This is a genomic window from Pseudogemmobacter blasticus (assembly GCF_003071405.1).
GTDB lineage: Bacteria > Pseudomonadota > Alphaproteobacteria > Rhodobacterales > Rhodobacteraceae > Pseudogemmobacter > Pseudogemmobacter blasticus.
The window spans coordinates 2,224,432-2,281,346 of the sequence record NZ_CP020470.1 but is presented as its reverse complement, the minus strand read 5'-3'; the positions used below and the strand labels follow the sequence as shown (position 1 = coordinate 2,281,346).

Below are 56,915 nucleotides of genomic sequence, written 5' to 3'. Positions count from 1 at the left end.
ATGCGCCAGCCCAGAACCGTGGTGACGAAGGCATTGGCCAGCACAAGCTGGATCAGCAGCGGGATGGAGCGGAAGACATCCAGCGCGAAGGTGATGGGGGCGGCCCACCACGGGCCGATCTGGTAACGGATCACACCGAAGGCGATGCCCATCACCGTGCCGAAGAAGACGGAGATGGCGGTGACGACCAGCGTCATCCCGGCGCCTTTTGCCAGGAAGATCAGATCGTTGACGTTAAGGGCCGTATCAAGCATCGCAGACCCCCCTCAATACCGGAACAGCCGGGCCGCAAGCAGGCGAGCCGAAAGGGTGATGGTCTTGGTGATCAGGTAGAAGATCACCGCGGCGATGGCGAAAAGCTCGAACGTGCGGAAGGTGCGGGCGTTCAGTTCGCTGGTGACACCGTAAAGGTCGGTGTTCATGGCAACCACGGCGCCAAGCGATGTCATCAGGATGGCCCAGACCATCTGGTTCGTCATGGGCAGGAAGGAGATCCGCAGCATCTGCGGCATGATCACGTTGCGGAAGGCCTGAAAGCCGCTCATCCCAAGCGAGCGGGCGGCGCGGGTCTGGGTTTCGGGAATGGCCTTGAGGGCGCCCCGGAAATTCTCGGCCAGATAGCCCGCGTTGTTGAAGGCGATGCCGATCAGCAGCGAGAGATAGGGCGAAAGATGGACACCAAACCCGCCCAGGCCGAAGTGAACCATGTAGATCTGGAACAGGGCCGGCGTGTTGCGCGCGATTTCGACCCAGGTTGTCGCGACCGCGCCCAGCAGGCGGTTGCCGGATTGGCGGAACAAGGTCAGCGCCATGGCGATGAGGATGCCGATCAGCATCGACAGCACCGCGATCTCGATGGTCACAAGCGCGCCTTCAAGCATCTGCGGAAGCGAGTCGAGGGCCTGGCTCCAGCGAAAACGATAGTTGAACATGGCCACCCCAGATCCGTGAACGCCAAGGCGATGCGGGGGGCTGCCCCGCATCGCATCCTGTCTGAAGATCAGCGATAGACGCCCTGGATGGTCAGGTCAGCCGGTTCGCCTTCGCCCACCCATTTCTTGTAGAGTTCGGCATAGCGGCCCGTGCGGACCTGCTGGTTGATGAACAGGTTCATGTAGTTGATCAGGCCATATTCTTCGCGCAGCGTGATCAGGGCCACATAGTCCGGCACCATCGGGGCCTTGTCGGCGATGGCGATGCCCGGGAAGTTGCCCGATTTCACGTTGGCCTCGGCCACTTCGACGGTCGAGACGGTGGCATCAAGCTGGCCCTGCGACAGTGCCAGGAACACGTCGGCCTGGGTCTGGTAGGGACGGAACTCGCCCTCGCCCCATTCCTTGACCTTGCCTTCAAGCCAGATCGCCTCATAGGTGCCGGCGGTGGCGCCGACGACCTTGCCCTTCATCCCTTCCCAGTTGGTGATGCCGGCCTTGTCGTTGGCGACGACGGCATTTTCAAAGGCATAGTAGGGGATCGAGAAGCCGACGGTCTTGGCCCGTTCCAGCGTGTCGGAGGTGGAGGCGACGGCCACATCGACCGAGCCCGACATGAGCGCGGGAATACGCTCGGGGAAGGTGGTTTCGACGATTTCCGCCTTCACGCCCAGCGCGGCCGCCAGATCGTTGCAGTAATCGACATCGAAGCCGATGGGGGTGTTGCTGGCATCGCGCGACCCCATGGGCGGGAAGTCCAGCACGACGGCGCAGCGCAGCGTGCCCGAAGCAATGATGTCGTCCAGTTTGTCGGCCTTTGCCGGCATGGCCACAGCAGTGGCGGCCAGCAGGCCAGCGGTGAGAAACGCCGTTTTCATGTTCCCTCCCATGGGTGATGTTATGATTCCGGTATCGTCACTATCGGGCGTGCCGGGGCACAAATCAATTACAAAATACACTTAGTATACAAGCTATATTCAACCGTCCGGCGTCTGCCCTGCGGGTGCAGGGCAGCGGGTTCGGTCTGACGCGGGCCTGTATCACAGATCCCTCGGCAAGATCGCCTCGGGCAGGTTCTGGTAGCTGACCGGCCGCAGGAACCGGCGGATCGACAATGTGCCGACAGAGGTGGCGCCAAAGTTGGTGCTGGCCGGATAGGGACCACCATGCACCATCGCATCGCAGACTTCGACCCCTGTCGGAAAACCGTTGGCCAGCACACGGCCGGCCTTGCGTTCCAGCACCGGCAACAGGCGGCGGGCAAGATCGGCGTCTTCGTCGTTCAGGTGCAGGGTCGCGGTCAACTGGCCGGGGAAGCTGCGGGCAATGGCCAGCATCTCCTCGGCGTCGCGAACGGTCACGATCAGGCCAAGCGGACCGAACACCTCTTCCGCAAGGGCGTGATCGGCAAGCCAGTCCTGGCCGCGCACCTGAAACAGTTGCGGCGTTGCCTGACGGGGACCGCAGGCCTGTGACAGCAGGCTTTGCACGCCCGGCGCGGCGGAAATCCGGTCGCGGCCCTGCACATAGGCCCGCGCGATGCCTTCGGTCAGCATGACCTGGGGCGCCACCTGCCGCAGCGCGGCCAGGGTGGCGGCGGCAAACGCGGCCGCCTGATCCTCCATCACCACGGCGATGCAGGGGTTGGTGCAGAACTGGCCGGCGCCCATGGTCAGGCTGGCCGACCAGCCCTGCGCCACGGCATCGCCCCGCGCCGCCATGGCGGCGGGCAGCAGGAACATGGGATTGACCGCCCCCAGTTCACCGAAGAACGGAATCGGTTCAGGCCGGGCGGCGCACAGGTCGAACAGCGCCCGCCCGCCGGCAAGCGAGCCGGTGAAGCCCACCGCCTTGATCAGCGGATGCGTGACCAGCGCCTCGCCAACGCTGCGGTTGCCGCCCTGGATCAGGCTGAACACGCCCGGATGCAGGTTGCAGGCAAGGATGGCGGCATGAATCGCCTCGGCCACGATTTCGCCGGTGCCGGGATGGGCCGAGTGGCCCTTGACCACCACGGGGCAGCCCGCGGCCAGCGCGGCGGCGGTATCGCCACCTGCGGTCGAGAAGGCCAGCGGAAAGTTCGACGCGCCGAACACCGCGACCGGGCCGATGGGGCGCTTGATCATGCGGATGTCGGGGCGGGGCAGCGGCTGGCGGTCGGGCAGGGCCGCGTCATGGCGGCGGTCAAGGTAATCACCCGCCTCGATATGCGCCGCGAACAGGCGCAGTTGGCCGGTGGTGCGGCCCCGCTCTCCGTTCAGCCGCGCTTCGGGAAGGCCGGTTTCCTGGCATCCGATCAGGGTGATCGCCTCGGCCCGGGCCTCGATCTCATCGGCGATGCGGCGCAGGAAGGCGGCGCGCAGGGCGCGGTCGGCCCAGCCGAAAGACCAGAACGCCGCTTCCGCGGCCTGGGCGGCTTGGTCCACAAGCGCCCGGGTGCCCACGGCGAAGGTATGGGCGGGGCCATGGGCCGGGTCGGAGGCGAAGGTGTCAGGCCCGGCGATCCATTCACCGGCGATCAGGTGCTTTCCATGGGGAACAAAGGTCAACGGCTTCTTCCTTGTCGGCGGGTCTGGCGACCCTTCGGTTCACGGGGGTGGGGCAACGGGCCCGAACAGCGCAGGGTGCGCCCCTGCGCTGCACGTCACGGCAGGCCATGGCCTGCGGCGGATGTCAGACCTTGCAGGCCTGCACCGCGCCCGGAAGTTTGCTCCACTCCGCATACCAGGTCTTGAACTGGGTGAACTGCGCTTCGGCCCAGCCGCGCTGGCTGGGCGTCAGCTCGTCCGTGGCGTTGAAGTGCAGGGCGTAATCGGCATCGCCTTCCAGCACCATCATGTACTTGTAGTACAGCACCAGATCGCAGCCCTCGTCCCAGGACGACAGCACTTCCAGCGCCTCGCCCAGTTCGCGGGCGCGCTGGCGGGCGTCCAGATCGCCGGCGGCGGCGGCCTTGGCCAGCGCGACGAAGTGCAGGACTTCCTTGGCCAGCACATTGCCGATGCCGGTGATGGTGCCCGTTGCCCCGCATTTGACATAGCCGTGATAGACGCCGGTATCGACGCCGGCCATCAGGATCACGCTTTCATCGGCGCTGGTGATGTGTTCGGCGGCATAGGTCATGGCCTTGGCGCCGCCAAATTCCTTGAAGCCCACGAGGTTGGGGTGTTCGGCGCGCAGGGCGAAGAACAGGTCGGCCTTGGTTTCGTAGCCGTAGTAGGGGCTGTTGTAGATCACGGCCGGCAGGTCGGGCGCGGCGGCGAGAAGCGCCTTGAAGTGATGGCGCTGCGCAACCGGCGAGGCGCCGCGCGACAGCACCCGGGGGATCAGCATCAGCCCCGCGGCGCCCACCTTCTGCGCATGGGCGGCATGGGCCACCGCGCTGGCAGAGTTGATCGCGCCGGTACCGACGATGACCGGGATGCCGGCCTTGACCAGACGTTCGACGCCTTCCATGCGCTGTTCATCGGTCAGCAGCGGCCAGTCGCCCATGGACCCGCAATAGACCACGGCTGACATGCCGGCGGCCATCAGCTCTTTCGCCTTGCGGACAAGCGCATCGAAGTTGGGACGGCGGTCTGCCGTGCAGGGCGTCATCAGCGCGGGAATCACTCCGGTGAAAATCGCGGTATCCATCTGGGAACTCCTTGTGACCCATGTTCGGCAGGGCTCGGCGACACCCGGTCCGCCGATTCCTGACCGAATAATACCTTTTGCATTTTATTTGTCGACAAGAAATCGACAGGGCTAGAGCGCAATCTCCTGCCGCTCGTCGCGGGCGAAAAGCTGCTGGATCTGGCGGACGATCTGGTCGGCGTGCGCCCGGGCAAGGCGGTCGCACAGGTCGATGTCGCGCGCGGCGATGGCGGCGATCATCGCCTCATGTTCATCGACATACTGCTTCGGAAGGCGGTCATCGAAGGACTGGTAATACAGCCGCAGGATACGGCGGCCTTCATCCAGAAGGCGCAGCGTCAGGGTGGTGAAATACGGGTTGCGCCCGGCTTCCGCGATGGCGGCGTGCAGGTCGCGGTTGACCGCCACCATGGCCAGCGCATCCTGCGCGGCGGCGGCGGCGGCATACATCTGCTGAAGCCCGCGAATCCGGCTGAGATCGGCCGGACGGTGATACTGCGCCGCCAGCCGTGTGGTGACACGATACATCAGCGTGATCGCATCATAGAAGGTGTGCAGGTTCAGGACATCAATGTTCGACACCATGGCCGAACGGTTCGGCAGGGTTTCCACCAGCCCTTCCCCCGCCAGCCTGACCAGCGCCTCGCGGATGGGGGTGCGCGACATGCCGAAACGTTCGGCAAGGTGAACCTCATCAATCGGGCTGCCTGGCGGAAGTTTAAGGTCAAGGATTTCGTCGCGAAGCATTTCGTAGACGACCTTCACACCCGAACCGCGCTTGCGCTCGGGATAGGCGCCCTCACCCGTATCAGTCATGCCGGCCACCCTTCAGGTCTGAAAACTTTGTGTCGACCAGAAAAATACATCGCGGCCCGGTGCAGATCAACGTTCTGAATTTCAGGGCGGCTTGCCAGGCCACGAGAGGCGCGGGCGGCGGCAGCCTGGCGCCCTTGCGGCGGCGCAGAATGTGCATCCGGCGCATCCGGCGCGGCAGGTTTCGCAACCGACGCAGCCGCCGTTCACGTCACACAAACGGGTAAGTCCTTGCAAATCTGGCATTTCGCGACATCCGGGGGCCGCTCACGACTCCAGAATAGATATTTCGCGACCATAACGAAATGAACCTTGGGGAAGATCGCCGGTGCTTTGGGCATGACTGGCTGAATTGTTGTGTTCCCACGTTCAGCTCCCTGCCTGCAGCGCCAAGCATGTTTTACTCAGGAGCGCGAACGTCATGGCCACCTATCCCGGCACCGCAGGCAACGACACCTATGACGGAACCACCTTCGGAGATAGTATCGAAGGCCTTGGCGGCAACGACAGCCTGTTTGGCTGGGCCGGCAATGACACCATTGATGGCGGGGCGGGAAACGACCGCATCTCAGGCGGGGCCGGGAACGATTCGATTGACGGCGGTGCGGGGGATGACAGCATCACCGGTAATGATGGAAACGACACCATCTACACCAACAGCGGTAACGATACCGTCTTTGGTGGCAACGACAATGACCGGATCTTTGGCAACAACCTGGGCCAGCTTCTGTATGGCGACGCGGGCGATGATGTCATCAGCGGCGACTCGGCGATCAACGGGGGAATCGAAACCAACTCTGACTCATCCGAGCCCGATTCACTTTTTGGCGGAGCTGGGAATGACACGCTTTATTCCGGTTTCCTTGGCAGCGTCATCTATACCATCGGTGACCTTCTGGACGGAGGCATCGGGAACGACGTCCTGATCGGCGGCAATGCGCATGACACCCTTCTGGGGCAGGACGGCAACGATTCCATGAATGGCGGCGCCGGGAACGACCTTCTGGAAGGTGGCGCCGGCAATGACACGATCTACACCCAGGACAATCAAGATACCGTCTATGGTGGCGACGACAATGACCGCATCTTCGGCGACAACGTAAAACAGCTTCTCTATGGCGATGCCGGCGATGATGTGATCAGCGGCGACTCGCTGACCAACGGTGGCAACGAGAGCAATACCAACACATCCGAGAGCGATTCGATTTATGGTGGGGACGGAAACGACACCCTGTATTCGGGCTACTTTGGCACCACATCTGCCTTCGGCGACCTTCTGGACGGTGGCATCGGGAACGACATTCTGATCGGCGGCACGGCCGACGACACCCTGCTGGGCCAGGATGGCAACGATTCCCAGGATGGTGGCGTGGGGAATGACCTTCTGGATGGCGGCCTGGGCAATGATACGCTTCGGGGCCGCGACGGCGAGGACAGCCTGTTCGGCGGCGCCGACAATGACATGATCTTTGGCGGCAACGGCAGCGATTATGCCGAAGGTGGCATCGGGAACGACTTCATTACCGGCGACACCGACGGCGACACCGGAAACGATACGTTCTACGGCGGAGACGGAATTGACGTCCTGATTGGCCGGACCGGGGCGGACATGCTTTACGGTGACGCAGGGGATGACCAGATCTTCGGCCAACGGCTGGACGATATTCCCGATGGCAATGACTCGCTCTATGGCGGGGATGGCAATGACTACATTCAGGCCAACATCGGAGAAGACCTGATCTATGGCGGCGAGGGCGATGACGCCCTGATAGGAGACGGAGCCAGTCAGTCCATCGGACAGAACGATACGCTGTATGGTGAAAACGGTAATGACCTCATCTTCTCGGGAGGTGGCGACGACCTGGCCTATGGCGGTGCCGACAATGACACCCTCTGGGGCGAGGACGGCAATGACAGCCTGTACGGCGACGCGGGCAATGACTCGATCATTGGCGGAAACGGCAGTGATTACGCCGAGGGCGGCGACGGCAACGACCAAATCATGGGAGAGACGGGCACCGGCACCGGAAACGACACGTTCGATGGTGGAGAGGGCGATGACACTCTGGTTGGCGGGGGCGGATCCGACCTGCTGTATGGTGGGGCCGGCGACGATTACATTCTTGCCCAGTTGAACGACACCTTTGCCGATGGCGATGACACGGTCTATGGCGGGGATGGCTACGACTATGTCGAGGGCAGCCTTGGCAATGACCTGATCTATGGCGGCACGGGCGACGATTACCTGGTGGGTGATGGCGTCAGCACCAACGGCGACAACGATACGCTGTATGGCGAAGACGGGAACGATCTGCTTGTCGGCGGCGGTGGCGACGACCTGGTGTATGGCGGCGCAAACGACGACGTGATCTACGGCTATGACGGCAACGACACGCTGCATGGCGATGACGGCAACGACGAGATGTACGGCGACGCCGGGAACGACCAGGTCTATGGTGGCGCCGGGAATGACACGCTGAGCGGCAGCGACTATTTCGGCGGCGGCGGCGGGGCGGATACGCTGACGGGCGGCACGGGGGATGATCGCTTCATCATCGCGGGCGGCGCGGGCGACAGCATCCACCTGGCGGACTTCGGTGCGGGGGAAACCAACGGCACGAACGGTTCGCTGGACGGCAGCGATGGTTCGTGGGGTGACAACGACTTTGTCGATCTGACGCAATGGTACAGCGACGACACCCTGCAGCTTTACAAGGATACCTACAACAAGCCGAACATTACCAACCCGCTGCAGGCGTTGCAGGATGATGCGGCCGACGGCACGCTGGACTTCATCGCGTTCCAGGGTGGGCCGACGGTGACCTTCACGCTGGTCGGCAGCGGGGTGATGGACACCGAACACACCGGCGTGCCCTGCTTTACCCGCGGCACCATGATCGAAACCGCGCGCGGCGACGTGGCGATCGAGGATCTGCGCCGCGGCGATCTGGTCAGAACGGCGGACCACGGCCTGCAACCGATCCGCTGGATCGGGTCGCGCCGGCTTGCGGCCGGCGATCTGGCGACCAACCCGAAGCTGCGCCCGATCCGCATCCGCGCCGGCGCCCTGGGCCGGGGCCTGCCGCTGCAGGATGTGGTGGTTTCGCCGCAGCACCGGGTGCTGGTGTCGTCGAAGGTTGCCGAACGCATGTTCGGTGAGCGTGAGGTGCTGGTGCCCGCGCGCCACCTGCTGCTGATCAACGGCATCGACGTGGCCGAGGAGATGGCGGCGGTGGAATACTTCCACATCCTGTTCGACCGGCATCAGATCGTGTTTGCCGCGGGGGCACCGATGGAATCGCTCTTCACCGGCCCCGAGGCGCTGAAGTCGGTCGGCCCCGAGGCGCGGCGCGAGATTTTCGAGATCTTCCCGGAACTTGAAACGCTGGACGCCACCGCCCTGCCCCAGCCGGCCCGCCCGATTCAACCCGGCCGCATCGCCCGGAAACTGGCCGCCCGACACGCCCAGAACGGGATCGCGCTGCTCAGCCACTGACCGGCACAGCGCCAGACCCCAAGGCCGCATCCGCATGGGTGCGGCCATTCTTCTTGATCAAATCCGCGGAGAAAGACATAATGCTGAAATTGGCGATGCCATTACGGGCAGGTTTTGCCGGGCCATAAAGGCCCGGACTTGGCCAGAAGCCCCGCCAGAGTGTGCGATTTGAACGTGTGGGTGGCCCCTGTCGGGCTGCGTCGCTGTGGTTCAGGTAAAGTGAATACCAGCCGTTCCGAGTGTCCACCGTCACACCGTTCGTGACACGGGGGGCGTAGTTCACGACACACGACATGAAAGCCCTGACAAGATTGGCTAAATCTCGCGATAGATCGCGTGCCGCAAATGTTTCGGCCCGCCTGCGCTGGTGCAGTACGAGGTTCGTTGATGTTCACTTTTTCCCGTGAGGGGCTGACAGCCCGCCACAAGGCGGAGTGTCCTTCGCGAACCGATCATCCGTGCCTGAAGACCCCGGTGACGCAACTTTGCCTTCGGAGCCGGAGACAGCTTTCAAGATATTCGAGATGAGAGCCCGACATGAGGCCAGAGAACCGGAAGAATGCCGGTACAGGTATTTCCCCCCCAGTTTCGCATATGACGTTGGCCACGAGTGAAGCATGAAGACGCAGGTAGAGCCAATCATCGCCTTTGCCAGCGGAGAAACAGCCCCGCTTTGCAGCGCCTTTGTCTGGGAACTTGTGGGATCAACCCGGTTCAAGCTGTTTATCGTGACAACCATCGGACTGTTTGCGCTGATCCAGCCCTATCAGCCGGTGAAGCTGCAGCGGTGGGAGGCGATCACCATCATCGCCGTTGTCGGGCTGATGGTCTTTTTCTGCTATGTGTCGGCCTTCATGTTCTTCGCCAAGTGCTGGCGCCGCTTTCGTCTCCGACAATTGCGGACGATCTGGTTGCTGCTGATCAGTTCCCTGATGGCGTCCTTTGCCGGGCAATGGGCCCTGCCCCTGTTCGGGGAAACCCCGAAGACGGTTCTGGAAACCCTGTTGGTCTGGGTGTTCCACTTCATGATGTTCACGGGGCTGGAGATCATCTTCTCGACGTTTGTCCTGCCCGAGGTCATGGCCAACCTTGCACGCCGCCCCGGGCCGCACGACAACGAACCCATCGCCGTTCCCGTCGGGATTGCCACCGCCACAGTGGCCCCCGCGCCGGCCGCAGCCCCGGCCAGGATTGCCGCCCCGCGCCCGGCGGCCCCGATCCCGGCTGCGACTGCAACCGTCATCATTTCCGACAAGCGGTTCGAGATCGACAAGATCAAATGGGTCATGGCGGAAGAGCATTACATCTCGATCTACACCTTCGATGAGCAGACCCATTTCATGCGGGGCCGGCTGCGGGACTTTCTGGCGCAGGTGTCCGAGGATATGGGCTTTGCGATCCACAGATCCTACTGGGTTTCCTGGGGTGCGATCCGGCAGGTCGATGCCGAGAAGGACAGCATGACGGTTGTTCTGGATGACAAGACATCGCTGCCGGTCGCCCGCGCCAGACGATCCCAGTTCGGGGAAGCCCAGAAACGGCACGGCATGGCCTGAAGGGCGGCGCCGTGCCTCAGGCCGCGCGCATCAGCATCCCGTAAAGATCACGCGGATCATCGGGATCGGCGATCATGTCCAGCATCTGGCCAAGGCCGGTTTCCGGCAGCCGCGCCAGCACATAGCGCAGGGCGGCAAAATCCTCGATCGCGAAACCCACGCTGTCGAACAGCGTGACCTGCGTGGGGTGGGTGCGCCCCGGTGCGCGGCCGGCAATGACCTCCCACAGCTCGGTGACGGGGTGGTTCGGGTCAAGCTGCTGGATTTCGCCTTCGATCCGGGTCTGCGGGGTGTATTCGGTAAAGATGTCAGCCCGGTGCAGAATGGGTTGGGCAAGTTCGGTCTTGCCGGGGCAATCGCCGCCAACGCCGTTGATGTGCACCCCGTTGCCGACCATGTTGTCGTTCAGGATCGTGGCGTGGTTCTTGTCGGCGGTGACGGTGGTGATGATGCCCGCGCCCAGGATCGCCTCTTCTGCCGTGCGGCAAGAGATGACCTTCAGGCCAGAGCCGGCAAGGTTTCGGGCGCATTTTTCGGTGGCCGCGGGATCAATGTCGTAAAGCCGCACTTCGCGCAGGCCGCAGATGGCCCGGAAGGCCAAGGCCTGGAATTCCGCCTGCGCCCCGTTGCCGATCAGCGCCATGCAGTCGGCCCCCGCGGGCGCCAGCCATTTGGCCGCCATGGCCGAGGTGGCGGCGGTGCGCAGCGCGGTCAGGATCGTCATTTCGGACAGCAGCACCGGATAGCCGGTGGCCACATCGGCCAGCAGACCGAAGGCCGTCACGGTCTGCAACCCGCGTTTCATGTTGGACGGATGGCCGTTCACATATTTGAAGCCGTAGGTCTGGCCGTCCGAGGTGGGCATCAGTTCGATCACCCCGACATCGGAATGAGAGGCGATGCGCGGAGTCTTGTCGAATTCGGGCCAGCGGCGGAAATCGGCTTCGATCTCGGTCGCAAGGTCGCGCAGCACGGTTTCGATGCCGATGCGGTGGACCAGCCGCATCATCGCATCGACGCTGACAAAGGGGACAAGGTTCAGGGTCATGTCACTTGCTCCGGGTCGGGCGGTCAAACACCTTGCGGCCCATCAGGCTGGCCACCAGATCGACCATCAGCCGCGCGGTCATGCCGCGATCGTCAAGGAAGGGGTTCAGCTCCACCAGGTCCAGGCTGGTGACCAGGCCGGATTCGTGCAGCATCTCCATCACCAGATGCGCCTCGCGGAAGGTGGTGCCACCCGGAACGGTGGTGCCAACGGCGGGGGCGATGGCGGGATCAAGGAAATCGACATCCAGGCTGACATGCAGCATCCCGCCCGCTTCCTTGACGCGGGCCAGGAACCGGCGCAGCGGGGCTACGATGCCCTCTTCATCCAGCGTGCGCATGTCGACGGGGATAAGCTGGTGATCAATCAGCGCGGCATGTTCGGCCGGATCGACCGAGCGGATGCCGTAAAGACAGACCCGGTCCGCCGGGACGGGGGCGGGAAAGGGGGGAAAGGCGTCAAACCCGTCACGCCCGGTGATATAGGCCACGGGCGTGCCGTGCAGATTGCCTGACGTGGTGGTCAGCGGGGTGTGAAAATCGGAATGGGCATCCAGCCACAGCACGAACAGCGGCCGCCCCTTCCGCGCCGCAAAGCCCGCCGCCCCCGCGACCGAGCCGAGGGCCAGCGAATGATCGCCCCCCATGACCATGGGCAAGGTGCCTTCGGAAAGCGCGTCATCGACAGAGTCGATCAGCGCCTCGGTCCAGCCCACCGTTTCGGGCAGGGAATGAACGGCGGCGTTGGGGCAACGGGCCGGCCGCAGGGCGGGCAGCGCCAGATCGCCCCGATCCTCGACAGCATGGCCAAGGTCGGAAATCGCTTGGGACAGACCCGCAACGCGATAGGCGGCGGGCCCCATCAGGCAGCCGGGGCGGCGCTGACCACTGTCGATCGGTGCCCCGATCAGGGTGCATCTTGTCATGGAACTGTCTCCTCCGACCTGTGTTAATCTTTCCATAATGTGACGGTTTCCAGCGACATTATGATCATCTTGCGCAATATGATGCGCGAAGTGGTGACAAGGATAAACGAAATGGACGACACCGACCTGCGTTTGATCGCGGAGTTGCGGCGCGATGGCCGGGCGGCGCTGTCCGATCTGGCGGCGCGGCTGGGGTTGAGCCGGGCCACGGTGCGCGCCCGGATGGAGCGTCTGGCGACCGCGGGCGAGATCGCGGGGTTCACCGTGCTGACGCGCGCCGACGCCAGCCCGGCGCCAGTGAGGGCCTTGATGATGGTGGGGATCGAAGGCCGCGGTGCCGAGCGGATCATGGCGCGGCTGACAGGGTTTCCGCAGGCGGTGGCGGTTCATTCAACCGCGGGGCGCTGGGATCTGGTGGTCGAGCTTGGGGCGCAGACGCTGGCCGAGCTTGACGAGACCATCTTCCGCATCCGCGAGGTCGAGGGCGTCATGACCAGCGAGACGAACCTTCTGATGTCAACGCGGCGGGCGGGGCGCAGACAGGGGCGGCCGGATCAGAGCAGTTCCTGAGTCTCGCGTTCAGCCGCGGGGGGAATGTCGGGGGTGCCGTCCTTGCGGTCGCGGTGCAGGGCAGCGCGGCCCAGCAGCATCAGCGTGACAGGCGTGGTGATCATCACGAAGATGCCGATCACCAGCTCATGCACGATTACACGGTCCTGCCCCCAGGAAAAGGCCAGCAGCCCCGCCAGAAGGATGCCCGCCGTGCCCCAGCTTGTGCCCAGCGTGGGCGCGTGAATCCGGTCATAGAAGCTGCGCAGCCGGACCAGCCCCAGCGTGCCGAGGAAGGTGAGCGAACTGCCGATCACCAGCAGCAGCGCAACCGGGATGGCAACCCACAGCGGCAGGGCTTCGAAGGAGGTCATTCGATCACCTCGCCGCGGATCAGGAACTTGGCCAGCGCCACCGTGGCCACGAAGCCCAGCACGCCGATGACCAGAGACGCCTCGAAGAAGAACGGGGTGCCAAGGCGCATACCCGTGACGACGAACAGCAGCATCGCGTTGATGTAGAGCGAATCCAGAGCCAGCACCCGGTCTTGCGCGCGCGGGCCGCGCAGGGTGCGGACCATGGCAAGGATGGCCGCCAGAGCCAGCATGAACTGGGCATAGGTCAGGGCCCACCAGATCAGCGTTGCGGCGGTCATGCGAAAGCCTCCAGCAGCAGGGCTTCGTAACGGTCGCGGATCAGGCTGCGCCAGGCCTCATCGTCGATCATGTCGAAGACATGCAGCAGCAGCACGCCCGAACCGGGGCGGTATTCCATCCAGGCGGTGCCGGGCGTGGCGGTGACGATCAGCGCCAGCAGGGCCAGCGCGGAAGGGTTGCTGATGCGCAGCGGGATTTCGACAAAGCCCGACCGGCGGGCCCCGTTGCGGCCATTGGTCAGGATCAGCCAGGCCACCGCGATGTTGGAGCGGATGATGTCGATGCTGACGATCCCCATCAGCCGGATCAGCGGCCAGAACGCGCGGATGCGCGGACCCTTGGGTTCCAGCTTCTGGAAAACCCAGCCGGCGAACAGGCCGATGGCGGTCCCCAGCAACAGGTGGCCAAGCGAGAAGCGGTTCAGCAGCAGCCACATCAGTGTCAGCGCCAGCGACAGAAGGGGGTGCGGAACAAGGCGCATCACTCCTCCTCCTCGGGTTCGGCATCGACGGCGCGGGGGGCACCCAGCGCGCCATCGGCATAGATGGCGGGGGCATGAAGCGCCTCGGCCGTGGCGCGCATGTAGCGCAGCACATCGTCGGCCTTGATCGTCAGCACCAGCATCAGCGCGGTCAGCGCCAGCGCCGGCGCGATTTCCAGCGCCAGCACGCGCGGAACGATGCCGTCGCCAGCCCAGAAGGTTTGAATCCCGATGCGGACGAGGCCGATCAGCGTGGCAAGACCGGCCAGCAGCAGAAGCGCGACAAAGGCCCAGCCGACGGCGGGTGAAACGGCATCGGTCGCCAGAACGCCGCGCAGGATGGCGACCTTGCCGATGAAGCCCGCCATGGGTGGCAGGCCCGCCAGCACCAGCAGGCAGGCGCCGAAGGTCAGGCCAAGCACGGTCAGCGTGCCGGGAATGGCAAGGCCCACCTCGGGCTGGCTGTCTTCCTCGCGCTCATCCAGACCATAGGCGTCGGCGGTCAGCGCCAGCATGGCGGCGATGCCGCCTTCTTCGCGGCTCATCGGCTCGATCAGCAGGAACAGGGCGCTGGTCGCGAGGGTGGAGTTCAGCATGTAGAACAGCCCGCCCGCCAGCAGGGCCGCCCCGCCGCCCGCCAGCGCCAGCCCGTTCACCGCCAGCAGCGTGCCCGAGGAGACCAGCACCAGATGCGCCGCCATCCGGCCCAACCCCTGCGAGGCGAGAACGCCGACAAAGCCGAAGACCACCGTTGCCATGCCGCCGGCGATCAGAACCTCGGCGCCGAAGCCCGAGGAAATGCCGGCGGCGGTGCCGAACATCAGCATCGACAGCCGCAAAAGGACATAGATGCCGACCTTGGTCATGATGGCAAACAGCGCCGCCACGGGGGCCGCCCCGGCCTGATAGGCCAGCGGCAGCCAGAACGAGACCGGCCAGATGCCGGCCTTGATCAGGAAGGCCAGCCCCATCAGCGCGGCGCCGGCGTGGAACAGCGGCCGGTTTTCCTGTGCCATCAGCGGCACCAGCTTGGAAAGCTGCGCCATGTTCAGCGTGCCGGTGACGCCATAGATGATGGCAACGCCCAGCAGGAACAGCAGCGAGGCGGTCAGGTTGACCGCGATGTAATGCAGCCCCGCGCGCACCCGAAGCTGCCCGCCGCCATGCAGCAGCATTCCGTAAGAGGCGGCCAGAAGCACCTCGAAGAACACGAACAGGTTGAACAGGTCGCCCGTCAGGAAGGCGCCGTTCAGGCCCATCAGCAGGAACATGAACATCGAATGGAAATGCTGCCCCTGCCGGTTCCACCCGGCGGCCGAATAGACCAGCGCCGGAATTGCCACCAGCGAGGACAGCACCAGCATCATCGCGGAAAGCCGGTCGATCACCAGAACGATACCGAAGGGCGAAGCCCAGTCGCCCAGCAGGTAAAAGCCGATGTCGTTGCCGCCCGACAGTTCGTTCCCCTTGGAACGGTTCAGAAGCTCGATCGCGACAAAGAGCAGCGCCACGGTTGCGGCAAGGCTGATGAAGAACTTGGCGCGGCGGCGGCGGTCTTCGTAAAGCAGCATCAGCGCGCCCGCGAAGAACGGGATCAGGATCGGCGCGATGATCAGGTGATCAGGGCCGCCGTTCATCCTTCGCGCTCCTTGCCGTCAACATGGTCGGTGCCGGTCAGCCCGCGCGAGGCGATGATGACCACCAGAAACAGCGCCGTGGTGGCAAAGCTGATGACGATGGCCGTCAGCACCAGCGCCTGCGGCAGCGGATCGGCGTAAAGCGTGGGGTTGACGAATCCGCCCTGCGGCATGATCGGCGGCACCCCCACCGTCAGCCGGCCCATCGAGAAGATGAACAGGTTCACCGCATAGGACAGCAGGCACAGGCCCACGATCACCTGAAAAGTGCGGGGCCGCAGCAGAAGCCAGATGCCCGAGGCGGCCAGGATGCCGATGGCGGCGGAGAGCACGATTTCCATCACGCGGCCTCTTTCGCCTGGGCTTCGGCCGCTTCGTGTTCGCGCATCCGCGACAGGCGCAGCGACTGGTGCGCGATGGCGATCAGCATCAGCACGGTTGCCCCCACCACCAGCGAGAACACGCCCGTGTCGAAGATCAGCGCGGTGGCGGCCGGAACCTTGCCGATCAGCGGCAGGTCAACATACTGGGCATGGGCCGTCAGGAACGGATAGCCGAAGGCGAAGGCGGCCACGCCGGTGGCCCCGGCGATCAGCAGGCCAAAGCCCATCCAGCGGATCGGCAGCACGGTCAGCCGTGCCTCGACCCAGCGGACATCATGGCCCAGGTATTGCAGCAGGAAACCGATGGCCAGCGTCACCCCGGCCGAGAAGCCGCCGCCCGGCAGATCATGGCCGCGCAGGAACAGATAGGCCGAGATCACGATGATCGGCGGGAACATCCAGCGCATGATGACCGAGGGCACCAGCAGGTAATCGGCCAGCGACCGGGTTTCGGCGTCGGCCTCTTCCTCGGGGCGCAGGTCGCGCAGGCTTTCGGGGGCGGGGCGGAACCGGCGCAGCAGCGCAAAGACCGTCAGCCCCACGATGGCCAGAACGGTGATTTCGCCGAAGGTGTCGAAGGCCCGGAAATCGACAAGGATGACGTTGACGGTATTGGTGCCGCCCGCCTCGTAATAGGCGTTGCGCAGGAACCAGTCACCGATGTTGGGGATCAGCGGCCGGGTCATGATGACAAAGGCCATGGCGGCGATGCCGGCCCCCGCCACCGAGGCGATGATCAGATCGCGCAGGCGGCGGGCGCGGGCGGGCAACAGCGTGTCTTCGTGAATCTCTTCCCGCCGACGCGGCAGCCAGCGCAGGCCCAGCAGCAGCAGCACGGTTGTCACGATTTCGACCAGAAGCTGCGTCACCGCCAGATCGGGGGCGGAGAACCACGCGAAGGTCAGGCAGGTGACCAGCCCCGCGCCACCCAGCAGCGTAAGGGCGGCAAAGCGGTGATATTTCGCCTGCCAGGCGGCGCCCAGCGCGCAGGCGGCGCCCACGATCCACATCAGGGCAAAGGACGGGTTCAGCGCGTTGGTCCGCGGTTCGGCCGCCTGTTGCAAGGTGCCCCAAAGCGCAAGCCCGACACCGGCAATCGCCAGAAGAACGATGGTGCGCAACTGGGTTTGCAGCTTCTCGCTGCCGATGATGGCCATGACCGCGCGCGGCACCCGCCAGGACAGCAGCAACAGACCCTTTTCAAACAGCCGCTGCGCCCGCAGCCGGTGCAAGAGCGGCGGGCCTTCGGGCCCTTCGGCAATGCGCTGGGCAAAGGCGAAATACAGGATCACCCCGCCGGCAAGGGCGCCCAGGCTCATCAGCAGGGGGGTGTTGATGCCGTGCCAGATGGCGATGTCATAATCGGGCAGGGTGGTACCGGTCACGGATTCGACCGCCAGGTTCAGCGTGGGGCCCAGGGTCAGGCCGGGGAACACGCCAACCACAAGGCAGACCAGAACCAGCGCCTCGACCGGCAGGCGCAGCCAGGCCACGGGTTCATGCGGGGTTTGCGGCAGGTCGGTCGGTTCGGGGCCGAAGAACACGGCGGCGATGAAGCGCAGCGAATAGGCGACGGCAAAGATGCTGGCCAGCGTGGCGATCCAGGGCAGCGCATTGTCCAGCCAGGTGCCGTTGTGCCAATCCACCGCCTCGGCGAAGAACATCTCTTTCGACAGAAAGCCATTCATCAGCGGCACCCCCGCCATGGCGGCCGAAGCCACGATGGCCAGCGTTCCGGTGATGGGCATGTAGCGCATCAGCCCGCTGAGGCGCCGCATGTCACGGGTGCCGGTTTCATGGGCGATGATCCCTGCCGCCATGAAGAGCGAGGCCTTGAACACCGCATGGTTCACGATGTGGAAGATCGCCGCCAGAATGGCGGTGCTGCTGCCAAGCCCGGCCAGCGCGGTGATCAGGCCAAGGTGGCTGATGGTGGAATAGGCCAGCAGACCCTTCAGGTCATGCCGGAACAGCGCGATCACCGCGCCCATCAGCAGCGTGGCCATGCCGGTGCCGGTAACGGCGAAGAACCAGAGCTCGGTCCCGCCCAGCGCGGGGGAAAAGCGGATCAGCAGGAACACCCCGGCCTTCACCATGGTGGCCGAATGAAGGAAGGCCGACACCGGCGTCGGCGCGGCCATGGCGCCGGGCAGCCAGAAATGGAACGGGAACTGCGCCGATTTGGTGAAGGCGCCCAGCAGGAACAGCACCAGAACCAGCGGATACAGCGGATGCGCGCGGATCAGGTCACCCGAGGCCAGAACGCGGTCCAGGTCATAGGTGCCCAGGATCTGGCCGATGATCAGCATCGACAGCAACAGGCACAGACCACCGCTTGCGGTGACGATCAGCGCCATCCGTGCGCCATCGCGCGCGGCCTGGCCCTGATACCAGTAGCCGATCAGCAGGAACGAAATGATCGAGGTCAGTTCCCAGAACACCACCATCATCAGGATGTTGCCGGACATCAGCATACAGATCATGGCGCCGGTGAAGGCCATGAGGAAGGAATAGAACCGGGGAACCGGGTCGGTTTCGGCCAGGTAGTAGCGGGCGTAGATCACCACCAGAATACCGATGGACAGCACAAGGGTGATGAACAGCCAGACGAAACTGTCGATGCGGAACGAAAGGTTCAGGCCCAGCGACGGCACCCAGCGCAGAACGGCGCGCACTGGTTCGCCATCGGCAACGGCGCCGTGCAGACCCGCCATGACCCCAAGCCCCGCCAGCAGCAGTGCCCCCGACACCCAGGCCGCCGCCCCGTGGGCATTTTCCGGCAACGTTGCCGTTGCCAGCGCCGCCACGAAGGGCAGGAACGCAAGGACCAGGATCAGGTTCTGCTCAATCATGCAGCGGCGGTCTTTCACTCACTTTGTTGCAACCGGGAAAGGGCGATGACCGCGAACGCACAAGGCCGCCCATCCACCCGCGGGCGGTTGCAGCAACCCCGATACCCCGTGATTGACCCTTACGCTTTATGAAGGCGCAGGGGCTGCGGATTCAACCCGCCAGTTTCGACAATGTGGCCGCAGGGCGTAAATTCGTCTTTCAGTTTCGTCACAAACCGCACGCTTCCGGCAGGCTGCGGACCGGAAAGGCGGCTTCAGTCGCGCCAGCGGCCGAAGCCGAAGCCAAGATAATCGCGGGCATAGGCTTCTTCGGCGGCCTCTTCGAGAGAGGCATCCCAGATTTCCGACAGGGCCGTTTCGGCGGCACTGTCGGCGCGCGGGGCGGATGGGGCAGTCAGGCCCAGCTCTGCCGCCAGATAGGCCAGACCATCGGCGAGACGGTCTTCGCGCAGGATCACATCGGGCGGCTGGAAGCCGGCGAAGCCTTGCAGAACCGCGGTCTGGCTGGCCCAGTGCGGATCAACCCGCGGGCCGGTCTGGCCCGCGACAGAAAGCCGGGCAAAGCGCAGGAAGGCCAGGAAGGCCTGGCGGTGCTGGTCAACATCGGCGAAAGGCAGGCCCGGCGGCGGAAGGTCTGCCTTTTGCAGACGGATCAGGCTGGCGCGCTGATCGGCCAGACGACCGGACACGATCATCTCGCGGAAGGCCACATGGGCGCGCAGCAGCGGGTGGCGCAGCACGGTAAAGCTGCGGTGCGGGCAGTTGGCCCGCTTCCACTGGCGCAGCGATTTCTGGGTGAATTCCTCGATCACCTCGCCGGGGTGCAACTTTTCCAGCCAGTCCCGCACCACCGCAGAGGGGCCGGAGCGAACCGGCATGAACAGCAGCCCCGATGCGGCCACATAGGACGGAATGGCGGGCGGGCGGCGCGGTTCGAAGTTCGGCGTGCGCGACAGGTTGAACCGATCAAGCCGCGTCAGCGCGGTTTCCATCTGGTCGAAATTGGCGACCTTGGTGCCAATCTCTTCGGGGTTCTGCTTCTTGAGCGTGCCATCCACCGCTTCAAGCCGCGCCTCGACCCCCAGCCAGCCGGCCAGGCCGTTCAGCACCGCGACATCGCCGATGTCTTCGTAATCAAGATAGAACGCCGTCTGCCCGCTGGTCTGAAGCGCGCGCAGTATCTGCAACTGGAAATCCTGCGCGGCGGTCAGGTAATGCTCGAACTCGGCGGGGTCGAACTGTGCCTTTGCCTGCCGCAGGTTCTTGACGTTGGTCAGCTTCCACTGGCCGGTGGCCTGCGCGATCTTCCAGCTTACATAGCTTTCCGCCGGGTTGCGGGTCAGCACGATCTTGGCGCAGGCCGGATCGTCCAGCAGCAGCGGCAGGATACGGGCGTCGTGATCATGGAAATAGCGGAAGCCGGAAAGGCCGGGCGTTTTCGCGCGGATGCGGCGCAGCAACAGCGCTGGGTTCTGATCGCGCTGTTCAAGATCAACGCCGAACAGTTCGGTCTGGTCCTTCTTGCCGATGAAATGCGGGTTGAACACCTCACCCAGACAGGCGACGCCCGGAAGGGCATTCAGGTTCGCCTCAAGAAAGTTCGAGCCTGTCCGCATTCCGGCAAGCATGACGAAAGAGGTGAATACGGGCATCGGTGATCACTTCATTGCTTGGACCGGGCACGACGACCCGAGGTTGGAGAAGGACCATTTACCGGGAAATCGCCCATCAGGACCGGCTTCATGCCCTGATTGCGCAGATTCTGAAGGAACTGACCAAAGCCGGTAAGATCAACCAGCCGCGGCACCTCGGACAGGCGGTGCGGGCTGCGCGGGTTGATTTCATCGACGATGGTCTGAAGGGGTTCTATGGGGTTTTCCAGGAACTCGGCAAGGTTCCAGATGCGGACCCGGGCCTTGGAGGTGGGGGCCCGCAAGACGGACAGGAATTCGGATTCGATGCGCTGCAACCGGGCGGCCTCGGTCCGGATGATGCCGAAGTTCAGGTTGGACCGGAACAGCGGAATCGCAAAGGCGCCGGTGATGACCGACACCTGGGCGTTGGGATCGCCGGCGATGAATTCGGTGATCTTCTGCGCGTCGTCGGGCCCGAACTGGAAACACTGGCGTTCGCCGCGGGTGTTCCAGATCAGGCTGGCAAGAAAGGCGCGCGGGTTATAGTCGCGCAGGGCTGTGCTGTCAGACAGGCAGCCGTTGTAGATGCCCACACCGCCGGCAAACTGCACACGATCCGGCGCGAACAGGTTGCCATGCACGCGGATGCCGGCGGATTTGGAAAGCCAGGTCTCGAAATCCTCGAACAGCTCGGCAAAGCCCTGGAACAGCGAATAGGGCGCGGCAGTCCGGCCGTTTTCGCGTTCCCGCGTGGGAAAGCGCGACTGCATGTAAAGGCCGGCGCGGCCGGTCAGCCGCCGTTCGACCGCCTTGGAAAACAGCCGGTCGATCCGGCCCGGGTTCGGTTCGGCGCGGGGCTGGCTGGCGGCTTCGGGCGAGAGGAAGGTTTCATACAGCTTGTCGGCCTGCGGCCAGATCTTGCGGGCAACGAAACAGTCAGACCGGCGCAGAAGTTGCAGGTGGTCATCATAGAAGATGTGCGGCTTGCCCTGGAAATCGAACTTGGACAGCGTCAGCGAGCGGCTTTCGATGTTGGTCGAATGTATCCTGACCAGCGACTGGAAATAGCTTTCGTCGGGAATCCAGACCTTGCGGAAAAAGCGGTCATAGGCGGCGCGGCCGGGCCCGTCGAGAATGGCCGACAGGGTTTGCCGCGTCAGGCACCACCACTGGCTGCCCAGATGCGGCACAAGCCCTTCGGGCAGGCGGCGGCGTATACCAAGGCGGCGCTGCAGCCGGACATATCCGTCGAACAGGACGCGGTGCTTGCGCCACGAGAACGGGAAGCGCAGCGTGAACCGTTCGGAATTCAGGCCGCCGATCGTCCAGTCAACATCGGCGGCGGTCACGCTTTCGATGAAATCGGTCCGGGGGTGCTGGTCAAGATAGGCCTGCAATTCGCCAACCGGGCGCAATGGCAAGCATGAGCCGGAGGCCAGATAGACGCGTTGCACCTCCGGGAATTCGGCCAGCATCATGCTTGAGGCCGCCTGCGTTGCGGCCACAAGGCCCCAGGTGCCCCATTCGCAGACATGCCGGGGCGAGAAGCGGACATTGGCCAGATCGGCCAGACCGGCACGCAGGGCATCATGCTCGGCGGCGGGGGTGCGGCGGTCGACGTGAATGACCACGGGGCAGCCGTTGCTGGCCCAATAGCGCGCGACCTGCGCGGCACGGTCCAGCGCGGTATGCGTCAGCATGACGAAGCCCAGCCTCATGCCCAGTTCCCCGTGGACATGAGACCCAGAATTTCGAGCTGCCGCCAGTTGATGTACTTCTCGCTCCACTTGCACCAGAAATCGGGCTGTTCAGCCAACCCGTTGAGATAGGCCTTGTATTCGCGGCTTTCGGCATAGTGTTCGCCGCGCGCCATCTCTTCCTGCGCCTTCAGGGCGAAGGTGTCGAGGAACTTGGCGTGCAGCAGGCAGCCGCTGGTCTTTTCGCCGCCGGCGCGATCATAGACAAGGTTCAGCCCGCGCGGCAGAAGCATGTGTGTCGAACTGACATAGGCGAAGGAGCGGTCCCAGCGGACCAGCGGGATCTTGTTCAGCGCCGGGGCCTGCCGCGGCCGGCTGGCAAAGAAGGTGCGGCTGCGGGGGCCGCCCTGAATCCACAGGTTTCCGTAGGGCCAGTTGCGGGTGAAGGTGTAATTGCCGCTGTCAAACCACTGGGCGATTTCAAACGGGTTCTGGCCTTCGCGATAGGGCTGATCCTGGATCGGCCCCTGCGGATACATATCCAGCATCATGGCCGAGAAGGTGCGGATGCTGCTGGCATCCAGCCAGTCGGTCAGGGCGCGCAGCGGGCGGGTTTCGCAGAAGGGATAGATCAGGAATTCATCGACATCGACCGTCAGGCACCAGCGGTTGTGACCATGCGCGCGCAGAAGGGACATGATCCAGTCCATCCCGAAGCGCGATTTCCGATAGGACGCCGGCGTCGTCCAGAGCGACACATCTGGCTGTGCGGCCAGATAATCGCGGCTTCCGTCGGTGCTGTCGTTGTCAACGAACAGGAAGTGGTCGATCCCCAGATCGCGGTAATACTTCAGGAAATAGGGCAGGCGGACCCGTTCGTTCCGCAGGGTTGCGAACAGAAGAATTGCATCCGGCCGCAGGGACTCGGTCCGCTGGGCCACGGGGACCAGATCCTTGCGCCGCAACACGGCCCGGGCGATCAGACGCCGTCGCCGCATCCGCAGGCGATATGAACCGATCAAGCCCACCCGACGACCCTGTTCTTGACGGATTCATGCCCGAACCGGCAGGCCAACCGTCCTGCCGCGGGACAGGGCGTGGCGATGGCAGCGCCGAAAATCCTTTCAGTCCACATAGGTGAGCGCCCGCGCCGGTCAATGCCACAACTGTTCGTGTCTAGAATGTGAGGCCGGTCAAGTAAACACTGGCGCCCTTTGCACGGCATCAGATCCAGCCCCCGCGCGACATCAGGCCAAGGCCTTCCAGTTGCCGCCAGCCCTGATAGCGCTGCGAGGCAGGGCCGTGCAGCACCGGATCGGTGGCCAGACTGTCCCAGTAATCGGCATAGCGGGCCGGATCGGCAAAATGTTCGCGGCGGGCCTTTTCCTCGGCCGCCCGCCGGGCCGCCGACGGCAGGAATTTCGTGTGCAGCAGCACGCCCGAAATCTGTTCGCCGCCGGTTTCGTCAAAGGTGGCGTTCAGGCGCGGCGGCAGGGCGGAGTGGGTTGAATTCACATAGGCATAGCGCCAGTGCCAGCGCACCAGCGGAATCTTGTTCAGCGTCGGCGCGCGGCGGGGGTCTTGCGCAAAGAAGGTGCGCGCCCGCACCCCTCCCTGAATCCAGAGATTGCGCATTCGGGGCTGGACCTGCACCTGATAATTGCCGCTGTCGAACCAGCGCAGGATGGCAAGCGGATCATCGCCCGGCTGAAAGCTGTGTGCCGAAAGCGGCCCTTCGGGGTAAAGGTCCAGCATCATGGCGCCGAAACTGTCGATGCCGTGGTCATCAAGCCAGCGCGTCAAAGCCGGCAGGGGCCGCGTCTCGCAATGCGGGTAGACCAGCAGTTCGTCGGCATCCAGCGTCAGACACCAGCGGCCATGGCCATGCCGCAGAAGCAGCCAGTTCGTCCAGTCCAGCCCGAAGCGTGACCGGCGGTAGCTGGCGGCGGTCTGCCAGAGCGAGACATCGGCACAATCGCGCAGCAGGGCCGCGGTGTCATCGGTGCTGGCATTGTCCACGATCAGGAAGTGATCGACGCCCAGGCGGCGATGGTACTCCAGGAAATGCGGCAAACGCTCGGCCTCATTGCGGACGACCATCACGCAGAGGATGGCGCGGCGGCGCAGGCCGGCGGTTCTGTCGGTGATCGGCGTCAGTTCGCGGCGTTTGCGCAGCGCGCGCGCGATCAGGACACGGCGGCGCAGCCGCAGGCGGAAAGACCGCCAGACCTGCACCGCGCCCCGTTGGGGCGCAGGCAGATCAAGGATCGGATAGGCGTGGGGCTCTGCCCCCATTGCCCTATTGCGCAGCCCGCTGTTGCGCGAACATGTCGGTCAGATAGCTCTGAAACTCATCGCGCAGATCGGGGCGTGACAGACCGAAGGCAACGGTGGCTTGCAGGAACCCGGCCTTCGATCCGCAGTCGTAGCGCAGGCCACGGAAGCGGAAGCCGTGGACACCGGCCTTCGAGTCGACCTCTTCGGCGATGGCGTCGGTCAACTGGACCTCGCCGCCGGCGCCCTGTTTCATGCGGTTGAGGTTGACCAGAATCTGCGGCGACAAGATGTAACGCCCGATCACCGCAAGGTTCGACGGCGCGTCTTCGGCCTTGGGCTTTTCGACCATGCCCTTGGCACGGACAATGGCGCCGCGATCCTCGGCAATGTCGAGGACGCCGTAAGAGCTGGCCTTGGCGGGCGGCACTTCCATGGCCGCCACCATGCAGCCGCCGGTTTCGGCATAGGCTTCGACCATCTGCTGAAGGCAGGGCTTTTCGGCGGCGATCACATCATCGGGCAGCAGGACGGCAAACGGTTCGTCGCCGATCAGGCGGCGGGCACACCAGACGGCATGACCCAGGCCCATGGGCCGGTTCTGACGGACATAGGCGATGGCGCCGCTGTCCATGTTGGTGTCCTTGAGCATTTCCAGAAGCTCGGTCTTGCCCTTGCGGCGCAGCTCCGATTCAAGCTCGGGGGCGTTGTCGAAGTAATCCTCAAGCGCGGACTTGCCGCGCGAGGTGACGAAGATGAACTCCTTGATCCCGGCGGCGCGGGCCTCGTCGATCGCGTATTGGATCAACGGCCGGTCGACCAGTGTCATGATCTCTTTCGGGATCGACTTCGTTGCCGGCAGAAACCGTGTTCCCAGACCTGCGACCGGGAAGACGGCTTTTGTAACCTTCTTGGGCTTCATCACATCACTCGTTTCATTTTCCCGACAAACGGACGAACAGCCGTCTGGCTACATAAGATCCTGCGGAAACAGCGGCAGGATTCGGGCGTGGGCGTGAGATACCGGGTAACAGACCTTACGGGAAGCACCTAATGGGGGGAAAAGCATCGCCTTGCGCCCCGTCAGCACATATCTGCCAACATCGATTCCAAGACTGCCACATCCGTGGGATTGTTCAATTCCCAGAATTTGCGGCCACGGGCCTCGACCTCGACACAAAGGACGCGGCGGCCCTGTTCAAGAAAGCGAAGCTGTTCCAGACCTTCCAGCGTTTCCAGCGGGCCGATCGGCCAGCTTGAATAGGCGGCAAGGGCGGCGGGGCGATAGGCATAGACGCCCACATGATGAAAGACCGGGGTCGGCTCATCATCGGCATAATCGCGGCCGGTGTAGGGGATAACCTCTTTCGAGAAGTAGAGCGCGCGTCCCGCCTGCCCGAAAACAGCGGTGGTTCCACCAACGCGCCCGGCGCGGCGGTCGGCGCGGAACCCCGACAGGGCGGCCCCGTCGCAGCGCAGGACGGGCGTGGCGATGTCGGCCTGCGAATCGGTGGCAAGACCGGCGACCAGATCCTCGACGAACCACGGCGGCGTCAGCGGCGCGTCGCCCTGAAGGTTCACGATCACGTCAAAGCCGGGCAGGTGCGTTGCCACCTCGGCCACGCGCTCGGTTCCGTTGCGCGCATCGGAGGAGGTCATCACCACCTCGGCGCCGAAAGCGCGGGCGTGGTCGGCAATCCGGTCGTCATCGGTGGCAACGACAACGCGGTCGATGCCCCGGACGGCCATCGCCGCCTCCCAGCTTCGGCGAATCAGGGTCTTGTCACCATCGGGGCCCCGCAGGGAAACCAGCGGTTTGCCCGGATACCGGGTGCTGGCATAGCGGGCGGGGATGGCGATCAGCGTCTTCATTTCAGCACCACACCGGGGGCATGGGCGATGAAATGGGGGTTGTCCCAGCCGGGTTTGCCATAGGTCAGCGGCGTGTGGTCATCAAAGCGCACGCAGATGCCGCCCGCCCCGCGCAGCACGGCATCGCCGGCGGCGGTGTCCCATTCCATGGTGCGGCCAAGCCGGGGGTAAAGGTCGGCCTCGCCCGTGGCGACAAGGCAGAACTTGAGGCTGGAACCGGCGCTGCGGGAATCCTTCACCGCGTAACGGTTGATGTATTCGTCGGTTGCCGCGTCGCGATGGGATTTCGACGCCACCACCATCAGCGCGGCATTGTCAGGCGTTGCCACGCGCAGCGGGCGCAGGCTGCCATCTGCCAGTTCTTCAACAGAAGTTCCGTCGGCCAGGGTATAGAACAGCCGCCCCTGCGCCGGCGCATAGACCACGCCCCGGACCGGCACACCGTTTTCGACATAGGCGATGTTCACAGTGAAATCGCCGCGGCGCTGGACGAATTCCTTGGTGCCATCCAGCGGATCGACGATCAGGAAGGTGGCCGCCTGAAGGGCGTGGCTGTCGGCCTGTTCTTCGGTGATGAGGGGAAGATCGGGAAAGGCAGCCCGCAGCCCGGCGGAAATCAGGGCATCCGCCGCTTCGTCGGCCTCGGTCACGGGCGAGGCATCGCCCTTGGCGCGCACCTCGAAATCGGGGCCGTTATAGACCTCAAGGATACGATCCCCCGCCTCAAGCGCCAGTTGGCGAAGAATGGGGATAAGGTGATTGTGATCCATGGGTCTCTCCTTGTTGCCTTAGACGGGCCGGGCCCTTATCCTCTGCCGGCAACGGATCGGCAAGAAGTCCCGCTTAGGCTGGGGGCCACAGGACAGGCGAAAAGGCACGGGATGTTCCGACCGCAGGCAACCAGACTCTCGCATATGAGAACCGGGTTCGAGCTTCTCGAACTCATCTATCATTCCACGGCGCGCGCCTTGCGCAAGAACTACAGCAATGCGGTTCTTGGCCTGGTGATGGAGGTGGTGAACGCCGCCTTGATGGTGACCGTCTTCGTGGCAATGTTCCACATTCTTGGGTTGCGGCGCGTCGCGATCCGCGGAGATTTCGTCCTTTACGTCATGTCGGGCGTGTTCATGTTCCGCGCCCATACTGCGGCGATCGGTGCCGTTTCGGGGGCCGATGGTCAGGCCTCGGCGATGATGATGCACGCGCCGATGAACCCCATCGTCGCGGTCACCTCGGCGGCGCTGGCGTCGCTGTACCGGCAGATCTTTTCGGGCGCCATCATTCTGCTGTTCTACCACACCCTGTTTGAGCCGATCACGATCAGGGATCCGGTCCCCGCGCTGGGGATGGTTCTGCTGGCATGGTGGACGGGGGCCGCCATCGGGCTGATCTTCTATTCGGCAACCCCGTGGCAGCCGGAATTCTTTGGCGTCGCCTCAAAAATCTATCAGCGCGTGAACATGATCGCGAGCGGCAAGATGGTGGTGGCCAATATGACGGCGGCACCGCTCAGGGCGCTGTTCGACTGGAACCCCCTGTTTCATATCATTGATCAGGCGCGCGGTTTCATTTTCCTGAACTACAACCCGCATTTCACCTCGATGATCTACCCGATAAAGGTGGGAATGGTCTGTGTGGTCATCGGGTTGATGATCGAATTCTTCACCCGCGGGCATATCTCGGCAAGCTGGGGCAAGCGTCGATGATCCGCGTGCTGGCTTTGCTTGTGGCGCTGTTGGCCCTGCCGGCACAGGCAGACGACCTGCCGGCGCTTTACGATGTGACCGGCGTAGCCGCCGGCGATGTGCTGAACATCCGGGCCGAACCTTCGGCGCGGGCACAGGTCGTGGCAACGCTGCGCCCGAACACGCGCGGGGTCGAGGTGGTGGAACTGTCCGGCACTTGGGGCAAGGTGAACACCGGCGAAGGCGTCGGCTATGCCTCGATGACCTATCTGCGCCGCGCGGGCGCCGGCAGTTGGGCCAGCCTTGACCTGCCCCTGCACTGCCACGGAACCGAGCCGTTCTGGGGCCTGACCTATGACCCGGTGGCCGGCACCGCCACGCTGGATGACCCCGAAACCGGCAAGACGGCCCTGCCTGTTACGGCGCGCTGGGGAATTCAGCCCGGATCGAACCTGGTTGCCCTTGGCGCAACGGGCATGACGGCGGTGTTGCGCGGGGCGGCCTGTTCGGACGGCATGTCCGACAACGCCTTCGGCCTGGCGCTGGATGTGTTCCTGACGGGCCAGACGCCCGACGGGCCGGCAAGTTCGCGTCACCTGACCGGCTGCTGTTCGCTGGCCCGGCCCTGAGCGGCGGATCAGGCCGCCGTCACGACCCGGCAGGTCAGGTTGATGCGCCCGCCCTGCGGCAGCAGGGTTGAAGATGCGGGGCGGATGCGGTCAACCCCGTGCCAGGCCAGCCGCGCCGAGCCGCCCATCAGCAACACATCGCCGGACCGCAGCCAGAAACTTTGCGTGCCTTCGCTGCGGTCGGCCCCGCCGATGCGGAACAGCGCGTCATCGCCCAGACTGACGGACAGGACGGGGAATGAGAAATCGCCTTCGTCGCGGTCCTGATGCAGGCCCATCCGGGCGCCGGCATCGTAGAAGTTGACAAGGCAACAGTCCGGGTCGCGGGAAAGCCCGGTCAGATTACGCCAGATGGCCAGCACCGCCGGGGGGATCGGCGGCCAGGCCGCCCCCGAAGGATGCTGCGGCTGATACCTGTACCCGCGCCGGTCGGTCACCCAGCCCAGCCGTCCGGCGGCGGTCATCCGCACGCTCATCTGCCGGCCACCGGGTGTGACGAAAGGCGCCGCCTCTGCCACCTTGCGCAGGTCGGCCACCAGCGATTCCTGTGCCGGGCGATCAAGATAGCCCGGCCAGACGTGCAGGCCCCTGATCTGAAAAGCCGCGGTTGCCATCGTAAACCCCGAAAATTCGCAACAGACATTGGTGCCAGACCGTTGCAGGGCCGAATACGCCCGCCTATATACGCCCAGTCAAGCGGTCCGGTGCCAGACATCGGGCCAGAACCATACCCCGGCCGGGGGTGCCGAATACGCAGGGCCCCTGTCCGGTGCATCGCCTGAATGAAAGGGATACGCACATGGCCAAAGTCATCGGTATCGACCTCGGCACCACCAACTCTTGCGTCGCCATCATGGACGGCGCCGCCCCACGCGTCATCGAGAACAGCGAAGGCGCCCGGACCACCCCCTCGATCGTCGGCTTCACGGAAAGCGAGCGTCTGGTCGGCCAGCCCGCCAAGCGCCAGGCCGTGACCAACGCCAGCAACACGATCTTTGCCGTCAAGCGGCTGATCGGCCGCCGCCTTGGCGATGCCGAGGTTGAGAAGGACAAGAAACTTGTCCCCTACAACATCGTGGATGGCGGCAACGGCGACGCCTGGGTTGAAGTGCGCGGCGAAAAGTATTCGCCCAGCCAGGTTTCGGCCTTCATCCTGCAGAAGATGAAGGAAACGGCGGAAAGCTATCTGGGTGAATCCGTCACCCAGGCCGTGATCACCGTGCCCGCCTATTTCAACGACGCCCAGCGCCAGGCCACCAAGGACGCCGGCAAGATTGCCGGTCTGGAAGTGCTGCGCATCATCAACGAGCCGACCGCGGCCGCGCTGGCCTATGGTCTGGACAAGAAGGAATCGAAGACCATCGCCGTCTATGACCTTGGCGGCGGCACCTTCGACATCACCATTCTGGAAATCGACGACGGCCTGTTCGAGGTGAAGTCCACCAACGGCGACACGTTCCTGGGCGGCGAAGACTTCGACATGCGGATCGTCCAGTACTTGGCCGACGAGTTCAAGAAAGAGCACGGCGCCGACCTGACGCTGGACAAGATGGCGCTGCAACGCCTGAAGGAAGCCGCCGAAAAGGCCAAGATCGAGCTTTCGTCCTCAAGCCAGACCGAAATCAACCAGCCGTTCATCAGCATGGACCGCAACACCGGGCAGCCGCTGCACCTGGTGATGAAGCTGACGCGCGCCAAGCTGGAAAGCCTGGTGGACGATCTGATCAAGAAGTCGATCAAGCCCTGCCAGGCCGCGCTGAAGGATGCCGGCGTGTCCAAGGACGACATCGACGAGGTTGTGCTGGTTGGCGGTATGACCCGTATGCCCCGCGTGATCGAGGAAGTGACCAAGTTCTTCGGGAAAGAGCCCCACAAGGGCGTGAACCCCGATGAAGTGGTGGCGCTGGGCGCGGCGATTCAGGCCGGCGTTCTGCAGGGCGACGTGAAGGACGTGGTTCTGCTGGACGTGACGCCCCTTTCGCTGGGCATCGAAACGCTGGGCGGCGTGTTCACCCGGCTGATCGACCGCAACACCACCATCCCGACCAAGAAGAGCCAGGTGTTCAGCACCGCCGAGGACAATCAGAACGCGGTGACCATCCGCGTGTTCCAGGGCGAGCGCGAGATGGCCGCCGACAACAAGATGCTGGGCCAGTTCAATCTGGAACAGATCCCGCCCGCCCCGCGTGGCGTGCCGCAGATCGAGGTGACCTTCGACATTGACGCCAACGGCATCGTGTCGGTGAAAGCCAAGGACAAGGGCACCAACAAGGAACAGGCGATCACCATCCAGGCCTCGGGCGGCCTGTCGGACGAGGACATCGAGAAGATGGTCCGCGACGCCGAAGCCAATGCCGAGGCCGACAAGGCCCGCAAGGAACTGGTGGAAACCCGCAACCAGGGCGAAAGCCTGCTGCATTCGACCCGGAAGTCGCTGGCCGATCATGGCGACAAGGTGGACCCGTCCACCGTCGAGGCGATCGAGCTGGCGATGAGCCCGCTGGAAGACGCGCTGAAAGGCGAAGATGCGGGCAAGATCCGCAGCGGCATCCAGAACCTGACCGAAGCCGCGATGAAGCTGGGCGAGGCCATCTACAAGGCCAGCCAGGCCGAAGGCGGCAAGGGCGATGAGGATGACCCGCGCCCGGTGGATGACGAGAACATCGTCGACGCCGACTTCGAGGATCTGGGCAACAACAAGCGGAAGTAATTCCGCTTGAACCGGAACGGGGGGCGGTTCGGCAACGAGCCGCCCCCTCCCGGTTCAGGACAGGGGTTTTGCGATGGCAAAACGCGATTTCTACGAGGTGCTGGGGGTTGCGCGCGGCGCTTCGCCCGACGAGATCAAGAAGGCCTATCGCCAGAAGGCGAAAGAGCTGCACCCCGACCGCAATTCCCAGAATCCTCAGGCCGAGGCCCAGTTCAAGGAAGTGAACGAGGCCTATGACGTTCTGAAGGATGAACAGAAGAAGGCGGCCTATGACCGCTTTGGCCATGGCGCCTTTGAAGGCGGCATGGGCGGCGGCGGTCCGCGCGGCGGGTTCCAGCAGGGCGATTTCGCCAGCGCGTTTTCGGACGTGTTCGAAGACCTGTTCGGCGATTTCATGGGCCGGAGCGGCGGCGGTGGTGGCGGGCGCAGCCGGGCGCAGCGCGGGTCTGACCTGCGCTACAACCTGCGCGTCAGTCTGGAAGAGGCCTGGAAGGGCGTTCAGAAAACCATCAACGTGCCCACGTCGGTGCAATGCGACACCTGCCACGGCACGGGGGCCGAAGGCGGCGCCGAGCCGGTCACCTGCCCCACCTGTTCGGGCATGGGCAAGGTGCGGGCGCAGCAGGGCTTTTTCACCGTCGAACGCACCTGCCCCACCTGCAACGGCATGGGCCAGATCATCAAGAACCCCTGCAAGTCCTGCCACGGCGCGGGCCGGGTTGAGCGTGAGCGGACGCTTTCGGTGAACATTCCTTCGGGCGTGGAAACCGGCACCCGCATCCGTCTGGCCGGCGAGGGCGAGGCGGGTCTGCGCGGCGGGCCGCAGGGCGACCTGTACATCTTCATCGAGGTGAAGGATCACCCGATCTTCCAGCGCGACGGCGTGCACCTGTTCTGCCGCGTGCCGATCTCGATGCCCTCGGCCGCGCTGGGGGGCGAGGTCGAGGTGCCCACGATCGACGGGGGCAGCGCGCGGGTGAAGGTGCCGGCCGGTGCCCAGTCGGGCAAGCAGATGCGGCTGCGCGGCAAGGGGATGCCGGCGCTGCGCGGGGCCGGCGTGGGCGACATGGTGATCGAACTGGCGGTGGAAACCCCGGTCAACCTGACCGCGCGGCAGAAAGAGCTGCTGCACGAGTTCGAGCGGTTGAGCGAGGAAAACAACCCCGAGGGCAGTTCGTTCTTCGCCAAGGTCAAGAGTTTCTGGGACGGGATGAAGGGCTGACGCCGGTCAAGCGGCGTTAACCCTTCTTTCACCAAGGCTGTGGCAGGCTTTCTGCCATGGCAAACCCCGGCTTCTCAGATGCGCATCTTCCGCTTTTCCCCCCGTCGGGGGATGAGGATGAGGCGGCCGGTCATGCGCTGACCGGGCGCCTGCCCAGCTATATTTCCGATCACCGCAAACGGCTGCGCGCCCGCTTCATGGAGGGTGGCGCGCAGGCCATGCCGGATTATGAACTGCTGGAACTGCTGCTGTTCCGCGCCATCCCGCGCCAGGATGTCAAGCCGCTGGCCCGGTTGTTGCTGGACACATTCGGCGATTTCAACCGCGTCGTGACCGCTTCGGTCCCGCGCCTGATGATGGTCAGGGGCGTGGGCGATACGGTGGTGCAGGAGCTGAAGATCGTGGAAGCCGCCGCACAGCGGATGATGCGGGCGCGGGTGATGCACCGGCCGCTGCTGTCAAGCTGGGATGCGCTGCTGGATTACTGCCACACCACCATGGCGCATCGGGAAACCGAACAGTTCCGCATCCTGTTTCTTGACCGCAAGAACGTGCTGATCGCGGATGAGGAACAGGCGAAGGGCACGGTGGACCATGTGCCGGTCTATCCGCGCGAAGTGGTGAAGCGCGCGCTGGAACTGAACGCCAGCGCCCTGATCCTGGTGCACAACCACCCGTCGGGCGACCCCACCCCCAGCGAGGCCGACATCGGCATGACAGTGCAGGTGCAGGATGCCTGCCAGACGCTGGGGCTTACCCTGCATGACCACCTGATCATCGGCAAATCGCGCGAGCTCAGCTTTCGCGCGCAGGGCTATCTGTAGCGTTTCGTCACGGGCCGTTCGCCGTGATTGTGCGCGCATCACCGCCACCAGAACCGTGAACACCCCATCCCCACGCGCCAGCGCGTGGCGTTCTGCCGCCGGCGTGGCCATGCGCCCGGGCAAGCCAGCCACCTGCCCGGCGCGATCATCGGCCCTGGCGCCAGCACTGTCCGTCAAGGCGTGGCGGGCGCGCGCCCTTACCCGGAGGCGTGCAGCCGGCGCCGGGGAATGCCCCCACCCTATTGAATCACGAAATCCGCATGAAGCGCCCCGGCGGCGTTGATGCTTTTCAGGATGTCGATCATGTCATAGGGCGCGACACCCAGCGCATTCAGCCCGGCGACCACCTCTGACAGGCTGGTGCCGGGCGGAACCTCGGCCAGACCCTTGCCATCGGTTGAAATGTCGGCCGAGCTGCGCGGCACCACCACCGTTTCGCCTTCGGCAAAGGGATTAGGTTGCACGACCAGCGGGCTTTCCTCAACCCGCAGCGTCAGATTGCCCTGGGCCACCGCAACCCGGCTGATCCGCACATCCGCCCCCATGACAATGGTGCCCGACCGCTGGTCCACCACCACGCGCGCCCGGGTTTCCGGTTCGACCAGCAACCCCTCGATCCGGGCTAGCGCATGGGCGGGGGGCAGCCCGGTTCTTTCCAGATCGAAGGACACGGTTCCCGCATCCAGCATGGTGGCCACGCGCTTGCCGAAAGCCGCGTTGATGACCTTTTCGATCCGGGCCGCGGTGGTGAAATCCGCGGACTTCAGGGCAAGCCGCACCGATGAGATCGTGGTGAAGTCGAACGGAACCTCCCGTTCGACCCGCGCGCCCGAGGGAATTGTGCCCGCCGTCGGCACCCCCTGCACGACCCTCGCCGCCTTGCCTTCGGCCGAGATGCCGCCGGCGATGATCGTGCCCTGCGCCACCGCATAGATCTGCCCGTCTGCCCCGTTCAGCGGCGTCATCACCAATGTCCCGCCCAGCAGGCTTTTGGCATCGCCGATGGCGGACACCGTCACGTCGATCCGGCCGCCCGCCCGCGCAAAGGGCGGCAGGGTCGCGGTGACGAAGACCGCCGCCACGTTCTTCGGGCGATACTCCTCTCCGGCGACATTGACGCCCAGCCGCTCCAGCAGGTTGGCCATGATCTCTTCGGTGAAGGGGGCGTTGCGGATACCGTCGCCGGTGCCGTTCAGCCCCACGACAAGGCCGTAACCGACCAGATCATTGCCGCGCACGCCATCCACCTCGACCAGATCCTTGATGCGGACCTGATCGGCCAGCGCGGGCCAGGCCAGGAAAAGAAGGCAAAGGATCAGGCGCAGCATCACAGGTAATCCGTCAGTTTCAGTTTCGACAGGCGCGAGGTGAGCAGGTAAAGTGATTCAAGCCGCGATTGCAGGTCTTCCAGCCGGGTTGCCGCTTCATAGGGATCGGCCTCGACCAGACCGTTCCGCGCAAGGCCAAGGGCGGTTTTCTCGGCCTCGTTTCGGGCTTTGGCATCGGCGATGTCCGCCTGCACCGTGCCGATCCGCGCCGCAAGCGTTGCCCGCGCGGTGCCGGATGACGCCAGCGAAACGCCGGCAGCCTGCGCAAGCTCGGCCCGCGCATCGGCCTGACCGGCCAGAAGGCCCCGGTCCAGCAGCGCAACCGTCGCCAGACCTTTCAACGTGTCGCGAAGGGCGGGGTCCAGCGCGGTGACCGGCAGATCGACGCTGTCACCCGGGGCCACCGGCAGCGCCGCGCGGGCCGCGCCCCCCTGATACAGCGCGGCATATCCGGTGGCGTCATCGAACCAGTCATTGATCGCCGTCTGCGCCCCGGCGGCCGTTGTCACCCCGGTCAGCGCGGTTTCAAGCGAGGCAAGGATCGTATCGGCATCCGGCAGTGGCGCGGTTTCAGAGACCACACCGGCAAAGACGCTTTGGTCCGCAAGGCGGGTGTTGAGCGCGGCGATGGCCGCTTCAAACTTCTGCCGCCCTTCAAGGGTGACAGCCGTCAGGTTTTCCGGCGTCGAAAGGCCCAGATTGCGCAACAGGTTGCCGGACAGGTCTTCGGCGGCGGTCGAGAGGACACCCAGCGCGGTTTGCATCGCTTCGGCCAGAAGCCCCGCTTCGGTGGTGATGGCACCATAGCCCCCGATCCGCGCCAGCGCGTGATCCATCGCCGCAAGCGCGGAGAAATCACCCCCCACCGCCGCGCCGGTATCGGCCTTCTTGCCGGTCGTCATTTCCATCGAGACGCGCGTCACCTCGGCCCTCAGCGTGGCGCCCTGGCGAAACAGCCCGGCGGTCAGAAAGGCGTTGGCGGCGATCCGGTCCATTGTCACAGCTCCAGCAGGGTGTTGATCATGTCATTCACCGTTTGCAGCACCTTGGCATTGGCGGCGTAGGTCTTCTCGATCACCAGAAGCGCCTGCATCTCTTCATCGGTATCAACGCCACCCGCCCGCTCCATCTCATCCAGGGCGGCGTAGCGGGCGGCGGTATAGGCGGTTTCGCTGTCGGCCGAGAGCCGGTCGGTTGAGGTCAGCGACAGGACATCGGACGCAAGCCCGGCCAGGCTGCGGCTGGCCGCGGGCAGGGCTGCCGAGGCCGTGGGCCGTGCCGCGCCAAGGACATTCGACAGCGCAAGCAGCAGGCCCGCGTTGCCGGAGGGGCCGGTCGCGGTGGCCCCCAGCCCGTCGCGCAGCCGCGTGACAAGGCCGCTCTGGGCAGGATCAACCCGCGCGTTGACCGACAGCCGGGATGAAAGACCCGCTTCGTTGGCGGCAGAAAAGGCGCCGCCGGAATCGGTAAACAGGCCGGGGTTTCCGGCCGTCAGCGTCGGGTCCAGGCCGGCGGCAGAAAATCTTTCCACCAGATCGCGCGCCAGCGCATCCAGCCGGGCCTGACCTTCTGTCGCCAGATCGTCGCGCACCGCGAACAGCGCAGACAGTTCGCCGCCGCTGATCAGGCTGGCCTCGCCCGCCGTTGCCATCGGCCGGCCGTTCAGTGTCAGCCCGGACAGCCCGCCAGAGGCCTGCGTCATTTCAGGGACAACGGTGTGAACCGCGGTAAAGCCGAACTGGCCAGCGGTTCCGTCCAGCAGGACCGCGCCGCCGGTGGTGATCAGCGCCACCTGATTGTGGTCCCGCGCGATTTCCCGCAGGGGAACTAGGCCGGAAATTTCGTCGATGATCTGCTGACGCTGGTCCAGCAGCGCCGAGACATCGCGCCCGGCGCCGGTGAAGCTGCGGATCTGCGTGTTCAGATCCTGCACCTGTTGCAAGGCGGTGTTCAGCGTGCCGACCGCGCCTGCAATCTGGCTGTCAGCCTTGGCGCGTTCGGCCTGAATGGCGTCGCTGGCCTGGTTCAGACCCAGCGCCAGATCGCTGGCGGCGCTGACGGCGGCGGCCAGACGCGCCTCGGACTCGGGGCGGCTGGCGGCTTCCAGCAGGGCCTTGTCCAGCGCGCCGATGCGGGCGGTCAGCGACCCGGTGGTTTCCGGGGTTCCGATGATCTCTTCCAGCCGCTTGAAAAAGCTGCTGCGGGTTTCCCGGTCATCCGCGGCCGACTGGGCGACACGGCGGTCATTGATCAGGAACTGGTCGATGTCGCGCCGGATGCCGGTGACCCGCACGCCTTGGCCGGTGCCGCCCACGGACAGGGCCGCAAGGGCCACGGACCGCTTGCCATAGCCCGGCGTCGTGGCGTTGGCGACGTTCGAGGAAATCGCCTCGGCCTGGCGGGAGGTGGCCTGAATTCCGGTCAGGGCGCTGGCAAGGGCCGAGGTCACGCTCATCCTTTACCCCTAGCGTTTGATGTTTGTGGTTTCCTGAAGCATTTCGTCCACCGTCTGGATCACCTTGGCGTTGGAGGAATAGGCGCGTTGCGTCTGGATCAGCGAGGTCAGCTCTGCCGCGACATCGGTGGTAGAGCCTTCGCGCGCATAGCCTTCGACCGATCCGGTTGGCCCATCCCCCGCATCCCACAGGAAGAACGAGCCAGACTTCGGCGAGACCTGATAGGTCTGGTTGTTCAGCGACAGCAGGCCGTTCGGGTTGGGAACGTCAACCAGCGGAATCTGGTAAAGGCGGCGGGTAAAGCCGGTGTCATAGGTGGCGGTGATATAGCCGTTCTCGTCCACCTCGACCGTGGTCAGATTGCCGACGGGCGATCCGTCCTTGGTGATCCGCACCGGGGCGAACTTGTCGGAAAGCTGGGTCAGGCCGTTCGGATCGCCCAAGCGACCGATGGCCACGCTGATCGGGCCGCCGGCAACGGTCAGGTCAATCCGTCCGGTGGCGGCGTTGTAGGTTCCGCCGGGCCAACCCGCGGTCTGGCTGACGTTTTCCAGCGTTCCCCCGGAACTGCGGCTGTCGTCAAACGTCAGGGTGTAGCGGCCGATTTCGGCGCCGCCGCTGGCGGAATCGGTGATGACCATCGTCCAGGTATTGGACGTTCCGGTTGCCGGCACGGTGGGCGTGAAGGTGATGTCCAGCGTTTCAGAGGTGCCGAGGTTGCCGAAGTATTCAACCGAAAGGGGCAGGCTGGTGCCGGCGGCCCCGGCCTCGGTTCCGGTGGCGGGCAGGTTGACACCCAGGGTCATGGTCGTGGTCGGGTCGCCCGCCGTCTGGTTCGAGTTGATGACGACAGGCTCCAGCCCGGTGATCGTGTCGCGCGGCATGACGGGGATGGTGCCATCGGGGTTGGCGGGCCAGCCCAGCAGAACCATGCCGGATTCGGTTTTCAGGATACCGTCCGCATCGGTGCGGAAGGCGCCGGTGCGTGTCATCAGAAGCGGCGTGTCGCCGGTGATGTTGCCAAGGCTGACCTCGGGGATCACCGGCAGCATACCGCGGCCTGCAACGGCCAGATCCAGCGCGTTCGAGGTGCCGACAAGCGCCCCCCGCTCCTCAATCAGGCGGAGGGTGCTGGCGCGCACGCCCCCGGCGGAATAGACGCCGGCGCCGCGGGCATTGGTAATGACCATGCTGTCGAATTCGGCCGAAGAGCGTTTGTAGCCATAGGTTCCCGAATTGGCGATGTTGTCGGAAATCGTGGCAAGCCGGGTCGCGTTTGCGTTCAACCCGGCCACACCCGCCGAGAGCGCGGAGGAAATGGTCATCGTCGCACCTTTCTGCTGCCTGACCTGTGTTGTGGCCAGACTGCACCGGCCAGGCTAACGAACCGCTAACATCTCAAATTCAAACGATCAGCGGTCAGCCCGCAGAAGGATGATCTCGATCCGGTTGTTGCGGATGGCGGCGGGGTCGGCCACGGCGGGCTTGCGGTCGGCATAGCCGCCGATGCGGGCCAGGCGGGCAGGGTCAAGCGCGGCCGCTTCCAGCAGGCCGCGCATCGCCTGCGCGCGGGCGGCGGACAGTTCCCACACCGGGTTGGTGGCCAGCGTGACGGGATAGCTGCGCACATGGCCGTTCACGGCGATCCTGTTGGCGGTCAGCCCCATCACCTCGGCCAGAAGGTCGGCCAGTTGCAGGGTCACCGGCTGCGGGGTGGCGGTATCTTCGGCGAACAGGAGCGCGCCTTCGACATCGAAGATCTCGATCACCAGACCTTCGTCGGTGACGCGGGTGATGACATGTTTCAGCAGCGTTTCCATGGTGCGGCTTTCACCGCCCCGGTCAAACAGCGCCTCTTGCACCGCCTTGAGCTGTTCGGCCTCCTGCTCTTGCGACAGGGTATCGTCCGCCGAGCCGGTGGAACTGCCGTTGTCGTTCGAGGTGCCGCCAGCGCCGTTGCGAACCTTGGTATCCTCGGAAAACAATGTGTCGCCGCCCAGGGTGCCGTCGCCCCCGCCCGAGACGCGGTTCACTGGGATGGTGGGATTGAAATAGTCCGACAGCCCCTTGCGCTGTTTTTCGGTGGTGGCGTTCAGCAGCCACATCAGCAGGAAGAAGGCCATCATCGCCGTCACGAAATCGGCATAGGCCACCTTCCAGGCGCCGCCGTGGTGGCCGCCGCCGCGGATGACCTTCTTTCGCCTGATGATGACTGGCGCGGTGTTCTTTGCCGGCTCTGCCATCCCTGCACCCCCGTTTCACAGCCGGGGGAAACCATCGCATCGGCTGGTCAAAAAGGGCTTAACCGGCGGCCTTTTAGCGATATGCCGAAAGGGCGCCATGTTCGGGCGGCGGGTATTGCGCCTTAACTGCGCTTGAGCCAGATCGCCGCGTCGCCCAGCTTGGCGACAAAGGCCAGATGCGCGGCCTCTTCCTCGGCGGTCAGGCGGGGGGGCAGCGATTCGGGGCGGGGGCGGGGGCGCCAGGTTTCGGTTTCGACCGTGCCGCTGCGATTGGCCCCGGACACGGGGGCCAGCACCAGATCGGGCTGACGTCCACCCACAAGTTCCAGATACACCTCGGCCAGGATTTCGCTGTCAAGCAGCGCGCCGTGCTTTTCACGGGCGGAATTGTCCACGCCGAACCGACGGCAAAGCGAATCGAGCGAGGCGGGCGATCCCGGGAACCGCTGGCGGGCAATCATCAGCGTGTCGATGGCGCGGTCCATGGGCAGGGTTGGCAGGCCGATGCGCGACAGTTCGAAGTTCAGGAACTTCATGTCGAAGGCGGCATTGTGGATGACCAGCTTCGCATCGCCGACAAATTCCAGAAAGGCGGCGCCGATCTGCTGGAAGACCGGCTTGTCGCGCAGGAAATCATCACCCAGGCCGTGCACCTCGAACGCCTCTTTCGGCATCAGGCGTTCGGGGTTGATGTATTGATGATAGGTCCGCCCGGTGGGCAGGTGGTTCATCAGCTCGACCGCACCGATTTCCACGATGCGATGGCCTTCGCTGGGTTCAAACCCGGTGGTTTCGGTATCGAGAACGATTTCACGCATGTGAAGCGGTGATCCTGCGGCGAATGTCTGAAACCACATCCTTGACCGCCGCGCGGGCGGTGTCGAGGGTGGTTGTCCTGATGACGTAATCGGCGCGGGCCCGTTTCTGGGCATCGGGCATCTGCCGCGCCAGGATTGCGGCCAGATCGGTTTCCGTCATGGTGCCGCGCGCCAGAACCCGTGCGCGCTGCACATCGGGCGGGGCGGTGACCACGACAACGGCATCGCACAGGGTTTCGGCGCCGGTCTCGAACAGAAGGGGCAGGTCAAGCAGCACGATGTCGGCCTGCGCGCTGTCCAGAAAGGCGGCGCGGTCCGCGGCCACCAGCGGATGCACCAGCGCGTTGATCCGGTCCAGCGCGGTGGGATCGGCGGCGATGATGGCGCGCAGCGCCGGGCGCGAAACGGCGCCGGTCTCATCAACCGCCTGCGGAAAGATCGCGCCAATGGTCTGCGCCGCAAGACCCCCGGCCGCATAGAGCCGGTGGACGGTGGCATCGGCATCCCAGACCGGGATGCCCAGTTCGGCAAACATGGCGGCCGTGGTGGATTTGCCCATCCCGATCGAGCCGGTCAGGCCCAGGCGGAACGGCGTCATGCCGAAAAAACGGCCTGGCGGGTGGCTTCGTCCACCTCGGGGCGCTGGCCGAACCAGCGTTCGAACCCGGGGGCGGCCTGATGCAGCAACATGCCAAGGCCATCAACCACCGGATTTCCGCGCTCCTCAGCCTCGATCAGGAACTGGGTCTTGAGGGGGGTATAGACCAGATCGGTGACCAGCGCGCCGAAGGGCAGCGCGTTCAGTGACACCTTGAAATCGGGCTTGCCCGTCATGCCCAGCGAGGTGGTGTTCACCACGGTGGCGCAATCTTCCAGCATCGGGCCGGCCTGCACCCATTCATGCACGGTGACGCGGGCGCCGAAGTCGGAGCGTATCACCTCGGCCCGGGGTCTGGTGCGGTTGGCAATGCGGATTTCGGGCACCCCCACCTCGATCAGGGCGGCCACCACGGCGCGCGAGGCGCCCCCGGCACCCAGAACGGCGGCCGGGCCGGCGGCGGGGTTCCAGTGCGGCGCATTCTGGCGAAGGTTTGCGATGAAACCCGATCCATCGGTGTTGTCGGCGTGGATCTTGCCATCCTTGCGGAAGATTACCGTGTTCGCCGCCCCGATCAGCGCCGCGCGGTCGGTGATGATGTCGGCAATCTGAAGCAGGGCTTCCTTGTGCGGCAGCGTGACGTTGACGCCGACGAAGCCCATTTTCGGCAGCGTGCGCAGGACGGTTTCCAGATCGCCGGGCGCCACATCCATGGGGATGTAGAACCCCTTGAGACCATAGCGACGCAGCCAGTAGCCGTGCAGCGCGGGGCTGCGGCTGTGGGCGACCGGATGTCCAAGAACACCGGCAAGGGGGATACGGGGTAATTCGGTCATGCCGGGATGATTCCTCTCTGCCCAAGATAGGACAAGAGCGGGATCAAAGGCAGGCCGAGGATGGTGAAATGATCGCCCGAGATGTGGGAGAAAAGCCGCACTCCTTCCTCTTCCAGCCGATATCCGCCGACGCTGTGGCGGATCGTGTCCCAGTTACGGGCCAGATAATCATCGCGGTAGGCATCGGAAAAGTCGCGCATGGTCAGATGGGCATCGGTGATGGTGCGCCAGACCGGGCGGCCCTTTTCATACAGCACCGCCGCCGACATCAGCTTGTGCGTGCGGCCGCGCAGTTCGGTCAGGTGGGCGCGGGCGTCTTCCGGCGTTTCGGGTTTGGCATAGACCGTGCCCTTGTATTCAAGGATCTGGTCACAGCCCAGAACCAGCGCCTCGGGGAAGCGTTCGGCCACCTTGCGCGCCTTCATCTCGGCCAGGGCATCCGCCAGATCGCGGGGGCTGGCGTCTTCGGCCAGCAGGGCAAGGCGGGCCTGTTCCTCATCCACGCGGGCGGGATAGGGGGTGGTGGGCACACCCGCAGCACGCAAAAGCTGGGCGCGGGTTTCCGAGGCCGACGCGAGAATGAGCATGGGGCGACTCTGGGGATATTCGCGTTACGTTCCATAGGCCGGAAAGCGTGATCCCGGCCCGAGAAGGCGGCAGGATCGGCAAGCTGTGGATGGCTGTCAAGCGCCACGGAACTTATCCAGAAGGGGATGCGGTTTCGCGGCGTCTGGGGACAAGGCACGCTTCCCCCGGGTCTGTTCTGCGCAGGCATGTGGATAAACTTCAGCCGCTATTCCAGTTATATATCTGTTTTTATTGTTATTTTCGGCATGAAAATCGCGAACATGCTTCTTGTCCACAGATTTTCCACACCCGGGCCAGGCTTGGGGTAACTGCCGGGGAACCTGCGACAATCCCGTTATCCCCTGCCCCTACATCATCAATTCCTTTCTATATTTCTTCTTGTTAAAGGATGTCCGGGCGACAGGGAGCCGGACCGATGGGCGATTTCCTTTGGGAATGGTATGGATGGATCAAGTCCATGCATGTGATCTCGGTCATCGCGTGGATGGCGGGGTTGTTCTACCTGCCGCGCCTGTTCGTCTATCATGTCGAGGTGGTGGGGTCGGGCAACCCGACCGATGACCTGTTTCAGGTGATGGAACGACGGCTGCTGAAGGCGATCATGACGCCGGCTGCGGTTTCGACCTGGGTCTTCGGCCTGTGTCTGGTGTTCACGCCGGGCATTGTGGACTGGAGCCTGTGGTGGCCATGGTTCAAGGCAACGGCGGTGATCACGATGACCTGGTTCCATATCTGGCTGATGCTGCGCCGCCGTGATTTCGCGGCAGGGCAGAACCGGCTGACCGGGCGCGCCTATCGGGCGATGAACGAACTGCCCACGGTGCTGATGTTCTTCATCGTCTTCTCGGTCATCGTCAAATTCTGATCCGTTGACTTTGAGACGGGCGCGGCATATCTGCCGGTATGCAAGGCCGTCCGGCCCCTGCGCTTCCCTTTGTATATCCGACGTGCGGCCCCTGATTGTGCGGGCCCGTGGAGCCTTCCCATGACCGAACGCCTTAACCTTTCCGACCTCAAGGCCAAGACGCCTGCCGATCTGCTGGCCATGGCTGAGGAATGGGAAATCGAGAACGCCCCTTCGATGCGCAAGGGCGAGATGATGTTCCAGATCCTCAAGGAACATGCCGAGGAAGGCTATGAAATCGGCGGCGATGGCGTGCTTGAGGTGTTGCAGGACGGCTTCGGTTTCCTGCGCAGCCCTTCGGCGAACTATCTGCCGGGCCCGGATGACATTTACGTCAGCCCGGAAATCCTGCGCATCTTCTCACTGCGGACCGGCGACACGATCGAAGGTGTCATCAAGGCCCCGCAGGAAAACGAACGCTATTTCAGCCTGACCAAGGTCACGAAGATCAACTTCGATGACCCCGAAAAGGCCAAGCACAAGGTTCTGTTCGACAACCTGACGCCGCTTTACCCAGAAGAGCGGCTGAAGATGGAAATCGAAGACCCGACGATCAAGGACCGCTCGGCCCGGATCATTGACCTGGTGGCGCCCATCGGCAAAGGCCAGCGGGCGCTGATCGTGGCCCCGCCGCGCACCGGGAAAACCGTGCTGCTGCAGAACATTGCCCGGTCGGTGGCGGCAAACCACCCGGAATGTTACCTGATCGTGCTGCTGATCGACGAACGCCCCGAAGAAGTGACGGACATGCAGCGCAGCGTGAAGGGCGAGGTGATCTCCTCAACCTTCGACGAACCGGCAACCCGGCACGTCGCCGTGGCGGAAATGGTGATCGAAAAGGCCAAGCGCCTGGTCGAACACAAGCGCGACGTGGTGATCCTGCTTGACTCGATCACCCGGCTGGGCCGCGCCTTCAACACGGTTGTGCCGTCCTCGGGCAAGGTGCTGACCGGCGGTGTGGACGCCAACGCGCTGCAACGGCCGAAGCGGTTCTTCGGCGCCGCGCGGAACATCGAGGAAGGCGGGTCGCTGACCATCATCGCCACAGCGCTGATCGACACCGGCAGCCGGATGGACGAAGTGATCTTCGAAGAATTCAAGGGCACCGGAAACAGCGAAATCGTGCTTGACCGCAAGGTTGCGGACAAGCGCGTCTTCCCGGCGATGGACATCCTGAAGTCCGGCACCCGGAAGGAAGACCTGCTGGTCGACAAGAACGATCTGCAAAAGACCTATGTCCTGCGCCGCATCCTGAACCCGATGGGCACCACCGATGCCATCGAGTTCCTGATTTCCAAGCTGAAGCAGACCAAGACCAACGGCGAATTCTTCGATTCGATGAACAGCTAAGGCTGATCACCCGCCATGGACACGATCTATGCCACGGCCACGGCGCGGGGACGCGCCGGCGTTGCGGTCATCCGGGTTTCCGGACCGCAGGCCTGGGCGGTTTGTGGCGCACTTTGCGGTGACGTGCCGGCGCCACGGCGGGCCGCCCTTCGCAACATCCGGTGGGATGGTGACATTCTGGATCAATCCCTTGTGGTGGCTTTTGCTGAAAAGGCCAGTTTCACCGGAGAGCCGGTTGTCGAGTTCCACATTCACGGCGGGGTGGCGACAGGCGCGGCCGTGCTGCGGGCGATTGCCGCCACCGGGCTGGCGCGGCTGGCCGAACCAGGCGAATTCACCCGCCGCGCGCTGGAAAACGGCGTGCTTGACCTGACCCAAGTCGAAGGACTGGCCGATCTGATCGACGCCGAGACCGAGGCGCAGCGACGGCAGGCCATGCGGGTGCTGGGCGGTTCCATTGGCCAGCGCGTCGGCGGCTGGCGCGCGCGGCTGATCCGGGCGGCGGCGCTGCTGGAGGCGACCATCGACTTTGCCGAGGAAGACGTGCCGGTGGACGTAACGCCGGAAGTGCGCGATCTGCTGACCGGCCTGGTGTCCGAGCTTGAGGCCGAAGCCACAGCCGCCGCCAAGGCCGAGCGGATTCGCGACGGGTTCGAAGTGGCTATCGTGGGTGAACCGAATGCCGGAAAATCCACCCTTCTCAACAGGTTGGCTGGCAGGGATGCCGCCATCACCTCGGAAATCGCGGGGACAACGCGCGATGTCATCGAGGTGCGGATGGACCTGGACGGATTCGCTGTGACCCTGCTGGACACTGCAGGTTTGCGTGACAGCGCCGACCCGGTAGAGCGGATCGGCATTCGCCGCGCGATGGATCGCGCGCAGGCGGCGGACCTGCGGATCTTTCTGGGGCCGACGGATATGCTGGTGCCACAAGAGGGTGATCTGGTGGTTCAGCCCAAGGCCGACCTTGTGGCCGGGCCGGGGCTGGCGGTTTCCGGCAAGACCGGCGAAGGGGTTGACACGCTTTTGGCCGAGGTGACGCATCGCCTCTCGGAAAAGGTGGCGGGGGCTGGTATCCTTGTGCGGGAACGGCACCGGCTGGCGCTGGAGCAGGGGCTTCGGTCGATTCGCCGGGTGCTGGACATGCTGGCGCAACCGCAGACGTTGACCGAGATCGCCGCCGAAGAATTGCGGCGGGCGATCCGGTCGCTGGATGCGCTGGTGGGACGGGTGGACGTGGATGAGCTGTTGGGGGAAATCTTCAGCAGTTTCTGCATCGGGAAATAGGATGTTTCACGTGAAACACTATGACGTGCTTGTGGTGGGCGGAGGCCATGCCGGTGCCGATGCGGCGGCAGCGGCGGCACGGATGGGCGCGACCACGGCGCTGGTCACCATGCGGGCGGCCGCGATTGGCGTGATGTCCTGCAACCCGGCCATCGGCGGCCTGGGCAAGGGCCATCTGGTGCGCGAAGTGGATGCGCTGGATGGCATCATGGGGCGCGCGGGTGACCGGGCAGGTATTCAGTACCGGTTGCTGAACCGCCGCAAGGGGCCGGCGGTGCAAGGCCCCCGCACACAGGCCGACCGCAGGCTTTACGCCCAGGCCGTGCAGGCGCTGCTGGCCGAAGAACCGTTGTTGACGGTGATCGAAGGCGAGGCGGCCGAACTTCTGGTCGAAGCCGGGCGCTGCACGGGGCTGCGATTGGCCGATGGGGCCGAAATTGCGGCGCGGGCGGTGGTGCTGACGACGGGCACCTTCCTGAACGGAATCATCCACGTTGGCGATCAACGGCGGTCGGGCGGTCGGGTCGGCGATGCGGCCTCGGTTCGGCTGGCCGAGCAGATTCGGGCGCTGGGGCTGACAACAGGCCGGCTGAAGACCGGCACGCCGCCCCGGCTGGATGGGCGCAGCATCGACTGGGCGCGGTTGGACATGCAGCCGGCCGATGAGGCGCCGGTGATGCTGTCCTTCCTGAACCGCGCGCCGCTGGTGCGGCAGATCTCCTGCGGCATCACCCATACGTCCGAGGCGACGCATGATGTCATTCGCGCCAATCTGGCCCGCAGCGCCATGTATGGCGGCCATATCGAGGGCGTCGGCCCGCGCTATTGCCCGTCGATCGAGGACAAGGTGGTGCGCTTCGCCGACAAGACCAGCCACCAGGTGTTCCTGGAACCCGAAGGGCTGGACGACGACACGGTTTACCCCAACGGCATTTCCACCAGTCTGCCCGCCGAAGTGCAGGAGGCCTACGTTCGCACCATCGTCGGGCTGGAGCGGGCGGTGATCACCCAGCCGGGCTATGCCATTGAATATGATTACCTTGATCCGCGGGGGCTGCGCGCCACACTGGAAAGCCGCGCCATGCCGGGGCTGTGGCTGGCGGGGCAGATCAACGGCACCACCGGCTATGAAGAGGCCGCGGCGCAGGGCGTGGTGGCGGGGCTGAACGCCGCGCTGTTTGCGAAAGGCGGCGAGGCGGTGACGTTCTCGCGTACCGACAGCTATATCGGTGTGATGATCGACGATCTGGTGACGCGGGGGGTGACGGAACCCTATCGGATGTTCACCTCGCGCGCCGAATACCGGCTGAGCCTGCGTGCGGATAACGCGGATCAGCGGCTGACACCGCTTGGCCTGCGGTTGGGCTGTGTGCGCGAAGTCAGGGCGCGGGCGTTTGGCGAGAAAATCGAGGCGCTGGAACGTGTTGTGGCTGCCCTGAAGGCGCGAACCTTCACACCGAAGGAATTGATGGTGGCTGGCGTGATGGTCAGCCAGGACGGCGTGCGGCGATCGGCCTTCGATGTGATGGCGCTGCCCGAGTATGACCCGGTGCAACTGGACGGGTTGATGCCGGAACTGGCCGAACATTCGGCGGAAGCGCGGGTTCAGGCCGGAATCGAGGCGCTTTATGCGCAGTATGCTGACCGGCAGGCGGCGGATGCCGAGGAGTTGCGTCGCCACGAAACCACGGCGATTCCGCCTGATTTCGACTATGCCCCGCTTTCGGGCCTGTCGCATGAGCTGAAATCCAAGCTGATGCGGCTGCGGCCGGAAAACCTGCATCAGGCGCGGCAGATCGAGGGCATGACGCCGGCGGCGCTGACCCTGCTGATTGCCAGCCTGAAGAAACCCCAGAAACGGGCTGTTTAGGTGGACGCCGCCTTGTGGAAAGATCTGGGCGTCGGGGAAGGCGGGCTGGACAAGCTGCGCGCCTTTGTGGCGCTGGTTGAGAAATGGACGGTGCGGATCAATCTGGTGGCCAGATCGACACTGCCCGAGATCTGGGAACGCCATGTCGAGGATTCCGCCCGCCTGTGCCTGAATGCGCCCGAAAACCCCGCGATCTGGGCCGATTTCGGGTCAGGCGGCGGGTTTCCGGGCATTGTGGTGGCCGTTGTGCTGCAGGCGCACGGGGCGAAAACGCGGGTGATTCTGGTGGAATCCGACCTGCGCAAAGCCACCTTTCTGTGCGAATCGGCGCGTTTGCTGGATCTGCCGGTCGAGGTGCGCAGCGAACGGGCGGAATCGCTGCCTTCCCTTGGTGCCGATGTGGTTTCGGCCCGCGCGCTGACCGCGCTTGACGGGCTTTGCGCCCTGGCGCAGCGGCATCTGGCGCCGGATGGCGTGGCGATCTTTCCCAAGGGTGAGAATTACGAGGCGGAAATCGACGCAGCCAGGAAAAACTGGCGCTTCCAACTGGAGGCCGTTACCGATCCGCGCCATAAAGGAGCGATCCTTTGCCTGAGGAATATCGACCGTGCCCGCAGCTGACCCCATCGCCGCGACTGACCGCGCACCTGCGCATGTGATTGCCATCGCCAACCAGAAGGGGGGCGTGGGCAAGACGACCACGGCGATCAACCTGTCGGCGGCGCTGGCCGAGAAGGGCTTTCGCGTTCTGCTGGTGGATCTGGACCCGCAGGGAAATGCCTCAACCGGGCTGGGGGTTACGCCCAAGGACCGCAAGCAGACGACCTATGACCTGATGGTGTCTGACGGGGTGCCTGAGAAGATCATTCGCAAGACCGGGGTTGAAGGGCTGTGGATCAGCCCGGCGAATTCTGACCTTGCTTCGGCAGATATTGACCTTGTGGCCAACGAAAAGCGCAGTTTCCTGCTGCATGATGCGCTGCGCCACCCGGAAATCGAGGCGATGGGCTTCGATGTGATCCTGATCGACTGCCCGCCGTCGCTGAGCCTGCTGACGGTGAACGCTCTGGTCGCGGCGCATGCCGTGCTGGTGCCCTTGCAGGCCGAGTTTTTTGCGCTGGAAGGCCTGTCGCAACTGTTGCTGACCGTGCGCGACGTGCGCCGTTCGGCCAATCCGGCGCTGCGGATCGAGGGCGTGGCGCTGACCATGTATGACGGCCGCAACAACCTGGCACAGCAGGTTGAAAAGGACGCGCGCGACAATCTGGGCGAGATGGTGTTCCGCACGGTCATTCCGCGCAATGTCCGGCTGAGCGAGGCACCGTCCTATGCCAAGCCGGTCACGGAATACGACAGCGCCTCGCGCGGGGCCGAGGCCTATCGCGCGCTGGCCGGAGAAATTGCTGCCAAACTGCAGCGTTAGAGACGTATTGGGGGTGGGTATGGAGCCGAGAAAAGGGCTTGGGCGCGGTCTTTCGGCGCTGATGTCGGATGTGAACCTGCGGCCGGAAAGCGAAGGCCCGCGCCGGGCCGATACGATTCTGCCGGTGGCGCGTCTGCGGCCGAACCCGTTGCAGCCCCGCAAGGATTTTGACCAGGGCGCGCTGGAATCGCTGGCCGATTCGCTGCGTCAGAAAGGCGTGATCCAGCCCCTGGTGGTGCGCCCGGTGGGCGACGATTACGAAATTGTCGCCGGCGAACGCCGCTGGCGGGCGGCGCAGATCGCGCAACTTCATGAAGTGCCAGTTGTCATCCGCGATCTGGACGACACGGAGGTGCTGGAAGTTGCGATCATCGAGAATATCCAGCGCGAAGACCTGAATGCCATCGAAGAGGCCCTTGGAATCAAGGCGTTGGTGGACAGGTTCGGTCATACGCAGGAAAAGATTGCCGAGGCGCTGTCGAAAAGCCGCAGCCATATTGCGAACCTGATGCGCCTTCTGGCGCTGCCGGATGAGGTGCAGGCCATGGTGCGCGCGGGCACCATCAGCGCCGGCCATGCGCGGGCGCTGATCGGCACGGCGGACCCGGTGGCGCTGGCGCGCAGGGTGGCGGTGCAGGGCCTTTCGGTGCGCGAAACCGAGAAACTGGTGCGCGAAAGCGGGTCAGCGGGCACCAAACCCGCCCGCGACCGCGTTGATTCGTCCAAGGATGCCGATACGCGCGCGCTGGAGGGTGATCTTTCCGCGCATCTTGGCCTGTCGGTGAAGATTGATCACCGTGGCGAAGGTGGGTCGCTGACCATTTCCTATCGGTCGCTGGAAGATCTGGATCGGCTTTGCAACCTGCTGTCGCAGGCGTCGGCCGGTCTGGCAGACTGACTCAGGCCGAAAGTTCCAGCACCAGACGGTTCAACAGCAGGCGGCCTGCTTCGGTTGTGCGAAGGTGGTCGCCGTCTTGCTGCAAAAGCCCGCCGTCCAGCGCGGCTTCCAGTGCGCCGGCGTTCAGATCGCTGCCCGAAAGGGCGCGATACCGCGAAATGCGGGTGCCTTCCGACAGGCGAAGCGACATCATCAGGTATTCATCGGCCTGCGCGGCGGGAAGAAGAACCTCACGCGGGGTTTCGCCGCTGCCGGTATCGCGAACAGCGCGAAGCCAGGCTTCGGGGTTGCGATGGGTGCTGGTGGCATAGCGCGTTTGGCCCAGCGTCAGGCGGCCATGCGCGCCCGGGCCGATGCCGACATAATCGCCCATCCGCCAATACACCAGATTGTGCCGCGATTCCGAACCCTCGACCGCGTAGTTCGAAACCTCATAGGCGGAAAGACCGGCGCCTTCGCAGATTTCGCCGGTCATTTCATACATGGCAACGGCCAGGTCTTCATCGGGCAGGCCGCGCAGTTTTCCCGCGCGGGCAAGGGTGCCGAAGGCGGTGCCATCCTCGATGGTCAATTGATACAGCGACAGATGATCGGGGCCACGATCCAGCAGCGAGCAAAGTTCGTACTCCCACGCGGCAAGCGTCTGGTCTTGCCGGGCATAGATCAGATCTGCCGACACCCGGTCAAAGGTGGACCGGGCCAGATCCAGCGCCGCCAAGGCCTCTGCGGCGCTGTGCTGGCGGCCAAGGCGCCGGAGGTCATCATCATTCAGGGCCTGCAGGCCCAGTGACAGGCGGTTCACGCCTGCGGCGCGATAGCCGCGAAAGCGATCTGCCTCAACCGAGGTGGGGTTGGCCTCAAGGGTGATCTCGATGTCATTCTCGAACCGCCAGTGCCGCGAAATCCGGTCCAGCACCGCGCCAACCAGCGACGGGTCCATCAGCGAAGGCGTGCCGCCGCCGAAAAACACCGACCGTAGGATGCGACCGCCGGTTTCGGCTGCGGCACGGTCAAGTTCGGCCAGATAGGCGGATTGCCAGTCTTGCTGGTCGATCCTTGTGCGGACGTGGCTGTTGAAATCGCAATAGGGGCATTTGGCCTTGCAGAACGGCCAGTGCAGGTACAGCGCAAAGCCGCCGGCCTGCCAGTCTTCGGGCTGTTTCACGTGAAACATTTGGCAAGCATACGCGCGACAGCCTGCCCGCGATGCGAGATCGCGTTCTTTTCGGCGGCCGACAGTTCGGCAAAGGTGCGGGTCTGGCCGTCCGGCTGGAACATCGGGTCATAGCCGTGGCCATCCTGCCCGCGACGGGGCCAGACCAGACGCCCGGGGGCGGTGCCTTCAACCCATTCGTCATGCCCATCCGGCCAGGCCAGAACCAGCGTGCAGCGGAACTGCGCCGTCCAGGGTTGCGGATGGCCGGTCAGCGCGGCGTGGGTCTTTTCCATGGCGTGAACGAAGTCACGCCCGGTGGGGGTGGTGGCCCAATCGGCGGTATAGACGCCCGGCGCGCCATCCAGCGCGTCAACCGTCAGGCCGGAATCATCGGACAACGCGGGCAGGCTGGTGGCCCGCGCGGCGGCATGGGCCTTGATCCGCGCGTTGCCAAGGAAGGTGGACTCGGTCTCCTCCGGCTCGGGCAGGCCAAGGTTGCCTGCCGAGGTGCAGGTGATGCCCAGCGGCGCAAGAAGTTGGGCGAATTCGTCCAGCTTGCCGCGGTTGTGCGTGGCGATCACCAGTTGCGTGCCGGAGAAGCGCCGGGTCATTCGGTCAGCGCCTTGCGCTGCGCCAGAACCAGCGCCTCGATCCCGCGGTCTGCCAGCGCCATCAGTGCCGTCAGGTCGGCGGTGGTGAAGGGCGCGCCTTCGGCCGAGGCCTGAACCTCAACCAGCTTGCCGCGGCCGGTGATCACGAAATTGCCATCGGTGCCGGCGACCGAGTCTTCGTCGTAATCCAGATCCAGCACAGGCTGGCCGGCATAGATGCCGCAGGATACGGCGGCGACGTGATCAAGGATCGGGTCCGAGGTGATCAGGCCCTTTTCCCGCAGCTTGTTTATGGCCAGCCGCAGGGCGACAAACCCCCCGGTGATCGAGGCGCAGCGGGTGCCGCCATCGGCCTGGATCACATCGCAGTCGATGACGATCTGGCGTTCGCCAAGCGCGTGCCGATCCACCACCGCCCGCAGGGCGCGACCGATAAGGCGTTGAATTTCCTGTGTTCTTCCGCTCTGCTTGCCGGTGGCAGCCTCACGCTTGCTGCGGGTATGCGTGGCGCGGGGCAGCATCCCGTATTCAGCGGTAACCCAGCCCATGCCGGTGTTGCGCAGGAATTGCGGGGGCTTGTCCTCGACCGAGGCGGTACACAGGACGTGCGTTCCGCCCATGCGGATCAGGCAGGAACCTTCCGCATGGCGGGTGACGCCGGTTTCAATCGTGACGTGGCGCAGTTCATCAAGGGCGCGGCCGGAAGGGCGCATGATCCATCCTTTCAGGGTTTGGGCCAGATACCCCCCAGCGGGCAGGCCACGCAACCCCGATTGACGCCGCGCGTCTTGCACCCTTTATTCAGGATGTGCCCGGAGGGCAGGAATGCAGAACGGATCGCGATTGCTGACAGAAATGACCGACCGCTCACGCGAGGTGTTCCGCCGCGTGGTGGAAGGCTATCTGACGACCGGAGAGCCGGTCGGTTCGCGCACGCTGACCCGGACGATGACCGAACAGGTTTCCGCCGCGACCATCCGCAACGTGATGCAGGATCTGGAGTTTCTGGGCCTGCTGGACAGTCCGCATGTTTCGGCGGGGCGGGTGCCCACGCAGGCGGGGCTGCGGCTGTTCGTGGACGGGTTCCTGGAAATGGGCGGCCTTGCCGCCGAGGACCGCGAGCGGATCGACGCCACGCTGACGCAGAACGATCAGGATGTGGCGGTGCTGCTGGATCATGTGGGATCGGCGCTGTCGGCGCTGACGCGGGGGGCCAGCATCGTGCTGGCGCCCAAGCATGAATCAGCCCCGATCCGGCATATCGAGTTTGTCAGCCTGTCGCCGGAACGGGCGCTGGTGGTGCTGGTCTTTGCCGATGGTCAGGTGGAGAATCGCCTGTTCCGGCCGCCGCCCGGCCAGACGCCCAGCAGTATGCGTGAGGCGGCGAATTTCCTGAACGCCATGGCCGAGGGCAAATCGCTGGAAGAACTGCGCCGGTCGATCGGGGCCGAGATCGTTCAGCGGCGGCAAGAGATTGATTCGCTGGCGCGCGAACTGGTGGAAAGCGGGCTGGCCGTCTGGGAAAATGCCGGGCTGTCGTCCGAACGGCTGATCGTGCGGGGCCGGTCCAACCTGCTGGAGGCCACGAATGAGGCCGACGTGGACCGCGTTCGCACCCTGTTTGATGACCTGGAACGCAAGCGCGACATCGCGGAATTCCTTGAACTGGCCGACGAAGGCGACGGCGTTCGCATTTTCATCGGGTCCGAGAACAAACTCTTCTCACTTTCGGGTTCAAGTCTCGTGGTTTCTCCCTATATGAACGCCGAGCGGAAGATTATCGGCGCCGTCGGCGTGATCGGCCCCACGCGGCTGAATTACGGACGGGTCGTTCCGATTGTGGATTACACGGCGCAGCTTGTGGGGCGGATGGTGTCCGACCGCGGGCGGGGCTGAGACCGAGAGAGACGAGGAAAGACGTATGGCGCAGGACGAGGCCAAGGCCGCCGAGGCTGTGGAACAGGAATTGCCCGAAAACACGGAACCGGTGTCGGATGATCTGGCGCTGGAAGAAGAGCTGGTGGCCCTTCAGGCCGAGCGTGACGAATATCGCGACAAGTTCATGCGCGCCCTGGCCGAGGCGGAGAACACCCGCAAGCGCGCCGAACGCGACCGGCGCGAGGCCGAGCAATACGGCAGCACCCGGCTGGCCCGGGATCTGCTGCCGGTCTACGACAACCTGAACCGTGCGCTGGCCTCCATTCCCGAGGAAAGCCGTGCCGCTTCGGCAGCGCTGATCGAGGGGGTCGAGCTGACGCTGCGCGAGCTGACCAAGGTCATGGAAAAGCACGGCGTGACGACCATCACCCCCGCCGTGGGAGATGTCTTCGATCCGCAACTGCACCAGGCCATGTTCGAAGCGCCAGTGCCGGGCACCAAGGCGGGGCAGATCATCCAGGTGATGACCGAAGGCTTCATGCTGTATGATCGCCTGCTGCGGCCGGCGCAGGTGGGCGTTTCGTCCAACCCGGGCTGATGGGGGCAGCCGCCGGGGGCTTTGCGCCCCCGGACCCCCGCAGGATATTTTCAGACAGATGAAAGCGATCAGGTCAGAAGCGACCTGAGGTCGTATAGCGCCTTGAGCGCATCGATCGGGGTCATCTCATCGGGGTGTAGCGCCTTGAGCCGTTCTTCCACGTCCGAGGTCTTTGGCGGCTTCGGGGCGGGGGCCGCCAGCGGTGCCGCGCGGAACAGGGGCAGGTCGTCAATCAGCGCGGCCTGCTTGCCACCATCCCGGTCGCCCTTTTCCAGCGCCTCCAGCACCACCTTGGCGCGTTCGATCACGCTGTGCGGGAGGCCCGCCAGCCGGGCAACCTGCACGCCATAGCTGCGGTCGGCGGCGCCCTGTCTGACTTCGTGCAGGAAGATCACCTCACCGTCCCATTCCTTGACGGTGACGGTGGCGTTTTCCACGCCGGGCAGTTTGCCGGCCAGGGTGGTCATTTCATGGTAGTGGGTGGCGAACAGGGCGCGGCAGCGGTTGACGCCGTGCAGGTGTTCCAGCGTGGCCCAGGCGATGGAAAGCCCGTCCCAGGTGGCGGTGCCGCGGCCGATTTCATCAAGGATCACCAGCGCGCGGTCATCGGCCTGGTTCAGGATGGCGGCGGTTTCCACCATTTCCACCATGAAGGTTGACCGGCCGCGGGCCAGATCGTCACTGGCACCGACGCGGCTGAACAACTGGCTGACAAGGCCGATGCGGGCGCTGCGCGCGGGCACATAGGCGCCGGCCTGCGCCAGCAGCGCGATCAGCGCGTTCTGCCGCAGGAAGGTGGATTTACCCGCCATGTTGGGGCCGGTCAGCAGCCAGATCGCGGGCGTGCGGTCTTCGGTCAGGGCGCAGTCATTGGCAACGAAGGTTTGCCCGGCGCGGCGCAGGGCGCGTTCCACCACCGGGTGGCGGCCACCTTCAATGGCGAAGGCGTGGCTGTCGTCAACCTGCGGCTCGCACCAGTCTTCGGCCACGGCCAGTTCGGCAAAGGCGGCGGCAAGGTCAATCTCGGCCAGGGCGCGGGCGGCGGTGCCGATCGCGCCCGCTGCGGCCAGAATTTGCTGTTTCAGGCCGTCATAGTGACGCTTTTCGATCTCGACCGCGTGGTTTCCGGCATTCAGGATGCGGGTTTCCAGTTCGGACAGCGCCAGCGTGGTAAAACGCACCTGTCCGGCTGTGGTCTGGCGGTGAATGAACAGATCGGGCTGGGCGCGCATCCGGTCTTCATGCGTGGTGGTGACCTCGATGAAATAGCCAAGCACGTTGTTGTGCTTGATCTTCAGCGAGGGCACGCCGCTGCGGTCGCTGTATTCGGCCTGCAACCGGCCGATCACGCCGCGGCCTTCGTCGCGAAGCTGGCGGGTTTCGTCCAGTTCGGCATCGAAGCCCGGCGCGATGAAGCCGCCGTCGCGCACCAGCAACGGCGGTTCGGCCACCAGGGCCCGGGTCAGCAGATCAACCAGCGCATCGTGGCCAACCAGCGCCGCGCCCGCGCGCGACAGCAGCGGCGGCGCTTCGGCCACGCGGGTGGCAATGTCGCCCGCCTGCGCCAGACCGGCGCGGATGGCGGCCAGGTCGCGCGGACCGCCGCGATCCAGTGCCAGACGCGACAGGGCGCGGTCCATGTCGGGAACGCGGCGCAACAGATCGCGCAGGTCATCGCGCAGGCGGGGCTGGTCGATCAGGTGGCGCACGGCGGCCAGACGGGCGTGGATCGTGGCCAGATCGCGTGATGGGGCCGACAGCCGCCGGTCCAGCAGGCGCGCGCCGGCGGCGGTGACCGTGCGATCAACCGCTGCCAGAAGCGAACCTTCGCGGCCGCCCGACAGCGCGGCGGTCAGTTCAAGGTTGCGCCGGGTGGCGGCGTCGATCTGCATGGCGCCGCCGGGCGTTTCGCGGACCGGGGGGCGCAGCAGGGGCAGTTTCCCGCGCTGGGTCAGATCAAGGTAATCGACCAGCGCTCCCATGGCCGAAAGTTCGGCCCGGGTGAAGGTGCCGAACCCGTCCAGCGATCCGGTTCCGTACAGCGCGCAGAGCCGCTTTTCCGCCCCGGCGCTGTCAAAACTGGCGCGGGCCAGCGGGGTGATCGCGGCGCCGGTGTCTTCGACCAGCGTCGCCAGATCGCGGTCGCGGGTTTCGCTGACCAGCACCTCACGCGGGGCCAGCCGGGCCAGTTCGGGCGACAGCCGGCCCAGCGGGCAGGGCATGACCCGCAGTTCGCCGGTGGAAATGTCGGCCCATGCCAGCGCGGCCTCATTCCGAACCTCGGCCCAGGCGACCAGGTAGTTGGGGCGACGGGCTTCCAGCAGCGAATCCTCGGTCAGGGTGCCGGGGGTGACAAGGCGCACCACATCGCGCCGCACGACCGATTTCGAGCCGCGCTTGCGCGCCTCGGCCGGGTCTTCTATCTGTTCGCCGATGGCCACACGAAAGCCCTTGCGGATCAGCGTCAGCAGATAGCCTTCGGCGGCATGGACCGGCACGCCGCACATGGGGATGGGTTCGCCCAGATGGAAGCCGCGTTTCGTCAGCGCGATGTCCAGC

52 protein-coding genes (2 of these 52 only partly in view) are annotated in these 56,915 nt (G+C 64.7%); 17 read left to right on the top strand and 35 right to left on the bottom strand.

All coding sequences use genetic code 11. From position 1 onward, the window contains the following. The 6 genes from B6K69_RS11125 to B6K69_RS11100 all read right to left on the bottom strand — a co-directional run. Positions 1-254 carry the 5' portion of an amino acid ABC transporter permease gene (locus B6K69_RS11125; protein ID WP_107671612.1) on the bottom strand. Its footprint begins 400 nt before the window's first position, so 254 of the gene's 654 nt are visible here — the first part of the coding sequence; it begins with the start codon at positions 252-254; the stop codon falls past the left edge of the window. 12 nt (positions 255-266) lie between these two features. Next, positions 267-932 (bottom strand): amino acid ABC transporter permease, encoded by a 666-nt coding sequence (locus B6K69_RS11120; RefSeq protein ID WP_107671613.1) that lies wholly within the window; start codon positions 930-932, stop codon positions 267-269. Positions 933-1,000: 68 nt separating this feature from the next. Continuing rightward, complete coding sequence (locus tag B6K69_RS11115) at positions 1,001-1,810, bottom strand: transporter substrate-binding domain-containing protein (protein WP_108643829.1); 810 nt, start codon at positions 1,808-1,810, stop codon at positions 1,001-1,003. Positions 1,811-1,972: 162 nt separating this feature from the next. After that, complete coding sequence (locus B6K69_RS11110) at positions 1,973-3,481, bottom strand: aldehyde dehydrogenase (NADP(+)) (RefSeq protein ID WP_108643828.1); 1,509 nt, start codon at positions 3,479-3,481, stop codon at positions 1,973-1,975. A gap of 124 nt (positions 3,482-3,605) precedes the next feature. Further along, positions 3,606-4,568, bottom strand: coding sequence for a dihydrodipicolinate synthase family protein (locus B6K69_RS11105; RefSeq protein WP_108643827.1), 963 nt, complete (start codon positions 4,566-4,568; stop codon positions 3,606-3,608). Positions 4,569-4,679: 111 nt separating this feature from the next. Beyond that, positions 4,680-5,384, bottom strand: a complete 705-nt coding sequence (locus B6K69_RS11100) for a GntR family transcriptional regulator (RefSeq protein ID WP_107671828.1) — start codon at positions 5,382-5,384, stop codon at positions 4,680-4,682. 418 nt (positions 5,385-5,802) lie between these two features. On the opposite strand from B6K69_RS11100, the gene B6K69_RS11095 reads away from it, so the two are divergent. Together B6K69_RS11095 and B6K69_RS11090 are read left to right on the top strand one after the other, a co-directional pair. Further along, positions 5,803-8,877, top strand: coding sequence for a Hint domain-containing protein (locus B6K69_RS11095; RefSeq protein ID WP_108643826.1), 3,075 nt, complete (start codon positions 5,803-5,805; stop codon positions 8,875-8,877). Between the two features lie 617 nt (positions 8,878-9,494). Then, positions 9,495-10,433 carry a LytTR family DNA-binding domain-containing protein gene (locus B6K69_RS11090; RefSeq protein WP_108643825.1) on the top strand — a complete coding sequence of 313 codons (939 nt, stop codon included), beginning with the start codon at positions 9,495-9,497 and terminating at the stop codon, positions 10,431-10,433. A 16-nt stretch (positions 10,434-10,449) separates the two neighbouring features. Here the strand turns inward: B6K69_RS11090 and B6K69_RS11085 are convergent, their stop codons facing one another. Together B6K69_RS11085 and rocF are read right to left on the bottom strand one after the other, a co-directional pair. Continuing rightward, a complete protein-coding gene (locus tag B6K69_RS11085) occupies positions 10,450-11,481 on the bottom strand; it encodes an ornithine cyclodeaminase (protein WP_108643824.1) in 1,032 nt (343 codons plus the stop codon). 1 nt (position 11,482) lies between these two features. Beyond that, entirely contained in the window at positions 11,483-12,406 is a 924-nt protein-coding gene (rocF, locus tag B6K69_RS11080; RefSeq protein ID WP_108643823.1) for an arginase, read from the bottom strand. Positions 12,407-12,517: 111 nt separating this feature from the next. Here rocF and B6K69_RS11075 point away from each other — a divergent pair, with 111 nt between their 5' ends. Further along, positions 12,518-12,976, top strand: coding sequence for an Lrp/AsnC family transcriptional regulator (locus tag B6K69_RS11075; RefSeq protein WP_108644901.1), 459 nt, complete (start codon positions 12,518-12,520; stop codon positions 12,974-12,976). Here B6K69_RS11075 and mnhG read toward each other — a convergent pair. From mnhG to cysQ, 13 genes are all read right to left on the bottom strand, one after another. After that, positions 12,961-13,329, bottom strand: a complete 369-nt coding sequence (gene mnhG / locus B6K69_RS11070) for a monovalent cation/H(+) antiporter subunit G (RefSeq protein WP_108643822.1) — start codon at positions 13,327-13,329, stop codon at positions 12,961-12,963. The genes B6K69_RS11075 and mnhG overlap by 16 nt on opposite strands. Continuing rightward, positions 13,326-13,610 carry a K+/H+ antiporter subunit F gene (locus tag B6K69_RS11065; RefSeq protein WP_107671622.1) on the bottom strand — a complete coding sequence of 95 codons (285 nt, stop codon included), beginning with the start codon at positions 13,608-13,610 and terminating at the stop codon, positions 13,326-13,328. The genes mnhG and B6K69_RS11065 overlap by 4 nt, the downstream gene beginning before the upstream one ends. Then, on the bottom strand, positions 13,607-14,095 hold the full coding sequence (locus B6K69_RS11060; RefSeq protein ID WP_108643821.1) for a Na+/H+ antiporter subunit E: 489 nt from the start codon (positions 14,093-14,095) through the stop codon (positions 13,607-13,609). Before B6K69_RS11060 ends, B6K69_RS11065 begins: the two co-directional genes overlap by 4 nt. Beyond that, a complete protein-coding gene (locus B6K69_RS11055) occupies positions 14,092-15,729 on the bottom strand; it encodes a monovalent cation/H+ antiporter subunit D (protein WP_108643820.1) in 1,638 nt (545 codons plus the stop codon). The genes B6K69_RS11060 and B6K69_RS11055 overlap by 4 nt, the downstream gene beginning before the upstream one ends. Next, positions 15,726-16,070, bottom strand: coding sequence for a Na+/H+ antiporter subunit C (locus B6K69_RS11050; protein ID WP_107671625.1), 345 nt, complete (start codon positions 16,068-16,070; stop codon positions 15,726-15,728). Before B6K69_RS11050 ends, B6K69_RS11055 begins: the two co-directional genes overlap by 4 nt. Continuing rightward, positions 16,070-18,964, bottom strand: a complete 2,895-nt coding sequence (locus tag B6K69_RS11045) for a monovalent cation/H+ antiporter subunit A (protein ID WP_108644900.1) — start codon at positions 18,962-18,964, stop codon at positions 16,070-16,072. The genes B6K69_RS11050 and B6K69_RS11045 overlap by 1 nt, the downstream gene beginning before the upstream one ends. A 254-nt stretch (positions 18,965-19,218) precedes the next feature. Next, positions 19,219-20,616: a nodulation protein NodH gene (locus tag B6K69_RS11040; RefSeq protein ID WP_108643819.1), complete on the bottom strand. Its 1,398-nt coding sequence runs from the start codon at positions 20,614-20,616 to the stop codon at positions 19,219-19,221. Positions 20,617-20,627: 11 nt separating this feature from the next. Further along, positions 20,628-22,316: a DUF5927 domain-containing protein gene (locus B6K69_RS11035; RefSeq protein ID WP_108643818.1), complete on the bottom strand. Its 1,689-nt coding sequence runs from the start codon at positions 22,314-22,316 to the stop codon at positions 20,628-20,630. After that, positions 22,313-23,293: a glycosyltransferase family 2 protein gene (locus tag B6K69_RS11030; protein ID WP_181318136.1), complete on the bottom strand. Its 981-nt coding sequence runs from the start codon at positions 23,291-23,293 to the stop codon at positions 22,313-22,315. Before B6K69_RS11030 ends, B6K69_RS11035 begins: the two co-directional genes overlap by 4 nt. Before the next feature lie 226 nt (positions 23,294-23,519). Next, positions 23,520-24,590: a glycosyltransferase family 2 protein gene (locus B6K69_RS11025; RefSeq protein ID WP_108643817.1), complete on the bottom strand. Its 1,071-nt coding sequence runs from the start codon at positions 24,588-24,590 to the stop codon at positions 23,520-23,522. Positions 24,591-24,594: 4 nt separating this feature from the next. Continuing rightward, positions 24,595-25,491 (bottom strand): UTP--glucose-1-phosphate uridylyltransferase GalU, encoded by an 897-nt coding sequence (gene galU / locus B6K69_RS11020; RefSeq protein WP_107671630.1) that lies wholly within the window; start codon positions 25,489-25,491, stop codon positions 24,595-24,597. Positions 25,492-25,652: 161 nt separating this feature from the next. Further along, positions 25,653-26,441, bottom strand: a complete 789-nt coding sequence (locus B6K69_RS11015; RefSeq protein WP_108643816.1) for a 3-deoxy-manno-octulosonate cytidylyltransferase — start codon at positions 26,439-26,441, stop codon at positions 25,653-25,655. Further along, complete coding sequence (cysQ, locus tag B6K69_RS11010; protein WP_107671632.1) at positions 26,438-27,211, bottom strand: 3'(2'),5'-bisphosphate nucleotidase CysQ; 774 nt, start codon at positions 27,209-27,211, stop codon at positions 26,438-26,440. The genes B6K69_RS11015 and cysQ overlap by 4 nt, the downstream gene beginning before the upstream one ends. A gap of 111 nt (positions 27,212-27,322) precedes the next feature. Between cysQ and B6K69_RS11005 the strand changes: the two genes are divergently transcribed. Beyond that, positions 27,323-28,147: an ABC transporter permease gene (locus B6K69_RS11005; protein ID WP_108643815.1), complete on the top strand. Its 825-nt coding sequence runs from the start codon at positions 27,323-27,325 to the stop codon at positions 28,145-28,147. Next, positions 28,144-28,755: an SH3 domain-containing protein gene (locus B6K69_RS11000; RefSeq protein WP_108643814.1), complete on the top strand. Its 612-nt coding sequence runs from the start codon at positions 28,144-28,146 to the stop codon at positions 28,753-28,755. The genes B6K69_RS11005 and B6K69_RS11000 overlap by 4 nt, the downstream gene beginning before the upstream one ends. 8 nt (positions 28,756-28,763) lie before the next feature. On the opposite strand, the gene B6K69_RS10995 is transcribed toward B6K69_RS11000, so the two are convergent. Next, positions 28,764-29,369 carry an alpha-ketoglutarate-dependent dioxygenase AlkB family protein gene (locus B6K69_RS10995; RefSeq protein WP_108643813.1) on the bottom strand — a complete coding sequence of 202 codons (606 nt, stop codon included), beginning with the start codon at positions 29,367-29,369 and terminating at the stop codon, positions 28,764-28,766. A 185-nt stretch (positions 29,370-29,554) separates the two neighbouring features. On the opposite strand from B6K69_RS10995, the gene dnaK reads away from it, so the two are divergent. The 3 genes from dnaK (at position 29,555) to radC (ending at position 33,511) form a co-directional block, all read left to right on the top strand. Continuing rightward, complete coding sequence (dnaK, locus tag B6K69_RS10990) at positions 29,555-31,465, top strand: molecular chaperone DnaK (protein ID WP_107671636.1); 1,911 nt, start codon at positions 29,555-29,557, stop codon at positions 31,463-31,465. A 73-nt stretch (positions 31,466-31,538) separates the two neighbouring features. Continuing rightward, a complete protein-coding gene (gene dnaJ, locus B6K69_RS10985) occupies positions 31,539-32,687 on the top strand; it encodes a molecular chaperone DnaJ (protein ID WP_108643812.1) in 1,149 nt (382 codons plus the stop codon). 56 nt (positions 32,688-32,743) lie between these two features. Further along, positions 32,744-33,511 (top strand): RadC family protein, encoded by a 768-nt coding sequence (gene radC / locus B6K69_RS10980; RefSeq protein ID WP_108643811.1) that lies wholly within the window; start codon positions 32,744-32,746, stop codon positions 33,509-33,511. Between the two features lie 239 nt (positions 33,512-33,750). On the opposite strand, the gene B6K69_RS10975 is transcribed toward radC, so the two are convergent. From B6K69_RS10975 to B6K69_RS10935, 9 genes are all read right to left on the bottom strand, one after another. Continuing rightward, the gene (locus tag B6K69_RS10975; RefSeq protein WP_108643810.1) at positions 33,751-34,842 is read right to left on the bottom strand and encodes a flagellar basal body P-ring protein FlgI; all 1,092 of its coding nucleotides are present in this window, start codon (positions 34,840-34,842) and stop codon (positions 33,751-33,753) included. After that, a complete protein-coding gene (locus B6K69_RS10970) occupies positions 34,839-35,834 on the bottom strand; it encodes a flagellin (RefSeq protein WP_108643809.1) in 996 nt (331 codons plus the stop codon). The genes B6K69_RS10975 and B6K69_RS10970 overlap by 4 nt, the downstream gene beginning before the upstream one ends. A gap of 2 nt (positions 35,835-35,836) precedes the next feature. Further along, entirely contained in the window at positions 35,837-37,294 is a 1,458-nt protein-coding gene (flgK, locus tag B6K69_RS10965; RefSeq protein ID WP_108643808.1) for a flagellar hook-associated protein FlgK, read from the bottom strand. Between the two features lie 9 nt (positions 37,295-37,303). Next, positions 37,304-38,620 (bottom strand): flagellar hook protein FlgE, encoded by a 1,317-nt coding sequence (locus B6K69_RS10960; protein WP_107671642.1) that lies wholly within the window; start codon positions 38,618-38,620, stop codon positions 37,304-37,306. An 87-nt stretch (positions 38,621-38,707) separates the two neighbouring features. After that, on the bottom strand, positions 38,708-39,538 hold the full coding sequence (locus B6K69_RS10955) for a flagellar motor protein MotB (protein ID WP_108643807.1): 831 nt from the start codon (positions 39,536-39,538) through the stop codon (positions 38,708-38,710). A gap of 122 nt (positions 39,539-39,660) precedes the next feature. Continuing rightward, positions 39,661-40,356 carry a DNA polymerase III subunit epsilon gene (gene dnaQ, locus B6K69_RS10950; protein ID WP_108643806.1) on the bottom strand — a complete coding sequence of 232 codons (696 nt, stop codon included), beginning with the start codon at positions 40,354-40,356 and terminating at the stop codon, positions 39,661-39,663. Beyond that, the gene (gene coaE / locus B6K69_RS10945; protein ID WP_108643805.1) at positions 40,349-40,954 is read right to left on the bottom strand and encodes a dephospho-CoA kinase; all 606 of its coding nucleotides are present in this window, start codon (positions 40,952-40,954) and stop codon (positions 40,349-40,351) included. The genes dnaQ and coaE overlap by 8 nt, the downstream gene beginning before the upstream one ends. After that, positions 40,951-41,790 (bottom strand): shikimate dehydrogenase, encoded by an 840-nt coding sequence (locus tag B6K69_RS10940; RefSeq protein WP_108643804.1) that lies wholly within the window; start codon positions 41,788-41,790, stop codon positions 40,951-40,953. Before B6K69_RS10940 ends, coaE begins: the two co-directional genes overlap by 4 nt. Continuing rightward, complete coding sequence (locus B6K69_RS10935) at positions 41,787-42,377, bottom strand: Maf family protein (protein ID WP_108643803.1); 591 nt, start codon at positions 42,375-42,377, stop codon at positions 41,787-41,789. Before B6K69_RS10935 ends, B6K69_RS10940 begins: the two co-directional genes overlap by 4 nt. Before the next feature lie 416 nt (positions 42,378-42,793). Here B6K69_RS10935 and B6K69_RS10930 point away from each other — a divergent pair, with 416 nt between their 5' ends. The 7 genes from B6K69_RS10930 (at position 42,794) to B6K69_RS10900 (ending at position 50,113) form a co-directional block, all read left to right on the top strand. After that, positions 42,794-43,243 (top strand): CopD family protein, encoded by a 450-nt coding sequence (locus tag B6K69_RS10930; protein WP_107671648.1) that lies wholly within the window; start codon positions 42,794-42,796, stop codon positions 43,241-43,243. 120 nt (positions 43,244-43,363) lie between these two features. Continuing rightward, positions 43,364-44,632 (top strand): transcription termination factor Rho, encoded by a 1,269-nt coding sequence (rho, locus tag B6K69_RS10925; protein ID WP_107671649.1) that lies wholly within the window; start codon positions 43,364-43,366, stop codon positions 44,630-44,632. 15 nt (positions 44,633-44,647) lie between these two features. Continuing rightward, a complete protein-coding gene (gene mnmE / locus B6K69_RS10920) occupies positions 44,648-45,922 on the top strand; it encodes a tRNA uridine-5-carboxymethylaminomethyl(34) synthesis GTPase MnmE (RefSeq protein WP_108643802.1) in 1,275 nt (424 codons plus the stop codon). Between the two features lie 10 nt (positions 45,923-45,932). Further along, positions 45,933-47,792, top strand: coding sequence for a tRNA uridine-5-carboxymethylaminomethyl(34) synthesis enzyme MnmG (gene mnmG, locus B6K69_RS10915; protein ID WP_164681943.1), 1,860 nt, complete (start codon positions 45,933-45,935; stop codon positions 47,790-47,792). Further along, a complete protein-coding gene (locus tag B6K69_RS10910) occupies positions 47,793-48,413 on the top strand; it encodes a 16S rRNA (guanine(527)-N(7))-methyltransferase RsmG (RefSeq protein WP_164681942.1) in 621 nt (206 codons plus the stop codon). It begins immediately after the preceding gene. Next, positions 48,400-49,215 (top strand): ParA family protein, encoded by an 816-nt coding sequence (locus B6K69_RS10905; protein ID WP_269467319.1) that lies wholly within the window; start codon positions 48,400-48,402, stop codon positions 49,213-49,215. The genes B6K69_RS10910 and B6K69_RS10905 overlap by 14 nt, the downstream gene beginning before the upstream one ends. A gap of 19 nt (positions 49,216-49,234) precedes the next feature. Further along, positions 49,235-50,113: a ParB/RepB/Spo0J family partition protein gene (locus tag B6K69_RS10900; RefSeq protein WP_108643800.1), complete on the top strand. Its 879-nt coding sequence runs from the start codon at positions 49,235-49,237 to the stop codon at positions 50,111-50,113. A gap of 1 nt (position 50,114) precedes the next feature. On the opposite strand, the gene hemW is transcribed toward B6K69_RS10900, so the two are convergent. The 3 genes from hemW to rph are packed head-to-tail and all read right to left on the bottom strand — an operon-like array spanning position 50,115 to position 52,593. Continuing rightward, positions 50,115-51,287, bottom strand: coding sequence for a radical SAM family heme chaperone HemW (hemW, locus tag B6K69_RS10895; RefSeq protein ID WP_108643799.1), 1,173 nt, complete (start codon positions 51,285-51,287; stop codon positions 50,115-50,117). After that, positions 51,275-51,880: an RdgB/HAM1 family non-canonical purine NTP pyrophosphatase gene (gene rdgB / locus B6K69_RS10890; protein ID WP_108643798.1), complete on the bottom strand. Its 606-nt coding sequence runs from the start codon at positions 51,878-51,880 to the stop codon at positions 51,275-51,277. The genes hemW and rdgB overlap by 13 nt, the downstream gene beginning before the upstream one ends. Next, positions 51,877-52,593, bottom strand: a complete 717-nt coding sequence (gene rph, locus B6K69_RS10885) for a ribonuclease PH (protein ID WP_108643797.1) — start codon at positions 52,591-52,593, stop codon at positions 51,877-51,879. The genes rdgB and rph overlap by 4 nt, the downstream gene beginning before the upstream one ends. Positions 52,594-52,705: 112 nt before the next feature. Between rph and hrcA the strand changes: the two genes are divergently transcribed. Continuing rightward, entirely contained in the window at positions 52,706-53,776 is a 1,071-nt protein-coding gene (hrcA, locus tag B6K69_RS10880; protein ID WP_108643796.1) for a heat-inducible transcriptional repressor HrcA, read from the top strand. Between the two features lie 25 nt (positions 53,777-53,801). Next, positions 53,802-54,356, top strand: a complete 555-nt coding sequence (locus B6K69_RS10875; protein WP_107671656.1) for a nucleotide exchange factor GrpE — start codon at positions 53,802-53,804, stop codon at positions 54,354-54,356. Between the two features lie 68 nt (positions 54,357-54,424). Here B6K69_RS10875 and mutS read toward each other — a convergent pair whose 3' ends face one another. After that, positions 54,425-56,915: the 3' portion of a DNA mismatch repair protein MutS gene (mutS, locus tag B6K69_RS10870; protein ID WP_108643795.1), read on the bottom strand. It continues 137 nt past the right edge of the window; the window shows 2,491 of its 2,628 coding nt (coding positions 138-2,628); its start codon lies beyond the right edge, outside the window — the gene reads right to left on this strand; it ends in the stop codon at positions 54,425-54,427.

Bases quoted from the DNA above. Each gene is read 5' to 3' on its own strand.
- B6K69_RS11040 (WP_108643819.1), bottom strand. From the start codon at position 20,616: ATGCCCGTATTCACCTCTTTCGTCATGCTTGCCGGAATGCGGACAGGC.
- B6K69_RS11045 (WP_108644900.1), bottom strand. From the start codon at position 18,964: ATGATTGAGCAGAACCTGATCCTGGTCCTTGCGTTCCTGCCCTTCGTG.
- rocF (WP_108643823.1), bottom strand. From the start codon at position 12,406: ATGACAAGATGCACCCTGATCGGGGCACCGATCGACAGTGGTCAGCGC.
- dnaQ (WP_108643806.1), bottom strand. From the start codon at position 40,356: ATGCGTGAAATCGTTCTCGATACCGAAACCACCGGGTTTGAACCCAGC.
- hrcA (WP_108643796.1), top strand. From the start codon at position 52,706: ATGCAGAACGGATCGCGATTGCTGACAGAAATGACCGACCGCTCACGC.
- B6K69_RS11095 (WP_108643826.1), top strand. From the start codon at position 5,803: ATGGCCACCTATCCCGGCACCGCAGGCAACGACACCTATGACGGAACC.
- rph (WP_108643797.1), bottom strand. From the start codon at position 52,593: ATGCGCCCTTCCGGCCGCGCCCTTGATGAACTGCGCCACGTCACGATT.
- flgK (WP_108643808.1), bottom strand. From the start codon at position 37,294: ATGAGCGTGACCTCGGCCCTTGCCAGCGCCCTGACCGGAATTCAGGCC.
- mnhG (WP_108643822.1), bottom strand. From the start codon at position 13,329: ATGACCTCCTTCGAAGCCCTGCCGCTGTGGGTTGCCATCCCGGTTGCG.
- B6K69_RS11050 (WP_107671625.1), bottom strand. From the start codon at position 16,070: ATGGAAATCGTGCTCTCCGCCGCCATCGGCATCCTGGCCGCCTCGGGC.
- dnaJ (WP_108643812.1), top strand. From the start codon at position 31,539: ATGGCAAAACGCGATTTCTACGAGGTGCTGGGGGTTGCGCGCGGCGCT.
- B6K69_RS11075 (WP_108644901.1), top strand. From the start codon at position 12,518: ATGGACGACACCGACCTGCGTTTGATCGCGGAGTTGCGGCGCGATGGC.
- radC (WP_108643811.1), top strand. From the start codon at position 32,744: ATGGCAAACCCCGGCTTCTCAGATGCGCATCTTCCGCTTTTCCCCCCG.
- B6K69_RS11030 (WP_181318136.1), bottom strand. From the start codon at position 23,293: ATGCGGCGACGGCGTCTGATCGCCCGGGCCGTGTTGCGGCGCAAGGAT.
- B6K69_RS11100 (WP_107671828.1), bottom strand. From the start codon at position 5,384: ATGACTGATACGGGTGAGGGCGCCTATCCCGAGCGCAAGCGCGGTTCG.
- B6K69_RS11090 (WP_108643825.1), top strand. From the start codon at position 9,495: ATGAAGACGCAGGTAGAGCCAATCATCGCCTTTGCCAGCGGAGAAACA.
- rdgB (WP_108643798.1), bottom strand. From the start codon at position 51,880: ATGACCCGGCGCTTCTCCGGCACGCAACTGGTGATCGCCACGCACAAC.
- rho (WP_107671649.1), top strand. From the start codon at position 43,364: ATGACCGAACGCCTTAACCTTTCCGACCTCAAGGCCAAGACGCCTGCC.
- B6K69_RS10940 (WP_108643804.1), bottom strand. From the start codon at position 41,790: ATGACCGAATTACCCCGTATCCCCCTTGCCGGTGTTCTTGGACATCCG.
- B6K69_RS10930 (WP_107671648.1), top strand. From the start codon at position 42,794: ATGGGCGATTTCCTTTGGGAATGGTATGGATGGATCAAGTCCATGCAT.
- dnaK (WP_107671636.1), top strand. From the start codon at position 29,555: ATGGCCAAAGTCATCGGTATCGACCTCGGCACCACCAACTCTTGCGTC.
- B6K69_RS10935 (WP_108643803.1), bottom strand. From the start codon at position 42,377: ATGCTCATTCTCGCGTCGGCCTCGGAAACCCGCGCCCAGCTTTTGCGT.
- B6K69_RS11055 (WP_108643820.1), bottom strand. From the start codon at position 15,729: ATGAACGGCGGCCCTGATCACCTGATCATCGCGCCGATCCTGATCCCG.
- B6K69_RS11035 (WP_108643818.1), bottom strand. From the start codon at position 22,316: ATGAGGCTGGGCTTCGTCATGCTGACGCATACCGCGCTGGACCGTGCC.
- hemW (WP_108643799.1), bottom strand. From the start codon at position 51,287: ATGTTTCACGTGAAACAGCCCGAAGACTGGCAGGCCGGCGGCTTTGCG.
- B6K69_RS10955 (WP_108643807.1), bottom strand. From the start codon at position 39,538: ATGGCAGAGCCGGCAAAGAACACCGCGCCAGTCATCATCAGGCGAAAG.
- B6K69_RS11005 (WP_108643815.1), top strand. From the start codon at position 27,323: ATGTTCCGACCGCAGGCAACCAGACTCTCGCATATGAGAACCGGGTTC.
- B6K69_RS10970 (WP_108643809.1), bottom strand. From the start codon at position 35,834: ATGGACCGGATCGCCGCCAACGCCTTTCTGACCGCCGGGCTGTTTCGC.
- B6K69_RS10995 (WP_108643813.1), bottom strand. From the start codon at position 29,369: ATGGCAACCGCGGCTTTTCAGATCAGGGGCCTGCACGTCTGGCCGGGC.
- B6K69_RS11115 (WP_108643829.1), bottom strand. From the start codon at position 1,810: ATGAAAACGGCGTTTCTCACCGCTGGCCTGCTGGCCGCCACTGCTGTG.
- B6K69_RS10875 (WP_107671656.1), top strand. From the start codon at position 53,802: ATGGCGCAGGACGAGGCCAAGGCCGCCGAGGCTGTGGAACAGGAATTG.
- B6K69_RS11015 (WP_108643816.1), bottom strand. From the start codon at position 26,441: ATGAAGACGCTGATCGCCATCCCCGCCCGCTATGCCAGCACCCGGTAT.
- B6K69_RS11025 (WP_108643817.1), bottom strand. From the start codon at position 24,590: ATGGGGGCAGAGCCCCACGCCTATCCGATCCTTGATCTGCCTGCGCCC.
- B6K69_RS11105 (WP_108643827.1), bottom strand. From the start codon at position 4,568: ATGGATACCGCGATTTTCACCGGAGTGATTCCCGCGCTGATGACGCCC.
- B6K69_RS11065 (WP_107671622.1), bottom strand. From the start codon at position 13,610: ATGACCGCCGCAACGCTGATCTGGTGGGCCCTGACCTATGCCCAGTTC.
- cysQ (WP_107671632.1), bottom strand. From the start codon at position 27,211: ATGGATCACAATCACCTTATCCCCATTCTTCGCCAACTGGCGCTTGAG.
- mnmE (WP_108643802.1), top strand. From the start codon at position 44,648: ATGGACACGATCTATGCCACGGCCACGGCGCGGGGACGCGCCGGCGTT.
- B6K69_RS11120 (WP_107671613.1), bottom strand. From the start codon at position 932: ATGTTCAACTATCGTTTTCGCTGGAGCCAGGCCCTCGACTCGCTTCCG.
- B6K69_RS11085 (WP_108643824.1), bottom strand. From the start codon at position 11,481: ATGACCCTGAACCTTGTCCCCTTTGTCAGCGTCGATGCGATGATGCGG.
- B6K69_RS10960 (WP_107671642.1), bottom strand. From the start codon at position 38,620: ATGACCATTTCCTCCGCGCTCTCGGCGGGTGTGGCCGGGTTGAACGCA.
- B6K69_RS11000 (WP_108643814.1), top strand. From the start codon at position 28,144: ATGATCCGCGTGCTGGCTTTGCTTGTGGCGCTGTTGGCCCTGCCGGCA.
- B6K69_RS10900 (WP_108643800.1), top strand. From the start codon at position 49,235: ATGGAGCCGAGAAAAGGGCTTGGGCGCGGTCTTTCGGCGCTGATGTCG.
- coaE (WP_108643805.1), bottom strand. From the start codon at position 40,954: ATGACGCCGTTCCGCCTGGGCCTGACCGGCTCGATCGGGATGGGCAAA.
- galU (WP_107671630.1), bottom strand. From the start codon at position 25,491: ATGAAGCCCAAGAAGGTTACAAAAGCCGTCTTCCCGGTCGCAGGTCTG.